Annotated in this window: 53 protein-coding genes (2 of these 53 cut by a window edge); 32 read left to right on the top strand and 21 right to left on the bottom strand. The window is 63.9% G+C overall.

Annotated features, from left to right (window positions below; all coding sequences use genetic code 11):
* Both V0R59_RS11320 and V0R59_RS11315 read left to right on the top strand, forming a co-directional pair.
* Positions 1–7: the 3' end of an HlyD family type I secretion periplasmic adaptor subunit gene (locus V0R59_RS11320; RefSeq protein ID WP_375547348.1), read on the top strand. 1337 nt of this gene lie to the left of the window's left edge; 7 of the gene's 1344 nt are visible here — the last part of the coding sequence; its start codon lies beyond the left edge, outside the window; the stop codon is at positions 5–7.
* Positions 7–1356 carry a TolC family outer membrane protein gene (locus V0R59_RS11315; RefSeq protein ID WP_330073931.1) on the top strand — a complete coding sequence of 450 codons (1350 nt, stop codon included), beginning with the start codon at positions 7–9 and terminating at the stop codon, positions 1354–1356. The genes V0R59_RS11320 and V0R59_RS11315 overlap by 1 nt, the downstream gene beginning before the upstream one ends.
* On the opposite strand, the gene V0R59_RS11310 is transcribed toward V0R59_RS11315, so the two are convergent.
* The 4 genes from V0R59_RS11310 to V0R59_RS11295 all read right to left on the bottom strand — a co-directional run bounded on the left by V0R59_RS11310 (position 1266) and on the right by V0R59_RS11295 (position 5999).
* Positions 1266–2096: a copper chaperone gene (locus V0R59_RS11310; RefSeq protein ID WP_330073930.1), complete on the bottom strand. Its 831-nt coding sequence runs from the start codon at positions 2094–2096 to the stop codon at positions 1266–1268. The two genes, V0R59_RS11315 and V0R59_RS11310, sit on opposite strands and share 91 nt — an antisense overlap.
* A 2-nt stretch (positions 2097–2098) precedes the next feature.
* Positions 2099–3649: a tyrosinase family protein gene (locus V0R59_RS11305; protein ID WP_330073929.1), complete on the bottom strand. Its 1551-nt coding sequence runs from the start codon at positions 3647–3649 to the stop codon at positions 2099–2101.
* A gap of 197 nt (positions 3650–3846) precedes the next feature.
* The gene (locus V0R59_RS11300) at positions 3847–5370 is read right to left on the bottom strand and encodes a nucleobase:cation symporter-2 family protein (RefSeq protein WP_330073928.1); all 1524 of its coding nucleotides are present in this window, start codon (positions 5368–5370) and stop codon (positions 3847–3849) included.
* A 263-nt stretch (positions 5371–5633) separates the two neighbouring features.
* Positions 5634–5999, bottom strand: a complete 366-nt coding sequence (locus V0R59_RS11295; RefSeq protein ID WP_330073927.1) for a PilZ domain-containing protein — start codon at positions 5997–5999, stop codon at positions 5634–5636.
* A gap of 182 nt (positions 6000–6181) precedes the next feature.
* Here V0R59_RS11295 and V0R59_RS11290 point away from each other — a divergent pair, with 182 nt between their 5' ends.
* The 5 genes from V0R59_RS11290 to V0R59_RS11270 all read left to right on the top strand — a co-directional run bounded on the left by V0R59_RS11290 (position 6182) and on the right by V0R59_RS11270 (position 10284).
* Complete coding sequence (locus V0R59_RS11290; protein ID WP_330073926.1) at positions 6182–8248, top strand: carbon starvation CstA family protein; 2067 nt, start codon at positions 6182–6184, stop codon at positions 8246–8248.
* A gap of 15 nt (positions 8249–8263) precedes the next feature.
* Positions 8264–8461 carry a YbdD/YjiX family protein gene (locus V0R59_RS11285; protein ID WP_330073925.1) on the top strand — a complete coding sequence of 66 codons (198 nt, stop codon included), beginning with the start codon at positions 8264–8266 and terminating at the stop codon, positions 8459–8461.
* A gap of 89 nt (positions 8462–8550) precedes the next feature.
* Positions 8551–9522: a GTPase gene (yjiA, locus tag V0R59_RS11280; RefSeq protein ID WP_330073924.1), complete on the top strand. Its 972-nt coding sequence runs from the start codon at positions 8551–8553 to the stop codon at positions 9520–9522.
* 93 nt (positions 9523–9615) lie between these two features.
* A complete protein-coding gene (locus tag V0R59_RS11275; protein ID WP_330073923.1) occupies positions 9616–9972 on the top strand; it encodes a type II toxin-antitoxin system RelE/ParE family toxin in 357 nt (118 codons plus the stop codon).
* Between the two features lie 12 nt (positions 9973–9984).
* A complete protein-coding gene (locus V0R59_RS11270; protein ID WP_330073922.1) occupies positions 9985–10284 on the top strand; it encodes a Fis family transcriptional regulator in 300 nt (99 codons plus the stop codon).
* Between the two features lie 62 nt (positions 10285–10346).
* On the opposite strand, the gene glyA is transcribed toward V0R59_RS11270, so the two are convergent.
* Positions 10347–11600 (bottom strand): serine hydroxymethyltransferase, encoded by a 1254-nt coding sequence (glyA, locus tag V0R59_RS11265; RefSeq protein WP_330073921.1) that lies wholly within the window; start codon positions 11598–11600, stop codon positions 10347–10349.
* Positions 11601–11719: 119 nt separating this feature from the next.
* Positions 11720–15562, bottom strand: a complete 3843-nt coding sequence (locus V0R59_RS11260) for an EAL domain-containing protein (RefSeq protein ID WP_330073920.1) — start codon at positions 15560–15562, stop codon at positions 11720–11722.
* 389 nt (positions 15563–15951) lie between these two features.
* Here V0R59_RS11260 and ettA point away from each other — a divergent pair, with 389 nt between their 5' ends.
* A complete protein-coding gene (ettA, locus tag V0R59_RS11255) occupies positions 15952–17616 on the top strand; it encodes an energy-dependent translational throttle protein EttA (protein ID WP_330073919.1) in 1665 nt (554 codons plus the stop codon).
* Between the two features lie 261 nt (positions 17617–17877).
* On the top strand, positions 17878–19215 hold the full coding sequence (gene gdhA, locus V0R59_RS11250; protein WP_330073918.1) for an NADP-specific glutamate dehydrogenase: 1338 nt from the start codon (positions 17878–17880) through the stop codon (positions 19213–19215).
* Here gdhA and V0R59_RS11245 read toward each other — a convergent pair.
* The 4 genes from V0R59_RS11245 to V0R59_RS11230 form a co-directional block, all read right to left on the bottom strand.
* Complete coding sequence (locus V0R59_RS11245) at positions 19212–19715, bottom strand: GreA/GreB family elongation factor (protein WP_330073917.1); 504 nt, start codon at positions 19713–19715, stop codon at positions 19212–19214. The genes gdhA and V0R59_RS11245 overlap by 4 nt on opposite strands.
* Positions 19716–19786: 71 nt before the next feature.
* On the bottom strand, positions 19787–20134 hold the full coding sequence (locus V0R59_RS11240) for a hypothetical protein (protein WP_330073916.1): 348 nt from the start codon (positions 20132–20134) through the stop codon (positions 19787–19789).
* Positions 20135–20255: 121 nt separating this feature from the next.
* The gene (locus V0R59_RS11235) at positions 20256–22109 is read right to left on the bottom strand and encodes an Lnb N-terminal periplasmic domain-containing protein (RefSeq protein ID WP_330073915.1); all 1854 of its coding nucleotides are present in this window, start codon (positions 22107–22109) and stop codon (positions 20256–20258) included.
* Between the two features lie 80 nt (positions 22110–22189).
* A complete protein-coding gene (locus V0R59_RS11230) occupies positions 22190–22678 on the bottom strand; it encodes a DUF3015 domain-containing protein (protein ID WP_330073914.1) in 489 nt (162 codons plus the stop codon).
* 274 nt (positions 22679–22952) lie between these two features.
* Between V0R59_RS11230 and V0R59_RS11225 the strand changes: the two genes are divergently transcribed.
* The 5 genes from V0R59_RS11225 to V0R59_RS11205 all read left to right on the top strand — a co-directional run bounded on the left by V0R59_RS11225 (position 22953) and on the right by V0R59_RS11205 (position 27620).
* Positions 22953–25391, top strand: coding sequence for a Lon protease family protein (locus tag V0R59_RS11225; protein WP_330073913.1), 2439 nt, complete (start codon positions 22953–22955; stop codon positions 25389–25391).
* A 168-nt stretch (positions 25392–25559) separates the two neighbouring features.
* On the top strand, positions 25560–25868 hold the full coding sequence (locus V0R59_RS11220) for a PA4575 family protein (protein WP_330073912.1): 309 nt from the start codon (positions 25560–25562) through the stop codon (positions 25866–25868).
* 115 nt (positions 25869–25983) lie between these two features.
* Positions 25984–26472: a TIGR00645 family protein gene (locus V0R59_RS11215; protein WP_330073911.1), complete on the top strand. Its 489-nt coding sequence runs from the start codon at positions 25984–25986 to the stop codon at positions 26470–26472.
* Between the two features lie 137 nt (positions 26473–26609).
* Positions 26610–26915 carry a DUF6482 family protein gene (locus V0R59_RS11210; RefSeq protein ID WP_330073910.1) on the top strand — a complete coding sequence of 102 codons (306 nt, stop codon included), beginning with the start codon at positions 26610–26612 and terminating at the stop codon, positions 26913–26915.
* An 87-nt stretch (positions 26916–27002) separates the two neighbouring features.
* Entirely contained in the window at positions 27003–27620 is a 618-nt protein-coding gene (locus V0R59_RS11205; RefSeq protein WP_330073909.1) for an FKBP-type peptidyl-prolyl cis-trans isomerase, read from the top strand.
* A gap of 135 nt (positions 27621–27755) precedes the next feature.
* Here V0R59_RS11205 and V0R59_RS11200 read toward each other — a convergent pair whose 3' ends face one another.
* The 3 genes from V0R59_RS11200 to V0R59_RS11190 all read right to left on the bottom strand — a co-directional run bounded on the left by V0R59_RS11200 (position 27756) and on the right by V0R59_RS11190 (position 29548).
* Positions 27756–28004, bottom strand: coding sequence for a PA4570 family protein (locus tag V0R59_RS11200; RefSeq protein ID WP_330073908.1), 249 nt, complete (start codon positions 28002–28004; stop codon positions 27756–27758).
* Positions 28005–28136: 132 nt separating this feature from the next.
* Positions 28137–28478 (bottom strand): zinc ribbon domain-containing protein YjdM, encoded by a 342-nt coding sequence (locus tag V0R59_RS11195; protein WP_316921428.1) that lies wholly within the window; start codon positions 28476–28478, stop codon positions 28137–28139.
* Between the two features lie 101 nt (positions 28479–28579).
* Complete coding sequence (locus tag V0R59_RS11190; RefSeq protein ID WP_330073907.1) at positions 28580–29548, bottom strand: polyprenyl synthetase family protein; 969 nt, start codon at positions 29546–29548, stop codon at positions 28580–28582.
* Between the two features lie 249 nt (positions 29549–29797).
* Here V0R59_RS11190 and rplU point away from each other — a divergent pair, with 249 nt between their 5' ends.
* From rplU to V0R59_RS11165, 5 genes are all read left to right on the top strand, one after another.
* Positions 29798–30112, top strand: coding sequence for a 50S ribosomal protein L21 (rplU, locus tag V0R59_RS11185; RefSeq protein ID WP_009398990.1), 315 nt, complete (start codon positions 29798–29800; stop codon positions 30110–30112).
* A gap of 35 nt (positions 30113–30147) precedes the next feature.
* Complete coding sequence (rpmA, locus tag V0R59_RS11180; protein WP_009398991.1) at positions 30148–30405, top strand: 50S ribosomal protein L27; 258 nt, start codon at positions 30148–30150, stop codon at positions 30403–30405.
* A gap of 189 nt (positions 30406–30594) precedes the next feature.
* Entirely contained in the window at positions 30595–31821 is a 1227-nt protein-coding gene (cgtA, locus tag V0R59_RS11175) for an Obg family GTPase CgtA (RefSeq protein ID WP_330073906.1), read from the top strand.
* Between the two features lie 93 nt (positions 31822–31914).
* Positions 31915–33033, top strand: a complete 1119-nt coding sequence (gene proB, locus V0R59_RS11170; RefSeq protein ID WP_330073905.1) for a glutamate 5-kinase — start codon at positions 31915–31917, stop codon at positions 33031–33033.
* Between the two features lie 47 nt (positions 33034–33080).
* The gene (locus V0R59_RS11165) at positions 33081–33500 is read left to right on the top strand and encodes a CreA family protein (RefSeq protein WP_330073965.1); all 420 of its coding nucleotides are present in this window, start codon (positions 33081–33083) and stop codon (positions 33498–33500) included.
* A gap of 175 nt (positions 33501–33675) precedes the next feature.
* Here the strand turns inward: V0R59_RS11165 and mksF are convergent, their stop codons facing one another.
* From mksF to mksB, 3 genes are read right to left on the bottom strand one after another with little or no spacing between them, the layout of a single operon-like run.
* Positions 33676–36507 (bottom strand): Mks condensin complex protein MksF, encoded by a 2832-nt coding sequence (mksF, locus tag V0R59_RS11160; RefSeq protein WP_330073904.1) that lies wholly within the window; start codon positions 36505–36507, stop codon positions 33676–33678.
* Positions 36504–37208: an Mks condensin complex protein MksE gene (mksE, locus tag V0R59_RS11155; RefSeq protein WP_075801493.1), complete on the bottom strand. Its 705-nt coding sequence runs from the start codon at positions 37206–37208 to the stop codon at positions 36504–36506. The genes mksF and mksE overlap by 4 nt, the downstream gene beginning before the upstream one ends.
* Entirely contained in the window at positions 37198–38487 is a 1290-nt protein-coding gene (mksB, locus tag V0R59_RS11150; RefSeq protein ID WP_330073903.1) for an Mks condensin complex protein MksB, read from the bottom strand. Before mksB ends, mksE begins: the two co-directional genes overlap by 11 nt.
* A gap of 177 nt (positions 38488–38664) precedes the next feature.
* On the opposite strand from mksB, the gene V0R59_RS11145 reads away from it, so the two are divergent.
* Genes V0R59_RS11145 through can form a run of 3 tightly spaced genes read left to right on the top strand, consistent with a single transcriptional unit; the run spans position 38665 to position 40571 of the window.
* Positions 38665–39456 carry an energy transducer TonB gene (locus V0R59_RS11145; protein ID WP_330073902.1) on the top strand — a complete coding sequence of 264 codons (792 nt, stop codon included), beginning with the start codon at positions 38665–38667 and terminating at the stop codon, positions 39454–39456.
* Entirely contained in the window at positions 39449–39901 is a 453-nt protein-coding gene (gene rimI, locus V0R59_RS11140; protein ID WP_330073901.1) for a ribosomal protein S18-alanine N-acetyltransferase, read from the top strand. Before V0R59_RS11145 ends, rimI begins: the two co-directional genes overlap by 8 nt.
* Before the next feature lie 31 nt (positions 39902–39932).
* Entirely contained in the window at positions 39933–40571 is a 639-nt protein-coding gene (gene can, locus V0R59_RS11135; protein ID WP_330073900.1) for a carbonate dehydratase, read from the top strand.
* Between the two features lie 172 nt (positions 40572–40743).
* On the opposite strand, the gene V0R59_RS11130 is transcribed toward can, so the two are convergent.
* On the bottom strand, positions 40744–41895 hold the full coding sequence (locus V0R59_RS11130) for a hypothetical protein (RefSeq protein WP_330073899.1): 1152 nt from the start codon (positions 41893–41895) through the stop codon (positions 40744–40746).
* A gap of 83 nt (positions 41896–41978) precedes the next feature.
* On the opposite strand from V0R59_RS11130, the gene V0R59_RS11125 reads away from it, so the two are divergent.
* Complete coding sequence (locus tag V0R59_RS11125) at positions 41979–42548, top strand: D-Ala-D-Ala carboxypeptidase family metallohydrolase (RefSeq protein WP_330073898.1); 570 nt, start codon at positions 41979–41981, stop codon at positions 42546–42548.
* Here V0R59_RS11125 and V0R59_RS11120 read toward each other — a convergent pair.
* Complete coding sequence (locus tag V0R59_RS11120; RefSeq protein WP_330073897.1) at positions 42497–43366, bottom strand: LysR substrate-binding domain-containing protein; 870 nt, start codon at positions 43364–43366, stop codon at positions 42497–42499. The two genes, V0R59_RS11125 and V0R59_RS11120, sit on opposite strands and share 52 nt — an antisense overlap.
* Before the next feature lie 133 nt (positions 43367–43499).
* Between V0R59_RS11120 and V0R59_RS11115 the strand changes: the two genes are divergently transcribed.
* From V0R59_RS11115 to V0R59_RS11100, 4 genes are all read left to right on the top strand, one after another.
* A complete protein-coding gene (locus V0R59_RS11115; protein WP_330073896.1) occupies positions 43500–44105 on the top strand; it encodes a LysE family translocator in 606 nt (201 codons plus the stop codon).
* A 63-nt stretch (positions 44106–44168) separates the two neighbouring features.
* The gene (locus V0R59_RS11110; RefSeq protein ID WP_330073895.1) at positions 44169–44681 is read left to right on the top strand and encodes a sigma-70 family RNA polymerase sigma factor; all 513 of its coding nucleotides are present in this window, start codon (positions 44169–44171) and stop codon (positions 44679–44681) included.
* On the top strand, positions 44678–45622 hold the full coding sequence (locus V0R59_RS11105; RefSeq protein ID WP_330073894.1) for a FecR family protein: 945 nt from the start codon (positions 44678–44680) through the stop codon (positions 45620–45622). The genes V0R59_RS11110 and V0R59_RS11105 overlap by 4 nt, the downstream gene beginning before the upstream one ends.
* A 76-nt stretch (positions 45623–45698) precedes the next feature.
* Positions 45699–48182: a TonB-dependent siderophore receptor gene (locus V0R59_RS11100; RefSeq protein WP_330073893.1), complete on the top strand. Its 2484-nt coding sequence runs from the start codon at positions 45699–45701 to the stop codon at positions 48180–48182.
* Between the two features lie 40 nt (positions 48183–48222).
* Here V0R59_RS11100 and V0R59_RS11095 read toward each other — a convergent pair whose 3' ends face one another.
* The 3 genes from V0R59_RS11095 to V0R59_RS11085 all read right to left on the bottom strand — a co-directional run bounded on the left by V0R59_RS11095 (position 48223) and on the right by V0R59_RS11085 (position 50873).
* Positions 48223–48618, bottom strand: a complete 396-nt coding sequence (locus V0R59_RS11095) for a hypothetical protein (protein WP_330073892.1) — start codon at positions 48616–48618, stop codon at positions 48223–48225.
* A 358-nt stretch (positions 48619–48976) separates the two neighbouring features.
* Positions 48977–49450 (bottom strand): hypothetical protein, encoded by a 474-nt coding sequence (locus V0R59_RS11090; protein ID WP_330073891.1) that lies wholly within the window; start codon positions 49448–49450, stop codon positions 48977–48979.
* Positions 49428–50873: a PAAR domain-containing protein gene (locus V0R59_RS11085; RefSeq protein ID WP_330073890.1), complete on the bottom strand. Its 1446-nt coding sequence runs from the start codon at positions 50871–50873 to the stop codon at positions 49428–49430. Before V0R59_RS11085 ends, V0R59_RS11090 begins: the two co-directional genes overlap by 23 nt.
* A gap of 312 nt (positions 50874–51185) precedes the next feature.
* Here V0R59_RS11085 and V0R59_RS11080 point away from each other — a divergent pair, with 312 nt between their 5' ends.
* The 5 genes from V0R59_RS11080 to V0R59_RS11060 form a co-directional block, all read left to right on the top strand.
* Complete coding sequence (locus tag V0R59_RS11080) at positions 51186–51911, top strand: response regulator transcription factor (RefSeq protein WP_330073889.1); 726 nt, start codon at positions 51186–51188, stop codon at positions 51909–51911.
* Complete coding sequence (locus V0R59_RS11075) at positions 51908–53245, top strand: sensor histidine kinase (RefSeq protein ID WP_330073888.1); 1338 nt, start codon at positions 51908–51910, stop codon at positions 53243–53245. The genes V0R59_RS11080 and V0R59_RS11075 overlap by 4 nt, the downstream gene beginning before the upstream one ends.
* A gap of 145 nt (positions 53246–53390) precedes the next feature.
* Positions 53391–55604 (top strand): TonB-dependent siderophore receptor, encoded by a 2214-nt coding sequence (locus V0R59_RS11070; RefSeq protein ID WP_330073887.1) that lies wholly within the window; start codon positions 53391–53393, stop codon positions 55602–55604.
* A 146-nt stretch (positions 55605–55750) separates the two neighbouring features.
* Positions 55751–56038 carry an iron transporter gene (locus V0R59_RS11065; RefSeq protein WP_330073886.1) on the top strand — a complete coding sequence of 96 codons (288 nt, stop codon included), beginning with the start codon at positions 55751–55753 and terminating at the stop codon, positions 56036–56038.
* Positions 56035–56414, top strand: partial view of a PepSY-associated TM helix domain-containing protein gene (locus V0R59_RS11060; protein ID WP_330073885.1) — the 5' end (the start) only. It continues 1168 nt past the right edge of the window; the window shows 380 of its 1548 coding nt (coding positions 1–380); its start codon is at positions 56035–56037; its stop codon lies off the right edge, out of view. Before V0R59_RS11065 ends, V0R59_RS11060 begins: the two co-directional genes overlap by 4 nt.

Here is a 56414-nt window from a genome sequence, read left to right as displayed (position 1 = left end):
GGAATGATGCGCCTGCTGTCCTGCCTGATGCTGCTGGGCCTGAGTCTGCCCGCCAGTGCCCTCGAACTGAGCGATGCTTATGCCCTGGCCCTGCGCAACGATCCGACCTTCCATGCCGCCATCGCCGAGCGCGACGCCGGCCTTGAGAACCGCGCCATCGGCCGGGCGCGCCTGTTGCCCAACCTGTCGTACCGCTACACCAACGCACGCAACGACTCCGAAGTGACCCAGGCCACCACGGTCGGCAATATCACCACCCAGCGCGACTACCGCAGCTACACCTCGACCTTGACCTTGCAGCAGCCGCTGTTCGACTACGCGGCCTGGGCCGACTACCGCCAGGGCGTGGCCAAGGCGTTGCTGGCCGATGCGCAGTTTCGCGGGCGCGGTCAGGAGCTGGCGGTGCGCCTGTTCCAGGCCTACAGCGAAGCGCTGTTCGCCAGCGAGCAGATCGCCCTGGCCCAGGCGCAACGACGTGCCTATGCCGAGCAACTGACCCTCAACGAGCGCCTGTTCAAGGGCGGCGAGGGCACCCGCACCGATGTCCTGGAAACCCGTGCCCGCTACGAGCTGGCCAAGGCCCAGGAGATCGAGTCGACGGATAACCTGGACGCCGCCCTGCGTGCGCTGCAGGCGATCATCGGCGAGCCGGTGGAAGTGGAGGACCTGGCGCCGTTGGCCGCGGGCTTCAAGGTGGAGCCGCTGGCGCCGGGCAACTTCGAGCACTGGCGCACCCTGGCGGTGGGCAACAACGCGCAACTGATCGCCCAGCGGCATGCCGTCGAGGCGGCCGACCAGGGCATCGAGCGTAACCGTGCCGGGCACCTGCCCAGCCTCAGCGCCTACGCCAGCACCGGGCGCTCCAGCTCAAGTTCCGAGAGCACCTACAACCAGCGCTACGACACCGACAGCATCGGCATCCAGCTGAGCATGCCGCTGTTCGCCGGTGGCGGGGTGTCGGCGGCGACCCGCCAGGCCACTGCCCAGCGTGATCAGGTGCAGTACCAGCTGGACGGCCTGGTGAACGAGACGCTCAATGAACTGCGCAAGCAGTTCAACCTGTGCGCCAGCAGCGTGGCGAAGATCCGGGCCTATGAACTGGCGCAGGACTCGGCGGATCGCCTGATCGAGGCGACGCGCAAGAGCGTGGCGGGCGGTGAACGGGTCAATCTCGATGTGTTGAACGCCGAGCAGCAGCTGTACAGCGCGCGGCGCGACCTGGCCCAGGCCCGCTACGACTACTTGCGGGCCTGGTTGCAGGTTCACTATCTGGCGGGAACCCTGGAAGCCAGCGATCTGCAGCGGCTGGACAGGTACTTCGTCAGTCGCGGCAAACCGGCGACCGCCAGTCGCTGAGGCAGCGGCCAGCGCCAGCGGGCTTCCAGCGACATGCGCCAACGCACGGCCTGGGCCATGCGCTGGCGTTCGAACACCAGCCAGGCCATGCACAGCAGCATCACAGCCAGGTGACCTTGCTGCACCAGCATCGGCAACAGCATCGCCGGCCAGCAGGAAAGGATGCACCAGGCGCCATGGCCCACGCCGTAGCCCAGGCAGTCGCGTACCACCGGCCAGCCGAACGCGGCGATCCGCGGTGCGCCATGGCAGCGGTTGAGCGCGGTCTGCTTGAGTGGCGTCGACTGCCACAGCAGGGTGAGCAGCACTGCCAGGGTCGCTGCCAGCCACAGGCTTTCGCCCGCCAGCAGCTTCAGGCCGATGGACAGCAGGGTCAGGACCGCCCCGGCCACGCTCCATACCGTCGCGTATCCGACAACGAACGCCAGGATCGCCAGCGCACGGCGGCGCGGCAGGCTGCGCTGCCAGAGGGTGAGCATCGGCTCCACCAGCAGCAATGGCATCATCGCCAGCAGCATCACCAGCCAGGATTGCCACAGCCCCCCGGGATCCAGCACCAGCGCCTGGGTCAGGCCGCGCCAGCCGAGGGTCGACAGCAGGTCGGCCATCGAGCCGCAGAAGGCTGGCAGCGCCGATTGTGTCGGCGCCGCCAGCAATGCGGCCCACCCGGCCAGGCTGGCGGTGGCCAGCCATGGCCAGGGACTGTGCAGCCAGGCAAGGGCGGTTTGCCTGAGGCGCATCCTCAATCGCCCTGACGGTAGAGGCTGATACGACCGATCGAAAGCTCGTCGGCGGCGCTCAGGTCCTTGTCCGGTACCAGGTCGATCTGCAGCTGTGCCAGGTCGAGCGTGCCCTTGGCGCGCAGCGCGTCGACGATGTCGGTGATCTCCAGTGCGGCGTTGACGCCGTTGCCACCGTGGGGATCGCTGGCATCACTGGCAGCGGCGACACCGAACAGCGAGACGCCGCCGGCGCACAGTTCCGGATGGGCACTTGGCTGTGCTCCCGCCGGCAGGCCGACGTAGACCTCCAGGTACACGGTGTTGCGCCGGCCGCGGATGTTTTCCAGGTTGAGGAACACCCGCTCGTGGGCGGGGGCGGCGTTCTGCGCGACCAGGCTCTTGGCGGCCAGGCTCTTCGCCACTTTGCTCACGCCGGGCTTGTCCAGGCGTACCTGGCTTTCGCTCTTGCGCCCGAGCAGCTTGATGCTGCTGCTGTTGGCACCGATCAGTTCGACCACAGGTTCTTTCACGGCAGCCACCGCAGGTTTGGCGGCGAAGGCGGCGGCCTGCTTCAGTACGGGCGTGGCCTTCGGCACGGGGTCATGGAAGCTTTCATAGGTGTAGCCCAGGCGGCTCAGGTCGAGGGTTTCGCCGACCTTCCAGAAGCGGCTGTCGCCATTGGGCTCGGGGAAGACGAACGGGCTGCCCTTGGGCGGGCCTTCGACGAAGGCGGGTTCGCTCGGGTTCTTGTGGCTCGGGTCGCGGTTCAACCAGATCTGCCACAGGCGGTCGATGTTGGCGTGGTGCAGCCAGAAGATCGGGTCGAGGCCGGCGGTGCGCGGGTCGGCCATCAGGCCTTCATGGTAGGCCGCGCCGTCCTTGTCGTTATCGCCGCCGACCATGTTGTGCACATGGTTGTGCGGGCTGTTTTCCACGTAACCGAAGGCCAGGTCGTTGGGGGCGGTCTGCAGCGGGTTCTGTCCGCCGAAGCCTGGGTTGGCCTTGGAGGCGCCCTTGTACTGCACTTCGTTGGCGGCCTGGGCAAAGTCGAGCTGGTCAGGGTCGAGGCGGATCACGCCGTTGCCGCTGATGCCGTAGCGCAGGTCGACCGGCAGGGCCAGGGGGTTGGGGCTGCCGTCGTCGGGCAGTGTCTTGTCGTAGAACGGCTGGGGCAGCTTGAGGTTGTCCGGGTGCTCGACGAACTCGTCGTAGTTCCAGTAGGGCAGTGCCCAGTCCGCCGGGCCGCCGAGCTTGACCACCGCGTCACGGACAATGGCCTCGAACGAGATCAGGTAAGGGCGGTGCCAGGGCAGGAAGAACCAGGTGCGGTGCTGGCAGCGGTTCCAGAACAGCTCGCGGTCGGTGGCCGGCGGTAGCTGTTCGCCTTTCTGGTAGTAGCCGTTGGTTATCCACAGGTCCTCGTTGAAGCCGTGGATGGCGGCGAGGAAGCGCCAACTGGTGGGGTCGGTGATCGGGCGCTTCTGCAGCTCCTGCACCGCCTTGGCGTACCACAACAACGTCGGGCTCCAGGTGTTGCCGAGCTTCCACAAATCCTTGCGTACGTAAGTCATGTCCACGCTCTCCTTGATCCTTGTGAGGGAAATCCTTGCGGCCGGTTGACGATAGAACAGCGGTATCAAATTGCCCTGGCGATGTGTCGGAATGTTTAAGGAAAGTTCCGTCGGATCGATGAGAGGTCGCAGGCTGCGTCGCGCGACAAAAAAAGGCCGGTGCTTGCGCACCGGCCCTTGTCTTGACTGCCGTTCGGTCAGTGTTCCGCCACGGCCTGTCGTCGTGGTGCGGTGTCCGGGTTGCCGTCGTGGTCGACCACCGGGACCTCCTTGCCTTCGGCGTCGAACAGCTTGCCGTCCTTGAAGTAGTCGCCGTCACGCAGCACGGAAATGTCGGAGTAGTTCAGGGTGCGCTCGTAGCCCGCGGCGAATACCGACTGCTGGTCCGAGTTGCCGACCTTGAAGTGGTTGAACAGCAGGTTCAGGGTGATCGCCATGATCGCCGCCGAGCTGATGCCCGAGTGGAAGATGGTCTCGAACCAGTTCGGGAAGTGATCGTAGAAGTTCGGTGCGGCGATCGGGATCATGCCGAAGCCCAGGGAGGCGGCGACGATGATCAGGTTCATGTTGTTCTTGTATTCCACCTTGGACAGGGTGCGGATGCCGCTGGCGGCCACAGTGCCGAACAGCACGATACCGGCGCCACCGAGGACCGAGGTCGGAACCGCGGCAATCACCCGGCCCATGATTGGCAGCAGGCCGAGGATCACCAGGATCACGCCGCCGGTGGCGACCACATAGCGGCTCTTCACGCCGGTGACGGCGACCAGGCCGACGTTCTGGGCGAAGGCGCTCTGGGTGAAGGAACCGAAGATAGGCGCCAGGATGCTCGATGCCATGTCGGCGCGCAGGCCGTCGCCGAGGCGGCGGGAGTCGACCTTGGTGTCGATGATTTCACCGACGGCGAGAATGTCCGCCGAGGTTTCCACCAGGGTCACGATGATCACGATGCACATCGACAGGATCGCGGCGATGTGGAAGGTCGGCATGCCGAAGTGGAATGGCGATGGCATCGCGACCAGCGGGCCTTCCAGCACCTTGCTGAAGTCGGCCATGCCCAGCGACCAGGCGATCAGGGTGCCGATGATCATTGCCAGGAGAATCGACAGGCGCGAGATCGAAGCGCTGCCGAGCTTGCTCAGGGCCAGCACGAAGGTGAAGGTCAGGGCGGCCAGGCCGATGTTTTCCATGCTGCCGAATTCCGGCGACTTGCTGTTGCCGCCCATCACCCAGCGTGCGGCGACCGGCATCAGGGTCAGGCCGATGGTGGTGATGACGATACCGGTCACCAGCGGCGGGAAGTACTTGGTGATGCGCGAGAAGATCGGCGTGATCAGGAAGCCGAGGAACGAAGCCGCCATCACCGCGCCAAGCACGCCGGGCAGGCCACCGCCGCCTTCGGTGCTGAGGATCGCGCCCATGGTCGCGACACCGGCGAAGGACACCCCCTGGACCAGCGGCAACTGGCAGCCGAAGAACGGCAGGCCTAGGGTTTGCAGCAGCGTTGCCAGGCCGCCGGCGAACAACGACGCGGCGATCAGCAGGCCGATCTCGGCCGGGCCCAGGCCGGCAGCCTGGCCCAGGATCAGCGGCACCGCGACGATACCGCCGTACATCGTCAGAACGTGTTGCAGACCATAAGCGACGTTGGCACCCAGGCCGAGGTTTTCATCTTCCGGGCGAGGTGCGGCGGAAGACGTACTTGGTGAGGACGTATTCATGGGAGCAGGATCTCGGTATTTATTTTTGTGCCGCTACTGTAGACATCTGTTGCCAACCATTACCAGAGAAATTGTATACAATTTATCGATTGACCCAGGAACAGTGTGGCCATTGATTTGGCCTGATACCGGTTGCAGTAATCGTTCCAGAAACGAAAAAGCGCTGTATCACGGTGTCATAAAAACCGTGTACAGCGCTCTGGAAGCTGTCTGATTGGACAGGAAATGCCGGGAAGGGGAAAAGGGTAGGACGCTAAAAGATCTTAAACTTCGATCAATTCGTGGAATTCACGCTCCAGTTCGGTGCGATTTGCAAGGTTCAGCTCGATAAGGCGGCGTAAATGTCCCATCGACTCGATATCGATGTGCAGGCAGATGAACCCCAGCTGGGTGTCCTCGACATGTCGCAGTTGCACCTGCATCGCCACCCTGGCGTCCTTGTTCAGGTGGATTTCGGCATCGAACAGCTGCTCGGCATCGCCGTCCCAGCCGGCGGGGGACTCGATGAGCAGGCCCTTGAGGGAGATATCGATCAGTTCCACCGGCCAGCGGCGTTTGCCCTGGATCAGTTCGGTGGGGGCATCGAAGGCAATGCGTTTGAAGCGTCGACGTTCGTTGTGCTCGCTCATGCTCGGCCCTCCGGGTGGACTCCTGAACTATAGCGCAGTGCTTGCCAGGCTCGGCCAAGGCGCGCAATCTTGCATGGTGGCGATAGGCTCTGGAGGCTCTAGACCAAGGTTGGGGCTGGCCTTTCCGGGGACTGTCGCTAGACTCGGAAGGCTACCTTTTATCCACTAGCTGGAAGCGAACCATGAACAACAATAATAGCCTGGCCCGCCATATCCCCTGGCTGGCGCTGGCAGTACTAGGGGCCTGTGCGCTCGGGGTGGTTGCCCTGCGGCGTGGCGAAGCCATCAATGCCTTGTGGATTGTCGTCGCCTCGGTGGCGATCTACCTGGTCGCGTACCGTTACTACAGTCTGTTCATCGCCACCAAGGTGATGCAACTGGACCCTCGTCGAGCTACCCCGGCGGTGCTCAACAACGATGGTCTGGACTATGTTCCGACCAACAAGCACATTCTCTTCGGTCACCACTTCGCTGCCATTGCCGGTGCCGGTCCGCTGGTCGGTCCGGTGCTCGCCGCGCAGATGGGCTACCTGCCCGGTACCCTGTGGCTGATCGCCGGCGTGGTGCTGGCCGGTGCGGTGCAGGACTTCATGATCCTGTTCCTCTCCACCCGTCGCAACGGCCGCTCCCTGGGCGACATGGTGCGCGAGGAAATGGGCCGCATCCCGGGGACCATCGCCCTGTTCGGCTGCTTCCTGATCATGATCATCATCCTTGCGGTGCTGGCGCTGATCGTGGTGAAGGCCCTGGCGGAAAGCCCGTGGGGCATGTTCACCGTGATGGCGACCATCCCGATCGCGATGTTCATGGGCATCTACATGCGCTACATCCGCCCGGGGCATATCGGCGAGATCTCGGTGATCGGCGTCGTCCTGCTGCTCCTGTCGATCTGGCTGGGGGGCCAGATCGCTGCGGATCCGGTGTGGGGCCCGGCATTCACCTTCAGCGGCGTGCAGATCACCTGGATGCTGGTGGGCTACGGCTTCGTCGCCGCCGTGCTGCCGGTGTGGCTGGTGCTGGCACCGCGTGACTACCTGTCGACCTTCCTCAAGATCGGCACCATCATCGCCCTGGCCATCGGCATCCTGATCATCGCTCCCGAGCTGAAGATGCCGGCGCTGACCCAGTTCACCGACGGCACCGGCCCGGTGTGGAAGGGCACCCTGTTCCCGTTCCTGTTCATCACCATCGCCTGCGGCGCGGTGTCCGGCTTCCACGCGCTGATCTCCTCGGGAACCACGCCGAAGCTGCTGGACAACGAAGTCAACGCTCGCTACATCGGCTACGGCGGCATGCTGATGGAATCGTTCGTCGCCATCATGGCCATGGTCGCCGCCTCGGTGATCGAGCCGGGCGTGTACTTCGCGATGAACAGCCCGGCCGCCGTGGTCGGTGCCGACGTCGTGTCGGTGGCGCAGACCGTCAGCAGCTGGGGCTTCACCATTACCCCCGAGCAACTGGAAGCGACCGCCCGCGACATCGGCGAGCACACCATCCTGGCCCGTGCCGGTGGTGCACCGACCCTGGCGGTGGGTATCGCGCAGATCCTCCACCAGGTGCTGCCGGGTGAAAACACCATGGCCTTCTGGTACCACTTCGCGATCCTCTTTGAGGCGCTGTTCATCCTCACCGCGGTGGACGCCGGTACCCGTGCCGGGCGCTTCATGCTCCAGGACCTGCTGGGCAGCTTCATCCCGGCGCTGAAACGCACCGAGTCGTGGGGCGCCAACCTGCTCGCCACCGCTGGCTGCGTGGCGCTGTGGGGCTACCTGCTGTACCAGGGCGTGGTCGATCCGCTGGGCGGCATCAATACCTTGTGGCCGCTGTTCGGCATCTCCAACCAGATGCTCGCCGGTATCGCCCTGATGCTCGGCACCGTGGTCCTGATCAAGATGAAGCGCCAGCGCTACATCTGGGTCACCCTGGTGCCGGCCCTGTGGCTGCTGATCTGCACCACCACTGCGGGCCTGATCAAGCTGTTCGATCCGAACCCGGCCGTTGGTTTCCTGGCCCTGGCCAAGAAGTACAGCACCGCGCTGGACGCTGGCAAGGTCATTGCCCCGGCCAAGGACATCGGGCAGATGCAGCACGTGATCTTCAACGCCTACACCAACGCAACCCTGACCGTGCTGTTCCTGGTCGTGGTGTTCAGCGTGCTGTTCTTCGCCATCAAGGTCGGTATCGCCGCCCTCGGCAAGAAAGAGCGCACCGACAAGGAAACCCCGTTCCAGGCCCTGCCGGACGCGTGATAGAGGACTGCAATCATGTTCAACGACCTGGGTCGACTGGGTAAGTACCTGGGGCAGGCAGCCCGCCTGATGGTCGGCATGCCCGACTACGACAACTATGTCGAGCACATGAAGAGCAAGCACCCGGACAAGCCGGTGATGAGCTACGAGGCGTTCTTCCGCGAACGCCAGGAAGCCCGTTACGGCGGCAAGGGTGGGCCCAAGTGCTGTTGAAAGGCCGCGCTTGAGTCAGTGAAACAACCTGTGGGAGCCCGGCGCGCCGGGCTCCCACAGTCATTTTCAGCGTCAGGAGAATTTCCCGCGTGCATTCCCCCATTCCCGTGACCGTGCTCAGTGGTTTCCTCGGAGCCGGCAAGACCACCTTGCTGCGGCACATCCTCAAGGCCGAGCACGGCCTGAAAATCGCCGTCATCGAGAACGAATTCAGCGATGCCGGCATCGACAGCCAACTGCTCGGTGACGCCCCGGTGCAGGTCATGACCCTGGCCAACGGCTGTGTCTGCTGCAGCATCCACACCGACCTGACCAAGGCGCTGTACCTGTTGCTGGAGCGCCTGGACAGCGGCGAGATCGCCTTCGACCGCCTGGTGATCGAATGCACCGGCCTGGCCGATCCGGCGCCGGTGGCGCAGACCTTCTTCATCGACGAGGAACTGCGCGAGCGCTATATCCTCGACGGCATCATCACCCTGGTCGATGCCGCCCACGCCGACCTGCACCTGACCCAGGCGATCGCCCAGGCCCAGGTCGGATTCGCCGACCGGCTGCTGCTGAGCAAGACCGACCTGGTGGACGCGGCGACCGTCGAAGCACTGAGCGCCCGCCTGGGCCGGATCAACCGCCGCGCACCGGTGCGGGTGGTGGATCATGGCCAGATCGACCTGGCCGAGCTGCTGGATGTGCGCGGGTTCAATCTCAATGCCGACCTGGGTGGTGGCCTGAGCCTGCGCCCGGTGACGGCTCCGGCGACGCCGGACCGTATTTCCAGCATGGTCTTGCGCACCGAAACGCCGCTGGATATCGATCGCCTCAGCGACTTCATGAACGAATTGCTGGAAGAGCATGGCAAGCAACTGCTGCGCTACAAGGGCGTGCTCAACATCGCCGGCGAAGACCGCCGCCTGGTGTTCCAGGGTGTGCTCAAGCTGTATGGCTTCGACTGGGATACCGAGTGGGCCGAGGGCGAGGCGCGGGAAAGCGTAATGGTGTTCATTGCCGATGGGTTGCCGGAAGAGAAGATCCGGGCGGGGTTCGAGGAACTCAGCGGCGCTTGATGAGGAAATGCCTGACTGGTTGATGCCGCCTTATGGCGGCATTTTTTTGCCCTTGTGGTTTTCCAGTCATTTGCATTGAAAGGAGTACCTTTTTTGGTACACTCTGCCGCAGGCCATCATCTCCTGGTGTTAACAGTCAGGTTTTTTCGAACGGAAGCAGGCAACGAGCCCGTTCGGGACTGGTTGGCGCAGTTGCCGCGCACTCATCGGCAACTTGTTGGCGCAGAGATCAAGACGGTGCAGATCGGCTGGCCGCTGGGCATGCCTCTGGTGAGGAAGATGGAGCGGGGGCTGTGGGAGATACGGGTGGATCTTGGTGATAGCTGCGCCAGGATCATGTTCACGCTTGTGGAGGATGTCATGGTCCTGCTCCATGGCTTTATCAAGAAAAGCCAGAAAACACCGGCAGCCGACCTGGAAACAGCCCGGCAACGAAGGTCCAGATTGTAGGAGCCACATCGCATGAATCAGCATATCGGGTCAGATTTCGACGACTTTCTCTCGGCGCAAGGGCTGGAGGAAGAAGTCTCCGCAGCGGCCCTTAAGCGGGTGATCGCCTGGCAGATCGAGCAGGCGATGAAGCAACAGAAGGTCAGCAAGAAAGCCTTGGCAGAGCGCATGAATACCAGCCGTACTGCCGTGGACCGGGCCCTGGACAAGAGTGATCCAGGCATGACGCTGGCAACGCTGGCGAGTGCTGCCCGGGCACTGGGACAACGCGTCGAGGTTCGCCTGATCCCCGAGTCGCAAGCTGCCAAGTAAAAGCAGGCACAAAAAAGCCGATGCCAGTCACCCGGCATCGGCTTTTTCATTTCAGCCCTGAATCAGTTGCCGTATACCGGCAGCTTCTTGCAGATGGCCTTGACCTTCTCGCGAACGGCGTCGATCACCGCTTCGTTGTTCAGGTCGGCGAGGATGTCGCAGATCCAGCCAGCCAGTTCCTTGCACTCGGCTTCCTTGAAGCCGCGAGTGGTGACCGCAGGGGTACCGAAGCGCAGGCCGGAGGTGACGAACGGGGAACGTGGGTCGTTAGGCACGGAGTTCTTGTTCACGGTGATGTAGGCGCGGCCCAGGGCGGCGTCGGCATCTTTGCCGGAGATTTCCTGCTTGATCAGCGACAGCAGGAACAGGTGGTTCTGGGTGCCACCGGACACCACGTCGAAACCACGCTCGATGAACACGCTGGCCATGGCCTGGGCGTTCTTCACGACCTGTTGCTGGTAGGCCTTGAACTCAGGCTGCAGTGCTTCCTTGAAGCAGATGGCCTTGGCGGCGATCACGTGCTCCAGCGGGCCGCCCTGGGCGCCCGGGAAGACGGCGGAGTTCAGCTTCTTCTCGATGTCGGCGTTGGCACGGGCCAGGATCAGGCCGCCACGTGGACCACGCAGGGTCTTGTGGGTGGTGGTGGTGACGACGTCGGCGAACGGAACCGGGTTCGGGTATACGCCAGCGGCAACCAGACCGGCAACGTGGGCCATGTCGACGAACAGGTAGGCACCGACCTTGTCGGCGATTTCGCGGAAGCGGGCGAAGTCCAGGACCTGCGAGTAGGCCGAGAAACCGGCAACGATCATCTTCGGCTTGTGCTCGACCGCCAGGCGCTCGACTTCGTCGTAGTCGATCAGGCCGTTGCCGTCGATGCCGTACTGGATGGCGTTGTACAGCTTGCCCGACGAGCTCACGGCGGCGCCGTGGGTCAGGTGGCCGCCGTGGGCCAGGCTCATGCCGAGGATGGTGTCACCGGCCTGCAGCAGGGCCAGGTAGACGGCGGCGTTGGCTTGCGAACCGGCGTGCGGCTGGACGTTGGCGTAGTCGGCGCCGAACAGTTCCTTGGCGCGGTCGATGGCCAGTTGCTCGACCACGTCGACGTACTCGCAACCACCGTAGTAACGCTTGCCCGGGTAGCCTTCGGCGTACTTGTTGGTCAGAACCGAGCCTTGGGCTTCCATCACGGCTGGGCTGGTGTAGTTCTCCGAAGCGATCAGCTCGATGTGCTCTTCCTGGCGCTGAGCTTCCTGCTGCATGGCTTCGAAGAGCTCGGCGTCGTACTTGGCAATGGTCAAATCACGGCTGAACATGGCGGTCCTCAAGGATCGGGCTGAAATAGGCCGGCATTCTAACCCATAGACTTTTGTCTGGCATATGAAAGGGGATCATCTGGCGGACAAAAGGGATTCAAGCAGCTTGAATCCCTGCGCTATTCGAGCATGAACAGCGTTTCGTTGCTGAATTGCGCCTCGAACTGGTTGGCCGGCATCGGCCGGCCGAACAGATAGCCCTGCACTTCGTCGCAGCCGTGTTCCCGCAGGAACTCCAGTTGCTCGTGGGTTTCCACGCCCTCGGCGATCACCGCGAGGTTGAGGCTGTGGGCCATGGCGATGATGGCCCGGGCGATCTGCGCGTCCTGTTCGCCTTCCGGCAGGCCGTCGACGAAGGTGCGGTCGATCTTGAGCACGTCGATGGGGAACTGCTTGAGGTAGTTGAGCGACGAGTAGCCGGTGCCGAAGTCGTCGACCGCGATGCTCAGGCCGAGGTTCTTCAGGCTGTCGAGGATCTGCATGGCCTCGTGCACTTCGCGCATCAGGATACTTTCGGTCAGTTCCAGCTCCAGGCACGCCGGCGGCAGGCCGGTTTCCTTGAGGATGCTGGCGATGCGATTGCCCAGCTGGCCATCGGAGAACTGCCGTGCCGAGATGTTCACCGAGACCTTCGGCACCCGAACCTTGGCCTGATGCCAGGCCTTGAGCTGGCGCGAGGCTTCGGCGATGACCCAGTCGCCCACGTCCACCACCAGGCCCAGTTCTTCCATTACCGGGATGAAGTCCCCTGGCGGTACCAGGCCGCGCTGCGGATGGCGCCAGCGCAGCAACGCCTCGGCACCGGTCAGGCGCTTGCCGTCGCCGCTGAACTGCGGCTGGTAATAAAGGATGAATTCGTTCTGCTCCAGGGCGTGGCGCAGGTCGCTTTCCAGTTCCAGGCGCTCCAGGGCGCTGGCGTTCATGTCCGCCTGGTAGAACTGGAAGTTGTTCTTGCCGCGCTCCTTGGCGTGGTACATCGCGGTGTCGGCGTTCTTCATCAGCTGGCTCAGCTCGCTGCCGTCCTGCGGGCTGAGGGCGATGCCGATACTGGCGGTGACGAAGAACTCGCGGTTCTCCAGGACGAAGGGGCGCACCAGGCTGCCGAGGATCTGTTCGGCGACATGGATGGCGCGGTTCAGCGCCATCTCGCGGGTGGCCCGCGGTTGCAGGAGCAAGGTGAATTCGTCGCCGCCCATGCGTGCCACGGTGTCGTCGTCGTCGACGCAGTCCAGCAGGCGCTCGGCCATGTCCTTGAGCATGCGGTCGCCGGCGGCGTGGCCGAGGGAGTCGTTGATCGGCTTGAAGCGGTCGAGGTCGAGGAACATCAGCACCACCCACGACTTGCGCCGCTCGGCCTGCTGCAGCGCGGTGTGCAGGCGGTCCTGGAACAGCGTGCGGTTGGGCAGGTGGGTGAGGGCGTCGTAGTAGGCCAGGCGGTGGATCCGCTGTTCGCTGGCCTTGCGCTCGCTGATGTCGGTGAAGAAGCACACGTAGCTGGCCAGGTCGCCCTCGTCGTCGAGCACCGCGGTGATGCCGACCCACGCCGGGTAATGCTCGCCGCTGCGGCGCTTGAGCCATACCTCGCCTTCCCAGGTGCCGCGCTGGTGCAGTTGCTTGAGCACGTAGCGCAGGTGCGAATCCTGCTGGCCATCGACGGTGAGCATGCTCGGCAACTGGTCGAGTACGTCGCGCACCGCGTAGCCGCTGACCCGGCTGAACGCCTCGTTGGCCTGGACGATGTAGCCGGCCGGGTCGGTGATGAGGATCGCCGAGGTCGAGTGTTCGAATACCGTTGCCGCCATGCGCAGGTCTTTTTCCGCGCGACGCTGCTGGCTGATGTCGCGGCCGACGCCGAGGATGCCGCCGAACTGGTCGTGTTCGTCCCACACCAGCACCAGGCGCAGTTCGATCGGGATCTTGCGGCCATCGGCGCGCAGGCAGTCGAACAGGAACAGCTGGGTCGGCACCTGGGTGCGCAGGGCTTCCAGCTGGGCGGCGTCGCCCAGGGCGCGGTTGACCCGTTCGACCAGGGTGTACAGGCCGGCCAGTTGCGCCGGGTTGGCGATGGTCGACTGCCAGCCGTTATTGAAGATCCAGTCGACGTCGTAGCCCAGCACAGCACGTACCGACGGGCTGACGTAGTTGAGCTGCAGCTCGTCGTCGGTGGAGAAGATCACGTCGCTGATGCTCTCGGCGAGCATGCGGTAGCGCTGCTCGCTGTCGCGCAGGGACTCGCTGGCTTCGAGCTGGTCGGTGACGTCCTTGGCCACGCCGATGATCCGCGTGACATTGCCGGCGGCATCGCGGGTCAGCACCTGTTCGCGGATGTCGTAGCGGCGCCAGCGTTGGTCGTGGTGACGGAAGCGCAACTGGCAGTGCAACTGTTCCAGGTAGCCGCTCTGGCGCTGTTTCTGGCGCAGGCCACGGTACAGCTCGGCATCTTCCGGGTGCAGGAGGATTTCCCAGAAGAACTCGCCCATGCGCGCCAGTTCGTGGCGCTCGTAGCCCAGGGTCTGGCCCAGGTGGCGGTTGCTGAAGATCATCCGCAGGCTCTGCACGTCCTGTACATAGAGCTGGTCAGGCACGGTGCGGACCACATCGGACCAGAAACTCTCGCGTTCAAGCAGCGACAGTTCGACGCGCTTGCGGCTGGTGATGTCGCTGATGCTGAGGATCACCGCCTGGTAGTCGCGACGCTGTTCCGGGAAGCGCACCATCAGCCACAGGTGCTGGTCGAGGCCCTGCTCGGTGGGCAGGCGGACCTCCAGTTCGAGCTGCGCCTGCTGGTCGAGTACCGCGCCGACCAGGTGCAGGCCGACGCCGTCGTGGTCCAGGTCGTTGCCGGCGATCAGATGGCGCCAGGCGCCGTCGTTGCAATCGACACCGAGCAGTTGCAGGGCGACCTGGTTGACCTCGGTGATCTTCAGTTCGCGCAGCAGCAGGTCGCGCAGCGCCGGGTCGTTGTCCAGGCGCTGCTCCAGTTCCCGGCGATTGCGCAGGCGCAGACGTTCGAGGATCGCCGGCAGGCTGGACAGATCAAGCACGCACAGTGCAACGCCGGTGCTTTCGAAGATGTCCTGGTAGCGGCGGCGGCCTTCCTGCAGGGCCAGGTTGCGCCGGCGCATGTTGAACAACGCCAGCAGCGGCAGCGCCGCGCAGAGCAGCACCAGCATGGCCTTGCCCACCAGCGCCGGAAGCAGCTCGCGGCGGCTGCGCTCGGCGTCGTGAAAGCCGCGCAGTTGCCAGTCGCTGTGGTCGAGGAAGGTCAGCACCACGCTTTGCAGCGGGGCCTCTTCGCTGTTGGCCGAGGGCGCTGGATGGTGATGCAGGTGTTCGCTGATCACCTCTGCGGTCTGGCCATTTTCCAGCTGCCATTGCGGGCGATTGGCATGTTCCAGGCGCTCGGACAATTGCTGGTACCAGGCTGGCTCGAAGCGCAGCAGCCAGTAGGCGCTGTCCGCCTCGTCACCCTGGCGCAGCAGCAGATAGACGAAGGCATTGCCCTGGGCGTTGCTGAAGAAATGCGCGTGCTGCTGGTTGCGCCGCAGCAGCTCGGCCATGGCGGGCTGGTCGGGGGAGGCTTCGAGGCTGTCGCGCAGGATCCGTCCGTCGGCAGTCACCCAGGCCAGGCTGTCGAGGGATGGCAGGCGCTGGTGCAGGCGGCTGAACAGGGCCGGAATGGCCTCGGCGTCCGGCGCGGCGCTGGGCAGCAGGGTGCGTGCGTCCTGGGCTTCGAGGGCCAGGCGCAGGTTCATCCGCTCGGCCAGTTCGGCGCTGGCGTCGATGCTGTGCTGGCGGCGGTCGGTCAGGGTGTGGCGGTACTGCTCAAGGGTCTGCCAGAACAGCAGGGCGAGCAGCAGCAGGACCAGGATCGCCAGGGCACCCTTCAACGAGCCGCGCAAGGACTGACCCGACGCGACGGAGGCTTTGCGCGAGGAAGACGGCTGATTGAGATTGGTCAAACGGTGATCCTGCGGTAAGGCTGGGACGGCAGCGCATGGTCGGGGCCGACCAAGCGGGCGGCGATCCAGGGCTGCACTATAAGCCGGACGCCCGAAGGGCGGCTAGCATGCCCTGAAGTGTGGCAAAGTGCCAGTCCTGTTCGTCGCAACCCTGTTCTCCCTCGTGCCCGACGGTAGAGGTTGCACCGGCGTGCCCCCTGCCCGCCGTCGCCCAGTTGGGGTAACCTTAGCGGTTCCGACTATCAGTAGTACAAGGGTGAGGCCACGGCCTGTGCCCGCCGCGATCCTGCCCCGGGAAAACCCGCACGCGCAGCGACGCCGATACCCGGTTTGTTCCAGCCCTGTCCCGCGGACGGGGCTTTTCCAACGATTCGAGCGAGGTCCGCATTTTGGCTCAATACGTTTACACCATGCACCGGCTGAGCAAGGTTGTTCCGCCCAAGCGTGAAATCCTCAAGAACATCTCCCTGTCGTTCTTCCCCGGCGCCAAGATCGGCGTGCTTGGCCTGAACGGCTCGGGCAAGTCCACCCTGCTGAAGATCATGGCGGGCGTCGATACCGAGTTCGACGGCGAAGCCCGTCCGATGCCGGAACTGAACGTCGGCTACCTGCCGCAGGAGCCGCAACTGGATCCGGCCAAGACCGTGCGCGAAGTGGTCGAGGAAGCCGTCAGCGTGATCAAGGATGCCCAGGCCCGCCTGGACGAGGTCTACGCGGCCTACGCCGAACCGGATGCCGACTTCGACAAGCTGGCCGCCGAGCAGGCCAAGCTGGAAGCCATCCTGCAGGCCAGCGACGGTCACAACCTGGAGCGCCAGCTGGAAGTCGCCGCCGACGCCCTGCGCCTGCCAGCGTGGGATGCCAAGGTCGAGCACCTGTCCGGTGGTGAAAAACGCCGCGTGGCGCTGTGCCGCCTGCTGCTGTCCGCTCCGGACATGCTGCTCCTCGACGAACCGACCAACCACCTGGACGCCGACTCCGTCGCCTGGCTGGAACACTTCCTCCACGACTTCCCGGGCACCGTGGTGGCGATCACCCACGACCGTTACTTCCTGGACAACGTCGCCGGCTGGATCCTCGAACTCGACCGCGGCGCCGGCATTCCGTACGAGGGCAACTACTCCGGCTGGCTGGAAGCCAAGTCCGACCGTCTGGCCCAGGAGTCGAAGCAGCAGTCGGCCCACGAGAAGGCCATGAAGGAAGAACTGGAGTGGGTGCGCAAAGGCGCCAAGGCCCGCCAGTCCAAGTCCAAGGCCCGTCTGGCCCGCTTCGAGGAAATGCAGTCGCAGGAATTCCAGAAGCGCAGCGAGACCAACGAGATCTACATCCCGGCCGGTCCGCGCCTGGGCGACAAGGTCATCGAATTCAAGAACGTCACCAAGGGCTATGGCGATCGCGTGCTGATCGACAACCTGTCGTTCACCATGCCGAAAGGCGCGATCGTCGGTGTCATCGGTGGTAACGGCGCGGGTAAATCGACCCTGTTCCGCATGCTGATGGGCAAGGAACAACCGGACTCCGGCAGTATCGAGATCGGCGAAACCGTGCAACTGGCCTGCGTCGACCAGAGCCGCGAGGACCTGGACGGCAGCAAGACCGTGTTCCAGCAGATCTCCGACGGTTCCGACCAGATCCGCATCGGCAACTACGAGATCCCGTCGCGTACCTACGTCGGTCGCTTCAACTTCAAGGGCGGCGACCAGCAGAAGTTCGTCAAGGACCTGTCCGGTGGTGAGCGTGGCCGCCTGCACCTGGCCCTGACCCTGAAGGAGGGCGGCAACGTCCTGCTGCTCGACGAACCGTCCAACGACCTGGACGTGGAAACCCTGCGTTCGCTGGAGGAAGCCCTGCTGGACTTCCCGGGCGCCGCCATCGTGATTTCCCACGATCGCTGGTTCCTGGACCGCGTTGCGACCCATATCCTGGCTTACGAGGATGACTCGCAGGCGGTGTTCTTCGAAGGCAACTACACCGAGTACGAAGCGGACCGGAAGAAGCGCCTCGGCGACGCAGCTGCCCAGCCGCACCGGGTACGGCACAAGAAGCTGGCCTGATAAGGTCGGTTATTGATGCACAGGAATGGGGCCCTTTGTGGCCCCATTTTTGTGCCTGTCATTTGGCCTGGAGTTGCCTTCATCGCTAATGAAGCCGGCCCCAACAGCTCTACCTAGGGCGTGAAGCTTTGTGTATACACTTATAGAAATGCACCAAAAAAATTCAGAAAAACGACATTTCGCCCTATTCCAGTGCGATTGCTTCTTGGTAAAGTCCCGAAAAAACCAAAAAGTCCAACTCCCTCGGTGAGATGTCTACTCATGACTGAATCTGTCGATCACTTCCTCGCGCGTCTGAAACAGCGCGATCCTGCCCAACCCGAATTCCACCAGGCTGTCGAAGAAGTCCTGCGCAGCCTCTGGCCTTTCCTCGAAGCCAACCCGCACTACCTCGAAGCCGGCATCCTCGAACGCATGGTCGAGCCTGAGCGCGCGGTGCTGTTCCGTGTGTCCTGGGTCGATGACACGGGCAAGGTCCAGGTCAACCGCGGCTACCGCATCCAGATGAGCAGCGCCATCGGCCCGTACAAGGGCGGCCTGCGCTTCCACCCATCGGTAAACATCGGCGTGCTGAAATTCCTGGCCTTCGAGCAGGTGTTCAAGAACTCCCTGACCTCCCTGCCCATGGGCGGCGGCAAGGGCGGCTCCGACTTCGATCCGAAGGGCAAGAGCGACGCCGAAGTGATGCGCTTCTGCCAGGCCTTCATGAGCGAGCTGTACCGCCACATCGGTGCCGACCTCGACGTGCCGGCCGGTGATATCGGCGTGGGCGCCCGGGAAATCGGCTTCATGTTCGGCCAGTACAAGCGCCTGGCCAACCAGTTCACGTCGGTGCTGACCGGCAAAGGCATGAACTACGGCGGCAGCCTGATCCGTCCTGAAGCCACCGGCTACGGCTGCGTGTACTTCGCCGAGGAAATGCTCAAGCGCGAAGACAAGCGTATCGACGGCCGCCGCGTGGCCATCTCCGGCTCGGGCAACGTCGCCCAGTACGCCGCGCGCAAGGTCATGGACCTGGGCGGCAAGGTGATCTCGCTGTCCGACTCCGAAGGCACCCTGTTCGCCGAAGCCGGCCTGACCGATGCCCAGTGGGACGCGCTGATGGAGCTGAAGAACGTCAAGCGTGGTCGCCTGAGCGAGCTGGCCAGCCAGTTCGGCCTGGAGTTCCGTGCAGGCCAGCGCCCATGGAGCCTGCCGTGCGACATCGCGCTGCCATGCGCCACCCAGAACGAACTGGACCTGGACGATGCCCGCGCGTTGCTGGCCAATGGCTGCATCTGCGTGGCCGAAGGTGCCAACATGCCGACTACCCTGGAAGCGGTCGACCTGTTCATCGAAGCCGGCATCCTCTTCGCCCCGGGCAAGGCCTCCAACGCCGGCGGCGTTGCGGTCAGCGGCCTGGAAATGTCGCAGAACGCCATGCGCCTGCTGTGGACCGCCGGTGAAGTGGACAGCAAGCTGCACAACATCATGCAGTCGATCCACCATGCGTGCGTGCACTACGGCGAGGAAAACGGTCGTATCAACTACGTGAAAGGCGCCAACATCGCCGGCTTCGTCAAGGTTGCCGATGCCATGCTGGCGCAGGGCGTGGTTTAAGTTTCGGGCTCAGGCTCGATGGCGACGATTTCGATCACCTGATCGCCCGCCGGTCGTCGCCACACAACCTCGTCACCGGGTGCCGCTCCTAGCAGCGCCCGGCCCAACGGGGAACCCCAGTTGACCAGGCCGGCAGCGATGTCGGCCTGGTCTTCCCCCACCAGTTGCACCACATGCTGTCGGTCCTGCTCATCGACGTAGGTCACCCGGCTGCCGATCTGTACCTTGTCCCGTGACGTCGCCGCCGGTACCACCTGGGCGCTCTGCTGCCGTGCGCTGAAGTAGCGCAGGTCGCGTTCGGTGTCGGCCAGGGCCTGTTTGTCGGCCCGCTCACCCTGGGCGAGCAGTTCGCTGCGCAGGCGATTGAGATCGGCCACGCGCTGCTGCAAGGCGGCGAGGCCCGAGGCGGTGACGTAGTTGGGCTGGTCACTGACCTTGCGCTCGACCGGCTGGCTGGCCTGGGCGGCGGCCTGGTCCTCGTTGACGAATGCTCGGCTCATTGATGGTCTCCTTTGCCAGAAGACCATGCTGGCAGGTGCGCGGTTTCAGTGGATGCCCGATTGCGACCTTTTCAACGCCGATAGGCCCGCGCGGCGCCCTGGTCCTTTTCCTGCTGCCAGCGTTCTTCGCGTTCGTCCCAGTGGCGGTCGTAGTAACGCTGCTGGTCCTGGTTCTCGCGCATTGCTTGGCACTGGCGGAAGCCGTCGTCCCAGCCGGTTTCGTACTGGCGCTCGTGCAGGTAGCGCGGGACGTCCTTGCGGAACTCCCCGGCCATCACCCCGGCGGCCTGGCGGCCACTGCCGCAGCCGTCCTGGAAGCCATCGGCGTAGGCCGGTGGATAACCCCTCTCGATCAATTGCTGGTGGGTCGATTGACAACCCGCCAGGAACAGCACAGCCACTATCCAGTACCACCGCATCGCAAGACTCTCCGCATGATGGGGGGAAGTCTAGGAGGGGGATTGTCAGAGTGCCGTCAAAAGGCCGTGAAACTGTTGCAGAGATGCTGTAGGAGCGGGTGAACCCGCTCCCACACGGCCATCAATAGTGGTACCACTTCAATTCCAGCATCACCTCGTTCTGCGCCGTCGCCAACTGGCTGAACTCCCGTTTGGCACTCAACCGCAGCCCCAGGTTGTCACTCAGTTCCCACTGCTGGTTCAGGCTCAGGCTACGGCGCACCTCGCCATTGGTGAAGTAATCGCCCCTGGCCTCGACGCTCAGGTTGCCCAGCCCGTTGCGCCACAGCAAGCCGGTGTTGAATCCGGCCGCCGGCGCGATGAACTGGGCGAAGTCGTTGTGATGCTCGACCCGCACCGTACCCAGGGCAAAGCCGAGCATGTCGTCGCCCAGCGCCCAGGTCCCCCCGGCACCGCCGTTGACATGGCTGACCAGCACCTCGTCGCCGTGCTTGCCCGGCACTCGCTCCAGGCCACCGGCAACCTGCCATGACCAGGGCTTGAGCAGGTCGTTGCGCGGTGTCAGCGAGCGGATGGTTGCCAGGTCCAGGCGCTGCACCTGCCAGTCGTTGCCCTCGTACTGGCGCAGCTTGAGCTGGAGGATCTCGATCTGCGCGCCCAGCGGGAAGCCGTAGGCGTTGTCGTTGAGGTCGTGATAGGCCATGCGCAGGCCATATTCGGCGAAGGCGCGGTCTTCGCGAGTGCCGACGCCAAGCTGCCAGGTACGCGATTCATGGCCGTCCTCGGGCAGGCCGGGACGCTCGATGTCCAGTGGCGGCGGCGGGTTGCGGTTAATCGCCCGCAGCAGCTCGAAACTGCGTTTTGCCTGGGCTGGATCGCGTTCCTGGCCGGTGGCGCGGTAACGCTCCAGGCGATAGGCTGCGTCCTGCACCAGGGCCTGGCGTGGCGAGGGCAGGGCGGTGAATTCAGGGCTTTGCAGCCAGGCGGTATCGGCGGCCAGGGCCAGCACCTGTTGTTGCTCGCCCTTGTCCAGCGGCTCGGCGCGGGCCAGCAGTTCGCGTTCCCGTGACGGACGGTAGTCCACGCGCTCGACCAGCCCGGCGTGCTTCACCGCCTTGACCGTGTCGGTAGGGATCGCGGTGAGCGGGAAGTGCGAGGTCAGGTCCAGGCTCGGGCGCGCCACCTGGAGCAGTTCCAGCAGGCGGTAGGAGCAGTTTTCGTCGAAGAAGAAGTAGTCGAAGCGGATCTGCTTGAGCTCCCAGATATGCTCGACCATGCGCCCGGTTTCCTCGGGCGTGAGGTTCAGCCGGTACTCCCACAGGTCGCGGTTTTCCAGGCTGCGGTATTCGGAAAGTTTCTCCTGGTAGGGGACGAAGGCGAACAGGCCGGGATAACCGCCCATCAGGCCCTTCCAGGCGTAGAGAATGCTGTTGTCGTTACCTTCGATATAGGCACCGAAGTTGACCGCGTAGCTGAGCAGGGCGGTCTGGTTGCTCTGCACATCGGCCTGGTCGATGCGCAACAGGGTGTGGCCGAACATCGACGACGGGCTGTTCAGGTAGGCGGCGGGGAAGATCAGCACCGCGCTGTGCGGCGCCACGTCCTGGAACCAGCGGGTGTATTCGGCGCAGTCGGGGGCCGGCAGGTCGGTCAGTTGCAGTTGCTCGCGCAACCAGCGGGTGCGCGCCGGATAGACGCATTGGGCATGCTTGTCGCTCTTTCTGGCCGGCTCGTACAGGGCCTGCACCGTAGCTGCCAGTTCCCGTTCGGGATGGTGTGCGCCGTCTTCGGCAAGAAAGAACCGGTCGTCATCGACATAGCTGCGCCAGCCGCCCAGCTTGCCCGTCTCGTAATGACCGAGGGCGATCCAGTAGGGATCCGCGGCCAGCCGTTGCAGGCGCGATTCATCCATGAAAGGTGCCGCGTGCAGCGGGGCACAGGCACAGAGCGCCAGGTAGGCGAGGCGTTTGAGCATGTCGGGCAACTACTTCTCGATGAAACCGATGGGAATCAACAGCCCGCCCCTGGGCGGGGCGGGGTGACGCAACGTCAGGTTCAGGCCGGAGTGGCGTACTTGGCCAGGCGTGCGTCGGACTTGAGCACGGCGAGGGTGTTGGTGTGAACGTCTTCGGCGGTGGCGTCCGCGGTCTTGAAGATGTCCTGGAAGTGCTGGTGGGTGACAGCGGCGAAGTGCGCGCGGTCTTCAGGTGCCACACCGAGAACCACGGCGTAGGTGGTCAGGGCTTCGCCCTGGCCCTTGGCCATGTCTTCGGAGAGCTCGTTCATCATGCCGTTCATGGCAAACCAGGATTTGCCGCCGTAGGTCAGCGCAGCGTTGGTCGAGCAGCCGTTGGTGCCCGAGGTCATGCCGAAGGTGGCGTTGCCCGAGGTACCGTTGGTGGTGGAAGCGAGGAAGTGAGCGGGAGTGCCGCGTTGGCCTTCGAACAGCATGTTGCCCCAACCGCAGTCCGGACCGCCGGGCGCCTGGGCCATGGCGTTGATCGAAACCGCGGTGAACAGAGTACCCAGAAGAATCCGTTTCATAGCTTTGTTCTCTTTTTGATTTGCAAACCAAAGGTCAGGGTTGTCCGGCGTGCCTCGGGGGGACTGCCGGATCGGGTCCGGTTATCTACCCGGCCGCGCAGTGTAGAGTTTAGGCACGATCTTGCGGTTCCGTTGTTAATTGCGAAATATTGCTTTGACACGCGTGTCTCATCACGTTTTCGACGGTTGCAGGCAAATGCGCCAAGAGCCTTGCAACGCGGCTGTAGGCGGCGCCAGAATGCCCGCATCTGCCCCGCCGAAGTAAGGAAACCCGATGCCCGATCCTGTCGCTGCGAGCCTGCGTCTTGCGCCAGAAGCCCTGACCCGGCCGTTTTCCGCTGAACAGTTCGCTTTTTCCACAACCAATGATCTGGAGCCATTTCGCGGTGTGCTGGGCCAGGAACGTGCGGTAGAGGCCCTGCAGTTCGGCGTCGCCATGCCCCGTCCGGGCTACAACGTATTCGTCATGGGCGAGCCGGGCACCGGCCGCTTCTCCTTCGTCAAGCGCTACCTCAAGGCCGAGGGCAAGCGCCTGCACACCCCGTCCGACTGGGTCTACGTCAACAACTTCGACGAGCCGCGCGAGCCGCGCGCGGTAGAGCTGGCGCCAGGTAGCGCGAGCACCTTCATCGCCGATATCGGCGCCCTGATCGACAACCTGGTGGTGACCTTCCCGGCGGTCTTCGAACACCCCTCCTACCAGCAGAAGAAGAGCGCCATCGACCGTGCCTTCAACCAGCGCTATGACCGCGCCCTCGACGTGATCGAGCGCGCCTCGCTGGAGAAGGACGTGGCGCTGTACCGCGACAGCAGCAACGTCGCCTTCACCCCGATGAGCGATGGCAAGGCCCTCGACGAGGCCGAGTTCGCCCAGTTGCCGGAAGCCGAGCGCGAGCGCTTCCACAGCGATATCGCCGACCTTGAAGAGCGTCTCAACGAAGAACTGGCCAGCCTGCCGCAGTGGAAGCGCGAGTCGAACAACCAGTTGCGCCAGCTCAACGAGGAAACCATCACCCTGGCCCTGCAACCGCTGCTGGGCCCGCTGTCGGAAAAATATTCGGAGAACGCCGCTGTCTGCGCCTACCTGCAGGCCATGCAGGTGCATCTGCTGCGTACCGTCGTCGAGCAACTGGTGGACGACAGCAAGGTCGACGCGGTGGCGCGCAAGATGCTCGAAGAGCAGCTTTCGCCGAGCCTGGTCGTCGGCCATTCCGCCAGCGGCGGCGCGCCGGTGGTGTTCGAGCCGCACCCGACCTACGACAACCTGTTCGGCCGTATCGAATACAGCACCGACCAGGGCGCCCTGTACACCAACTATCGTCAGTTGCGCCCCGGCGCGCTGCATCGCGCCAATGGCGGTTTCCTGATCCTCGAAGCGGAGAAGATGCTCGGCGAGCCGTTCGTCTGGGATGCGCTCAAGCGTGCCCTGCAGTCGCGCAAGCTGAAGATGGAATCGCCGCTGGGCGAGCTGGGTCGCATCGCCACCGTGACCCTGACGCCGCAGATGATCCCGTTGCAGGTCAAGGTCGTGATCATCGGCGCGCGCCAGCTCTACTACGCGCTGCAAGACCATGATCCGGACTTCCAGGAGATGTTCCGCGTGCTGGTGGACTTCGACGAAGAGATCCCGATGCACGACGAGAGCCTGGAGCAGTTCGCCCAACTCCTGAAGACCCGCACCAGCGAGGAAGGCATGGCGCCGCTGACCGCCGATGCGGTGGCGCGCCTGGCAACCTACAGCGCGCGCCTGGCGGAAAACCAGAAGCGTCTGTCGGCGCGGATCGGCGACCTGTTCCAGCTGGTCAGCGAGGCCGACTTCATCCGCCACCTGGCCAACGACGAGATGACCGACGTCGGCCATATCGAACGTGCGCTCAAGGCCAAGGCCACCCGCACCGGGCGGGTGTCGGCTCGGATTCTCGACGACATGCTCGCCGGGATCATCCTCATCGACACCGAGGGCGCGGCGGTGGGCAAGTGCAACGGCCTGACCGTGCTGGAAGTGGGCGATTCGGCATTCGGCGTGCCGGCGCGGATTTCCGCCACGGTGTACCCGGGCGGCAGCGGCATCGTCGACATCGAGCGTGAGGTCAACCTCGGCCAGCCGATCCACTCCAAGGGCGTGATGATCCTCACCGGCTACCTCGGCAGCCGCTACGCCCAGGAATTCCCCCTGGCGATTTCCGCGAGCATCGCCCTTGAGCAGTCCTACGGCTATGTCGACGGCGACAGCGCTTCGCTGGGCGAGGCCTGCACGCTGATCTCCGCGCTGTCGAAGACCCCGCTCAAGCAGTGCTTCGCCATCACCGGCTCGATCAACCAGTTCGGCGAAGTGCAGGCGGTCGGTGGGGTCAACGAGAAGATCGAGGGCTTCTTCCGTCTCTGCGAGGCTCGCGGCCTGACCGGTGAGCAGGGGGCGATCATCCCGAAAGCCAACGTCTCCACCCTGATGCTCGACGAGCGGGTGCTGCAGGCCGTGCGCGCCGGGCAGTTCCATGTTTACGCCGTGAGCCAGGCCGACGAGGCCCTGAGCCTGCTGGTGGGCGAGCCCGCCGGCACGCCGGATGCCGATGGCCAGTTCCCCGAGGGAAGCGTCAACGCCCGGGTGGTGGAGCGGCTGCGGGTGATTGCCGAGATGATCAGCGAAGAGGACCTCAAGGAAGCCGAGAAAGATCAGGCCGAACAGGCACTTGCCGAGGTAAAACCGGCCTGACGCAATACTGGCGGGCGCCGTGATGGCACTACCATTCGGCGCCCGCTTGCCGCCGGTCGCTTGTGTCGGCCGGTTTTCTTCTATTCTTCAAAGCATGGATAGTCGTCGGTACAGGATGGAAACAGCCTTGTTCGAAGGCTGAACGAGATTCTTCCGAGGGTCGTCGCCATGCCGCGCAGCCTCAGCCTTACCCGTCAATGCCTGGGTCTGGTGACCCGCATCGAGTGCAGCATACGTCCGCTGGCCGGCGATACCGGTATGTGGACGCTGCTCTTCGCCGCCGGCATGGCTGGCGAACAACCTTCCGCGATCAAGGCCCAGGGGCCGTTCCACGGTCCTTCCGTCGCCGAATCGGTGCTTGATGCCATCGTCGACAGCCTGACCCTGCACGGCTACCAGTTGGCGGACGATCCGCAAATCTGGTGCGTGCACCTGCAGGCGCAACTGCGCCGGGTCAACGGTCACATTTCTCACTGAGCGCCGGGCTCCAAGCGCCTTCATCCGGCCTGCGGCAGCGCGTCGCGGGCTTTTTCCTACACGTTCGGCTGATATACTCCCGCCCGATTTTCCCCGCCTTCAGGTGACTAGCTCAATGGAACGCTTTATCGAAAATGCGATGTACGCCTCGCGCTGGCTGCTCGCACCGATCTACTTTGGATTGTCGCTGGGCTTGCTGGCGCTGGCGCTGAAGTTCTTCCAGGAGATCTTTCACGTCCTGCCGAACATCTTCAACCTGGCCGAGGCCGACCTGATCCTGGTAATCCTGTCGCTGATCGACATGGCCCTGGTAGGTGGCCTGCTGGTGATGGTGATGATCTCCGGCTACGAGAACTTCGTTTCGCAACTGGACATCGACGAGGACAAGGAAAAGCTCAACTGGCTGGGCAAGATGGACTCCTCGTCGCTGAAGATGAAGGTCGCGGCGTCGATCGTGGCGATTTCCTCGATCCACCTGCTGCGGGTGTTCATGGATGCGCAGAACATCTCCACCCAGTACCTGATGTGGTACGTGATCATTCACATGACCTTCGTGGTCTCGGCCTTTGCCATGGGTTACCTGGACAAGCTCACCAAGCACTGATTGGCTGTCCTGTCCGCGTCATCGAACCGCCCGTCCGTTGCCAAACGGACGGGCGGTTGCGTTTCTGCCTTGTGCTTTGGGCGTTGCTGTACAAAAAATGAACGGACGCCCGACTGTTCCCGCTGCGAGGTACTGCCATGAACCTGCACGAACTGAACGCCCAGGCCCGCACGGGCCACATCCAGGAAATCAACCTGATCGCCATCGAAGGTGGCGACTATCTGCTGGAAGCCCGCGCCCACGGCCACGTCCATGCCCTCACCGACACCCGTGGCGGGCGCCTGAAAGTGCATTCGGTGGAGGAGGCTCACCATCTACTCGACGGCCTGCCGAAACTGCCGCTGCACCTGGTGCACTGGTCGGTGCAGGACGAAATGTGCGGCATGCCCGACGTTCCCGAGGAAGACCTCAAGCTGCCGCTGTCCAGCCGTTCCGCCAGGTAGCTGATGCGCTTCGCTGCAGTGTGCTAGGCTGCTCGCCCTTTTCATGAAGGGCGCGGTTGTCAGTGCGCCCTGCTGCGGAGTAGATCAATGTCCGAACTCAACCTGTCCACCGATGAATCCCGCGTCAGCTACGGCATCGGCCGCCAACTGGGCGGTCAACTGCGCGACAACCCGCCACCGGGCGTCAGCCTGGAAGCCATCCTGGCTGGCCTGACCGACGCCTTCAATGGCGCCGAGAGCCGTGTCAGCGAGGCCGACCTGTCGGCCAGCTTCAAGGTCATCCGTGAAGTCATGCAGGCCGAGCAGGCCGCCAAGGCAGAAGCTGCTGCCGCTGCCGGCAAGGAATTCCTGGTCGAGAACGCCAAGCGCGAAGGCATCACCACCCTGGCTTCCGGCCTGCAGTTCGAAGTGCTGACCGCCGGTGAAGGCGCCAAGCCGACCCGTGAAGACAGCGTGCGTACCCACTACCACGGCACCCTGATCGACGGCACTGTCTTCGACAGCTCCTACGATCGTGGCCAGCCGGCCGAATTCCCGGTTGGCGGCGTGATTGCCGGCTGGACCGAAGCCCTGCAACTGATGAACGCCGGCAGCAAATGGCGCCTGTACGTGCCGAGCGAGCTGGCCTACGGCGCGCAAGGCGTTGGCAGCATCCCGCCGCACAGCGTGCTGGTGTTCGACGTCGAGTTGCTGGACGTTCTGTAAGGTACTGCCTTACATCGATGCTTGATCCGGCGTGGACCTGTGGGAGCGGGTTCACCCGCGATTACGGTGGTGAGTTCACCGTTGCAATCGCGGGTGAACCCGCTCCCCCAAGGGCCGCGTCGCTTGCATGATCAGCTAGAACCCCGTATGCGGGGTATTCGGGCGCAACGCCCGGGCATAGCAGAACAGGAACAGGTTCCTCACCAGTTCCTTGAGCACGATCGGCTCACTCGAATTCAATCCGTTCAGGTCCAGGTCTCCCTGGTCGCGCAGTTCGTCCAGTGCCGCTTGTTCGAGCACGGCACAGACTTCGCCGGTCTCGCGGTGGAGGATGCGCAGGTAAGGTTGCGGGCGGTCAAGCCAGGCGTCGATCAGATAAGTCATGGCTATTCTCCTTGAAAGCGTTCAGTGAGAATAATTCTTATTATCAGAATAGCAAGTGACAATTGGGAATAATTTGCATTTTCTGCCGAGGTGCGCGCCGATGTCGCAGCGCGCACCCGGAAATGGCGGGGGTCAGACCTTGCGGACGAACTCCGATTTCAGCTTCATCGGGCCGATGCCATCGATCTTGCAGTCGATGTCGTGGTCGCCATCGCACAGGCGGATGTTCTTGACCTTGGTGCCGACCTTGACCACCAGCGAGGTGCCCTTGACCTTCAGGTCCTTGATCACGGTGATGGTGTCGCCGTCCTGCAGGACGTTGCCCACCGCGTCCTTCTTCACCACGTCGTCATTGGCCGCCTCGGCTTCGCCGTTGGCCGACCACTCGTGGGCGCACTCGGGGCAGATCAGTTGAGCGCCGTCTTCATAGGTGTATTCGGAGTTGCATTTGGGGCAGGGTGGCAAGGTGCTCACTAAGTTTCCTCGGGGTGTGCGTGCAGAAAGCCCACATTGTATAGGGTTTTGCCCTGTAGAGGAAAAGCGGGCCCGTCGAGCGACGGGCCGGGAGGGGTCTGTCAGTGGGTGCGGGCGACCGCGAATTCGCTGAGCTCCACCAGCGCGTCGCGGTATTCGCTGGCTGGCAGCACTTCGAGGCAGGCGATGGCGCGGGCCACGTAGTCGCGGGCCAGGTTGGCGGTGTAGTCCAGCGAGCCGGAGGCTTCCACGGCTTCGCGGATGCGCTCCAGGTCCTCGATCCCGCCTTTCTGGATCGCCTGGCGCACCAGGGCGGCCTGTTCCGGGGTACCCTCGCGCATGGTGTAGATCAGCGGCAGGGTCGGCTTGCCCTCGGCGAGGTCGTCGCCGACGTTCTTGCCCAGGGTCTGCGCGTCGCCCTTGTAGTCCAGCAGGTCGTCGACCAGCTGGAAGGCCACGCCCAGGTGGTCGCCGAAGGTGCGCAGGGCCTCGCGCTGCTCGTCGCTGGCATTGGCCAGGGCGGCGGCGCTGTGGGTCGAGGCCTCGAATAGCATCGCGGTCTTGCCGCGGATGACGTCCATGTAGATCTCTTCGGTGGTGCTGGCGTCGCGAATCCGCGACAGCTGCAGCACTTCGCCTTCGGCGATGACCCGGGTGGCCTTGGAGAGGATCTGCATGACCGGCATCGAGCCCAGCTCGACCATCATTTCGAACGAGCGGGAATAAAGGAAGTCGCCCACCAGTACGCTCGGCGCGTTGCCCCACAGGGCGTTGGCAGTGGAACGGCCACGGCGCATGCCGGACATGTCGACCACGTCGTCGTGCAGCAGGGTGGCGGTGTGCAGGAATTCGATGGTGGCGGCGAGCAGGCGCAGGTCGTCGCCTTCACGGCCCAGGGCCTTGCCGCAGAGCAGGACCAGCAGCGGGCGCAGACGCTTGCCGCCAGCCGAGGTAATGTAGTCGCCGATTTTCGATACCAGCGGAACGCGGGAAGTCAGCTGTTTCTTGATGATCTCGTCAACGGCGCTGAAATCGTCCGCTACTGCGCGGTAGAAAGCTTGGGGTTGCATCGGCCACAGGTGCTCCATAGAGGTTGCGCGGCATGCTAGGTCGCGGGTCCCGGCGTGTCAAGGCGCCCGGCCCGGCGGGTCTGGGCGCCACTTGCAAGGGCCGGATGGCTTGCGTACAATCGCGCACCCTACTTCCTGGGCAGCACCTGCCTTACGCAATTGCACCGGGCCGTTCCAGCCTCGTGCAGCCATGCCAGCCAATACTCTTCCTATAAAGCGCTGGGTGAGCAGGATTATCGGAGAAATACCATGTCTTACGCAGTAATTGTTACCGGTGGCAAGCAGTACAAAGTCGCCGAAGGTGAATACCTGAAGATCGAAAAACTGGAAGTCGCCACTGGCGAATCCGTTACTTTCGACCGCGTTCTGCTGGTCGCCAATGGCGACGACGTAAACATCGGCGCTCCAGTCGTTGCTGGTGCCAAGGTTGTCGCTGAAGTGATCTCCCAAGGTCGTCACGACAAAGTGCGCATCATCAAGTTCCGCCGCCGTAAGCACCACATGAAGCGCATGGGCCACCGCCAGTGGTTCACCGAGATCAAAATCACCGGTATTCAGGCTTAATACCAGCCTAATCCCCCTTCAGGAGAATTGAACTCATGGCACACAAAAAAGCTGGTGGTAGTACCCGCAACGGTCGCGACTCAGAAGCCAAACGCCTTGGCGTGAAGATGTATGGCGGCCAGGCTATCGTTCCAGGCAACATCATCGTCCGCCAACGCGGCACCCAGTTCCACGCCGGCTACGGCGTTGGCATGGGCAAGGATCACACCCTGTTCGCCAAGATCGCGGGTAAGATCAAGTTCGAAGTAAAAGGCGCCTTCGGTCGTCGTTACGTGAGCGTTGTCGCCGAGTAATCGCGCGCACGCTGGAAGAGCCCTGTCTTGCGACGGGGCTTTTTCGTTTTTGGAGTGAGTCTCTTGCAAAGCTGTCCGCTTGGGCTGCCGGCGCTGTATTCGCATGACGGGAGTCGCCGCGCTCATTTTTGCAAGAGCCTTACGTTATCTGGTCACTCAGCTCGTCCATCCGACGAGAGGCGGTTTTGAATGAAGTTTGTTGACGAAGTATCGATCCGGGTCAAAGCCGGTGATGGCGGGAACGGTTGCATGGCCTTCCGCCGCGAAAAATTCATCGAGAACGGTGGTCCCAACGGCGGTGACGGTGGTGATGGCGGCTCGATCTACATGGTCGCCGACGAAAACCTCAACACCCTGGTCGACTACCGCTATACCCGTCATTTCGAAGCCGAGCGCGGCGCCAACGGTGGCAGCACCGACTGCACCGGCAAGAAGGGTGAAGACCTGATCCTGCGGGTTCCGGTCGGTACCACCGTGATCGACGCCAGCACCCAGGAAATCATCGGCGACCTGGTCAAGGCTGGCCAGAAACTGATGGTGGTGCAGGGCGGCTGGCACGGCCTGGGCAACACCCGCTTCAAATCCAGTACCAACCGCGCGCCACGCCAGACAACCCCAGGCAAGCCGGGCGAGCAGCGTGACCTCAAGCTGGAAATGAAGGTCCTCGCCGACGTCGGCCTGCTGGGCCTGCCGAATGCCGGCAAGAGCACCTTCATCCGCGCCGTCTCGGCCGCCAAGCCGAAGGTTGCCGACTACCCGTTCACCACCTTGGTGCCGAACCTCGGCGTGGTCAGCGTCGACCGCTGGAAGAGCTTCGTAATCGCCGACATTCCCGGCCTGATCGAAGGTGCTTCCGACGGTGCCGGCCTGGGTATCCGCTTCCTCAAGCACCTGGCGCGCACCCGCGTGCTGCTGCACCTGGTCGACCTGGCGCCGCTGGACGAAAGCAGCCCGGCCGATGCCGCCGAAGTGATCGTCAACGAACTGGAGCGCTTCAGCCCGTCGCTGTGCGAGCGCGAGCGTTGGCTGGTGCTGAACAAGTCGGACATGATCCCGGAAGACGAGCGCGAAGCGCGGGTCAAGGAAGTGGTCGATCGCCTGCAGTGGGAAGGCCCGGTCTACCTGATCTCGGCCATCTCCCGCCAGGGCACCGAACAGATCAGCCACGACCTGATGCGTTACCTCGAAGACCGCGCCGACCGCCTGGCGGCCGACCCGGCCTACGCCGCGGAACTGGCCGACCTCGACCAGCGCATCGAAGACGAAGCCCGCGCCCAGCTGCAGGCCCTCGACGACGCCCGCACCCTGCGCCGCACCGGCGTCAAGAGCGTGGCCGATGCCAGCGATGACGACGATGACTTCTGGGGCGACGAGGACGACGAAGACGGTCCGGAAATCATTTACGTGCGCGACTGATCCGTTGCAGTACACTGAACGCCGCTTTTTCAAGCGGCGTTTTGTTATCTACAGAATCTACAGAATCCACACAGATCGATAGGTTGGAAGAAGATGCGGAGCAAGGTGACAGGTGCCCAGCGCTGGGTCGTGAAGATTGGCAGTGCCCTGCTGACGGCAGATGGCAAGGGCCTGGATCGCGCGGCCATGGGTGTCTGGGTCGAGCAGATGGTGGCCCTGCGTGAAGCGGGCGTCGAGTTGGTGCTGGTCTCCTCGGGGGCCGTGGCTGCCGGCATGAGCCGTCTGGGCTGGACCAAGCGACCGAGTGCGATGAACGAGCTGCAGGCCGCCGCATCCATCGGCCAGATGGGCCTGGTGCAAGCCTGGGAGTCGAGCTTCGCCGAGCACGGCAAGCACACTGCGCAGATTCTCCTGACCCACGACGACCTCTCCGACCGCAAGCGTTACCTCAACGCCCGCAGCACCCTGCGCACCCTGGTGGAACTGGGCGTGGTGCCGGTGATCAACGAGAACGACACCGTGGTCACCGACGAGATCCGCTTCGGCGACAACGACACCCTGGCGGCCCTGGTGGCCAACCTGGTCGAGGCCGACCTTCTGGTGATCCTCACCGACCGTGACGGCATGTTCGACGCCGACCCGCGCAACAACCCCGAGGCCCAGCTGATCTACGAAGCCCGTGCCGACGATCCGGCCCTGGACGCCGTGGCCGGCGGTACCGGCGGCGCGCTGGGCCGTGGCGGCATGCAGACCAAGCTGCGCGCGGCGCGCCTGGCGGCTCGTTCCGGTGCCCACACCATCATCATCGGCGGGCGTATCGAGCGCGTGCTCGACCGTCTCAAGGCCGGCGAGCGCATCGGTACCCTGCTGTCGCCCGAGCGCGGCATGCTGGCGGCGCGCAAGCAGTGGCTGGCGGGCCACCTGCAGACCCGCGGCACCCTGGTGCTCGACGCCGGTGCCGTTCAGGCGCTGCGCGAAGCCAACAAGAGCCTGCTGCCGGTGGGCGTGAAGACCGTGCAGGGCAGCTTCCGTCGTGGCGAGATGGTGGTCTGCGTCGGCCCGGATGGTGTCGAAGTCGCCCGCGGCCTGGCCAACTACAGCGCGCTGGAAGCGCAGAAGATCATCGGCCAGCCGTCTGACGCCATCGAGAATCTGCTGGGCTACAGCGCCGAGCCGGAGCTGGTGCACCGCGACAACCTGATTCTGGTGTGAGGAGCGTGACTGTGTTCAAGGGACTGTTTGCCGCCGCCCTGCTGGCGATGCCGGTGCTGGCTTCGGCGGAAGTGGTGGGTGAGGTTTCCACCGTGTTCAAGGTCTTCGGACCGAACGACAAGATCGTTGTCGAAGCCTTCGACGATCCCAAGGTCTCGGGCGTGACCTGCTACCTGTCGCGGGCCAAGACCGGCGGTGTGAAGGGCGGCCTGGGCCTGGCCGAAGACCGTGCCGAGGCGTCCATCGCCTGCCGTCAGGTCGGGCCGATCGAGTTCACGGGTACGCTCAAGGATGGCGAGGAAGTGTTCAAGGAACGCACCTCGCTGGTGTTCAAGACCATGCAGGTGGTGCGCTTCCTCGACAAGAAGCGCAACACTCTGGTTTACCTGGTGTACAGCGACCGGATCATCGAAGGCAGCCCGCAGAATGCGGTGACGGCGATTCCGATCCTGCCTTGGGCCAAATAGCTTCTGTCGAGTGCGGACCCTGTGGGAGCGGGTTCACCCGCGATTGCGGCGATGAATCCACTACCGCAATCGCGGGTCAACCCGTTCCCACAAGGTCCGTGTTCTGCTTAAAACAGTAATCCCATCTCGAAAACGTTAATAAATCGCCCCCGAGATGGAAAAACGCTAACGACCTTCAGGCTGAAGCCTCTTCCACATCCTCCCGCACCACCGCCTTCTCCACATCCAGCCGGCTGATGTACTTCCAGTCCGCCTCGTCGATGTAGATCCCGTTCGGTCCGCTACCGCCTTCCAGGTCGATCGCCACCCGCGCCGACACCTGCGGCTTCACGCTCGCCAGGATCGGCACGAAGCCCAGTTGCAGGCTGGTTTCCAGCAGTGCGGCCTGGTTGCGTTCGTCGATGTCCGCCGCCTCGTCGAGGTAGTACGGCAGGCGCACGCGACCGGCGAGGTCGCGGTCCATCAGGTGCAGCAACAGGTACATGTTGGTCAGCGCCTTGATGGTCATGGTGGTGCCGTTGGACGCCGCGCCGTCGATGTCGGTGTGGATCACCGGCTGGCCATTGACCTTGGTGATCTCGAACGCCAGCTCGAACAGGTCTTTCAGGCCCAGCTGGTTGTGGTTCGCCGCCACCAGCCGCGCCAGGTATTCCTTGGCTTCTTCGTTCTTGTTGTCCTGCTCGGCGCTCTGGCTCAGGTCGAACACCGACAGGGTCTCGCCTTCCTCGTACTGGCCGGCGCTGTGGATGATCTGGTCGATGTGCTTGAGCGCTTCCTTGTTCGGTGCGAGGACGATGCGGAAGCTCTCCAGGTTGGACACCTGGCGCCGGTTGATCTCGCGGTTGAACAGGGCCAGCTGGTGTTCCAGGCTGTCGTAGTCGCTGCGGATGTTGCGCAGGGTCCGGGCGATGTCGGTGACCGCCGCGCGGCGCGCCTTGCCCAGGGTCAGGGCTTCGTCGGTGCGGTGCGCGTAGGCGTTGATCAGCAGTTGCAGGCGACGCTCCATGTCGTCTTCGCTGTCGAACTTGGCCACGCCCTTGAGGCGTACCTGGGCATACAGCGCCTCGATCTGGTTGTCGACCCGCAGCAGGCCCTGCCAGCTGTCCTGGTAGTCGCTCAGCAGCGGCAGCAGGTTGTCCATGGAGTCGTCCACCGGCTCCATGAACGGCGTGCCGAACGGCAGGTCCGCCGGCAGCAGCTGGCGCCGGCGCAGGGCGTCGTCGAGGGTGCGCTGCTTGGCTTCCATGTCGGCGATCTGCCGGCCCACCAACTGGAGCTTGGCGGACAGTTGCTGGACCCGCTCGGTGAAGGCGTCGCTGGAGCGCTTGAGCTCATCCTGGGCGGCTTCCAGTTGCGCCAGCTGTTCCAGCTTGTCGCCTTCCTCGGCGCTCAGGGTCTGGCTGCGGCGGAAGTCTTCCAGGGCTTTCTGGGCGTCGAGCACCTGCTGGTACAGGGCTTCGGTCTGGGTCTTGCTGGCGGCGCGGTCGGCGGCCACGGATTGTTGGGTCTTGAGCTGCTTGAGCTCTTTCTCCAGGCGCTCCTTCTGGTCGCGCAGGGCGGCTCGGTCGGCCAGGGCCTGCAGGGCCGGCGGCTCGATATGCGACAGGTCGACGGAGATGCCCGGCACTTCGAAGCGCTCGCCCTTGAAACCGTCCAGCAGGGCTTCCAGGGTCTTGATCCAGACATCGCTCTCGTCCAGCTCGATGCCGCGCTCACCCAGCGGCAGGCTGAACAGCGCGCCGTTGAACAGGCGCATCAGGCGCTCGACGTCCTGCTGGGAGAACTCCTCGCGCAGGCGGGCGTAGCTGTTGTTGTCGGCATGGTCGAGTTGCTGCTTCACCGACTTCAGGCGCTTTTCCAGGTCGCGCAGCCGCTCTTCCAGATCCTCGGCGCTGAACTGGCGAGACTGCGCCAGCGCACCGGCCAGTTCGTCGTGGGCGTCCTTGGCCGCCAGCAGTTGCTGCTCCAGGACCTTGACGTCGTCCACCAGGGCAAAGCGGTTCTTCAATACCGACAGCTCGCCGAGCCAGCGCTGGATGCCGCTGATCTCGCGTTCCAGGCGCATCAGCTCCTGGGTACCGGTGCGCTGGTCGTTCTGCAGCGCGTCCTGTTCACCCTTGTAGTGCTCGGACTGGATCACCAGTTCCTCTTTGCGCGCACTGGAATAGTCCTGCCAGGTGCCCAGGAGCGAGTCGAGCAGCGGCGACAGGCGGTGCAGCTTGCCACGCAGGATGTCGCGCTGGGCGACGCCGTTGGCCAGGGCTTCCACCAGCGGGCCGGCGGCCACCAGCGAGTTGTAGTCCTGTTCCATGCGGCGCACGTCGCGGAAGGCTTCGTCGCAGGCGGCGATATAGTCGACGCTGCCGGAGCGCAGGCTGTGCTCGAAGGCGTCGAGGAACAGCTGCTTGAGCTTGGCTGCGGTGATCTCGCGCATGTGCAGCAGGTTGATGAACAGGGCGCGGAAGGTCTTCAGGCTCTGCTCGCTGGTGGAACGCAGCGGGATCAGGGTCAGGTCCAGCGGGATCGAAGTGTGGCCGCCGACCAGCAGGCGCCGCAGTTCGTCGGGCTTGAGCTCGTAGGCCTTGAGGCCGTTGCGCTCCAGGTTGGCGAACAGCTCCTTCTGGCGCAGGCAGGTGTCGTTCTTCTGGTAGTGGGCCAGGTCCAGCTCGCCGGCGTAGGCGAAGAACTGGTGGCCGAAGCCGCCACCCGGGCCGCGGCCGACCACGCCGATGACGTGAGGGCCGTGGGGCAGGTTGACTTCGCAGAGGATGTAGCTGGTATCGCTGGCGAAGTAGAAGCGCCGCGACTGCTCCAGGCTGTACTTGCCGAAGCTCATGTCCGACATGCGCGCCAGGATCGGGAATTGCAGCGCGTTGATCGAGGCGCTCTTGCCCAGGTTGTTGGCGCCGTAGACCGACAGCGGGTGTTCCAGGGGGAACAGGCCGAGGCTGTAGCCGGCGGTGTTGAGCAGTGCGAAGCGGCGGATGCCGTAGCGTTCCTGGCTCATGCGTCAATCTCCTGTTGCTCTTCGGCGATGGCCCGGGCCAGGGCCTCTTCTTCGCTTTCTTCGGCGAACGGCGCGAGATCCAGTGGATCGTCGGTGCGGTTCAGTTCTTCCGGGGTTTCCTCGACCACCAGCACCGGGGTCGGCAGCGGCAGGTTGCTGTGCAGGCTGGCGGCCAGGTCGCGGTCCTGCTGGACCGACAGGCAGACGTCGAGGAAGCGGTGCATCGGCGGCAGGAAGCGGTAGATGCCGTTCTCTTCGTGGGCGAAGCCGAGCTGGGTCATGCGGCGCATGATCTTCTCTTCCAGCTCGTCCGGGGTCTGCACCTCGGCCTGGAGGAACAGGTCGCGGTACTTGTCCAGCATCGACGGCAGTTCGTCGCGGCCGAGGCTGCCGCCGTCCAGTACCGACATCGGGTCGCGGCCCTGGTCCGCCAGGTGCTCGACGAGGATGAAGGTGAACAGCGCCAGGCGCTGCGCGGTCTTGTTGACCTGGGCGGCGGCCTGCTCGGGCACGAAGTAGTAGAAGCCGCGGGTGTCGCACACCAGCTCGTAGCCCAGGGCCTTGAACAGGCCGCGGTACTGGTCCTGGAAGTTCGACAGCTGGGCGTACAGCTCAGGGTCGCGCCGGCTGATGTGGAAGCCCTTGAACAGCTCGCGGAAGATCGGTGCGAGCTGGGACAGTTCGGAAAGATCAAGATGCATGGGCAGGGCTCGCAGCAGGTTCGGGCGAAAGTCCGGGCGACGTTTCGCGGCTGGATGTCAGCGCGAAGGAGCGCAGGCTCACCAAGTGTTCGCGGGTGGTGTAGTCGCGGCGTTCGAGGCGTTCGCGGTTGAAGCGTTTTTCCCGCGACAGGCGCGAGAACCAGTACAGCAACTCGTCGGTGGCACCTTCCGGCTCCTGCTCCAGCAGCCAGACCATCAGGTCCGGCAGCGGCAGGGCGTCTTCGCAGCGTTCGAGCATTTCCTTGACCGTGCGCGGGGCGCGGGTCGGTTCGCCCTTGTGGCTCTTGTGCGCCTTGGGGAAGCGCGCCGGCTTGGGTTCGAAGCGGGCCAGGGCATAGACGTAGGCCTCGACCTGGCTGGCGCTGCCGAGGAAGGTGCTTTGTGGCCGGGTGAACAGCGGCATGGCCGCCTGCGGCACGGCATCGATGCCCTTGCGCCGGATCACCGAGAGGGCAAGCGCGGCGCCGCGGGTCACGGCGTTGTGCCGGCGCGCTTCCTCACGCAACGGCAGCAGCAGTTCGCGGGCATGGCGCAGGGTCAGCTGGGCGCTGGTCTGCATCTCCAGGATGCGCGCGTGGGTGCGCAGCAGCATGTCGTCGTCGACCAGCTGGCCGAGTCGCGCCTGTTCGCTGAGCAGGCGCAGGAGCACAGTCTCGACCTTGCGCACGCCTTGTTCGAAGGCGCCGTCGGCATTGACCAGCTGGATCATCGGCTCGACGTACTCGTCCCAGGTCGCCAGGACCTCGGCATAACGCTGGCGCAGGGGGATCTGCCGGTCGCTGGTCTTGGCCCGCTCGGCCACGCCGACCAGCGCCTGTTCGTCGTTGTCGAGCTTCTTCAGCACGTCGCGCACGCGCATGTCGAGCAGGCGCAGCTGGCGCGCCAGGTCATGTCCGTCGCGAATGTCGAAGGCGTCCTGGATATGCCCGGCCAGGCGCTCCAGGTGGCGCAGGTAGGCCTCGATCTCCAGGCACAGGCCGAGGCGGTGCTCGCGGCGCAGGTAGGCGAGGAAATCGTGGATCTGGGCGTTCAGCTCGAAGCGGTTCGGGCTTTTCGCCACCGGCACCAGGATGTCCAGGCGGATCCACACGTCGAGCAGGGCGGTGATGTCCTGCGGCGTGCTCTCCAGCTGCTGGGCGGCCAGTTGCTGGCGCAGTTCGCCCAGGCTCAGGGTGCCGCCGTCAAAACGCTCTGACAAAGGTTCCAGCAGGTTCCAGTGCTCGGCCAGGGCGCGCAGGACGCGTTTCGGTTCGATCATTGGCGGGTCGACTCGCTGCCAAATAAAACGCCGGATTGTACTGCATTGAACGGGAATGGTTTCACCCTTGATCGTTTGCAGCGGTTGTCCGGCGGATTTGTCGTGATCGGCAGCGGCGCGGCGAGCGCAACGGCGTTAGAATGTCGCCCCGACTTATCCACAGATGGCCGAACCGCCTTGCTCACCGAGTCCCGCCGCCGCGCTTACCTGAATGCCATGCAAGTGGTGCACTGGCTGCCGCGTACCGAACTGCCGTTCGCCGCGCCGTCGCGCCCGGAGCTGCTGCTGCCGGTCGAGCCGTTGCTGGACGAGCCGCCGCAGGCGCAGCCGGCCCAGGCCGCGCCGGCAGGCGCCGCGCAAGTGGTGGTCAAGCCGGCGGAACGGCCGAAGATCGAGATTCCGCGACCGAATGCCGCGGCCAAGGTGGCCAGCAAGCCGGTGGAAACGGCGGACGAAAAGCCTGCGCCGGCCCGTGTCGTCGCCCCGCCACCGCCGCGTTTCGCCCTGCAACTGCTGCGCGCCGGACGTTGCCTGCTGCTGGTGGAACTGGCCACCGGCCAGCCGTTCCAGAGCCGCGACCCGTCCTACCTGCTGCTCAAGGACATGCTGCGTGCCGCCGGCCTGCCAGACAGCCCGCAGATCCTCGGCGAACCGATCCGTTGGCCGCTGCTGGTACGCGGCAGCCTGGACCAGGGGCCGGACGCCGCCCGCGACTTCGTCCACGGTTTCACCCAGGTGCAACTGGAGCGTGAGCCCGCCGCCTGCCTGTGGCTGATCGGCCTGCCGGCCATTCGTCATGCCGGCGAGCGCGACGAAGACGCGTATTACCAGGAATTCTCGGTTCAGGGCCTGGGCACTGCCTGGGCGCTGCCCGGTCTTGAAGTGTTGATGGACGAGCCGCAGCGCAAGGCGGACGTCTGGAAAGCCATGCGCCAGCTGATGGCGCGCTGGAAGCCAAGCAATGAGTGACACCCTCAGTTTCCGCCGGATGACCGAGGCGGACCTGGATGCCGTGCTGAAGATCGAATACGCTGCCTTCAGCCACCCGTGGACCCGCGGGATCTTCCTCGACGGCCTGAAGAGCTACGAGATCTGGCTGATGTTCGAAGGCCAGCAGCAGGTCGGCCACGGGGTGATCCAGGTGATCATCGACGAGGCGCACCTGCTCAATATCACGGTCAAGCCGGAAAGCCAGGGGCGTGGGCTCGGCCTGAGCCTGCTGGAAGAACTGATGAAGCGTGCCTATGCGCTGAATGCCCGCGAGTGCTTCCTCGAAGTGCGCGCCAGCAACCAGTCGGCCTATCGCCTGTACGAGCGCTATGGCTTCAACGAAGTCGGCCGGCGCCGTGACTACTACCCGGTCGCCGGCGGCCGCGAAGACGCCCTGGTGATGGCCTGTACCCTGGTCGAATAACAAGAACCGCATCATTTCATGAGGCCTGGACATGCACGACCTGCAGGAACTGATCGACAACAACGAACGCTGGGCCGACGCCATCAAGCAGCGCGACCCGGATTTCTTCGCCAAGCTGGCCCGCCAGCAGACCCCTGAATTCCTCTGGATCGGTTGCTCCGATGCGCGGGTCCCGGCCAACGAGATCGTCGGCATGCTGCCGGGCGACCTGTTCGTGCACCGCAACGTGGCCAACGTGGTGCTGCACACCGACCTGAACTGCCTCTCGGTGATCCAGTACGCGGTGGATGTGCTCAAGGTCCGCCATATCCTGGTGACCGGGCACTACGGTTGCGGCGGGGTGCGGGCGTCGATGCAGGATCGTCAGTTCGGCCTGATCGATGGCTGGCTGCGCGCGATCCGCGATATCTACTACGAGCACCGCGTGGAGCTGTCGAAGCTGCCCACCGAGGAGGCGCAGGTCGACCGGCTGTGCGAGCTGAACGTGATCCAGCAGGTGGCCAACGTCGGCCATACCACCATCGTGCAGAACGCCTGGCATCGCGGCCAGGAGCTGTCGGTGCATGGCTGCATCTACGGGATCAAGGACGGGCGGTGGAAGAGCCTGGACGTGACCATCAGCGGGTTGGCGCAGTTGCCGCCGCAGTACCGCCTGCGCCCGCAGGAGTAAATGTGACGCGAAACCTTGTAGGAGCGGGTTTACCCGCGATGGCGATAGTGAATCCACCGGCGTCATCGCGGGTGAACCCGCTCCCACAGGGGCCGCGTCGCTCTTTAGACCTGTTCTGTGCGCAACAGCGCGGCCTGAAAGGCGGGGCGGACTCCCAAAGTGACCGAGTTGCTCAGGACTCGTCCGCTGGCTTCTGCAACTCCCGCAACTCCCGTGTCATCGCCCCCGTATTGCACTTCGCACTCGCCTGCTCCGGTGTCATCTCGCGAATCGTCCGGTAGAACAGTTCACAGGTCTGCTTCTTCGCCGTCACCTGCCATTTCTGCGTGCAGGCATTCAGGGTCAGTTGCGCATCGGCTGCAGGATTGCTGCCCATTCCCGCCTGCCAGCATGCCGCGCTGAGATCCTGGCCCATCATCTTGAGACCCGCGGCATCAGCCTTTTCCTGGCTGCCACCATTGTTGGCGGGGTCCGCCGTGTACCAGATCGCGCTCGGGTGGTTGGAGCCCAGCACCGGCACTTTCTGCCCCGTGGTCGGGTTGATGATCGCCAGCCCCAGCACCTTGAGGTCGGCACCATATTGCTGCTTGATCCAGCTGCGCACCGGCGCGCCAAAGGCGACCATCGGCAGCGACTCGCCCTTCGCGGTCAGGGTGACTTCCTTGACCATGCGCACCTGGTAATCCTGGAAGTAGCCATAGGTGCCTTCCAGGGTCGAGCCTGCGCTGGCCGGAGCGGCGATCGGGGCGATGTCGACGATGGTCTGGTAGGCCGGGGTCTGCTCGGCCGCAATGCCGTTGAAGGTCAGCAGGCTGGCCCAGCGATCGGTGGTGTTGGAGCGCAGGTAGTCCTGGGCCTGGGTCAGCGAGTAATCCGGCGGGAAGTGCAGCAGCTCGATGCTGCGGCGGTTTTCCAGGGCCATGCCCAGCGGCAGGAACAGGTACCAGTCGTAGGACCACTTGCCGTCGGCGTTGAGTTTCTGCGCGCCGTTGTAGGCCAGCTCGCCGGCATCGAGCAGGGCGCCCAAGGGTTTGTGGTAGTCGCTGGGGACGCCGCTGATATCGGCAAAATACTTGTCGTTGTCGCGGTGCACCGTGACCTTCGCGGCCGGGTAGCCATCGCGTTGCACGCTCTGGTTCAGGTAGTGCTCGACGGTCTGCTCCAGCGTCCAGTTGCGAAAGCAGATGACGTTGCAGTTGTTGGGGTAGGCGAACAGGCGGGTCACACGTGCCTGGTCGCCCAGCTCGACCCGGGCATCGGCCAGGGCCTGGCCGGCCAATCCGAACGCGACCAGGCTCAAGGCAATCGGTGCAATCTTGTGCATGCTTAACTCCTTGTCAGATGGCTCCCCGCGGATGGGAGGCACGCCATACTGGAGGACGCACGGTGGTCGTGGGAAGAGGGTGGATGAACGGCTGGACACTGGCCTTGCTGGCGCTGCTGTTCAGCGGCGAGGCGCGGGCGGACGAACGGGACCTGTGGATGTTCGCCCAGTGGACCGGCGAGCACGATACCCGCGCCTTCCGCGAGATGCTGGTGGAGGCGCGCCTGTACGGGGTGGTGCCGCTGCACCAGTTGCTGCGCTCGGCCAGTGACTGGCGCCAGTGCCGGGCCGAGCCGTTCGCGGTGGCGCCGGTTTCCCACTGGGCCGATGTGCGCAGCACCTTGCGCCTGCTCGACCTGCTGCGCGACGAGCGCATCCTGGGGCCGTTCGAGGTGGTTTCCGCCTACCGTGATCCTGCGCTCAATCGCTGTGCGGGTGGCGCACCCGGCAGTGCCCACATGCGCGCCTTCGCGGTCGACCTGCTGTTGCAGAAGGGCGCCGACACGCAGTCGCTGTGCGGCTTCTGGCAGCGCTACGGACAGGTCTGGAACATGGGCCTGGGACGCTATCCCTCGGGGCGCATCCACATCGACACCACCGGCTATCGCACCTGGGGCGCGGCCTGCTCCATGACCCAGGCGGTGAAGCGCTGACACTTCTCCGACTCCGCCAGCACCTGCGGACACAGCAGCACGTACGCCGAGCCATCGCGGACGAAACCGTGGGGCGCCAGCAACTGCCCGCTGGCCAGCTCGTCAGCCACCATCAGCCGCGAGGCCATGGCCACGCCGAGCCCGGCCACCGCGGCCTGGATGCACAGGTAGAAATGTTCGTATTCGGCCCGTTCGGTGCCGCGCTCGGTCTGCTTGTTCAGGCGTAGCCAGGTCTTCCAGGCACCGGGTCGGGTGGCGCTGTACAGCAGGCGCTGACCGGCGAAACCCTTGGCCGGCAGGGCCAGGCGAGGGCTGGCGACCGGACCGACCCATTCGTCGCAGATCTTCTGCACGTGCAGCCCGTCTTCCCACTGGAAATCGTCGCGCCGCAGGGCCAGGTCGACCCCGCTGCGCACGAAGTCCACCGGCCCGCCAGCGGCCATCAGGTGCACCTGGATTCCGGGATTCCTGGCATGGAAGTCCGCCAGTCGCGGGATCAGCCATTTCATCGCCAGGGTCGGCTCGCAGGAGAACACCAGCACGTTTTCCCGGGTCTGCTGCTGCAGCCGCGACACCGTGCCCTCCAGCTGTTCGAAGATCGACTGGGTGGTGCCCAGCAAGGTGCGGCCGGCGGCAGTGAGGAAGATCGCCCGGTTGCGCCGTTCGAACAGTTCCACCCCCAGCGAGGCTTCCAGCAAGCGCACCTGGCGGCTGACTGCGCCATGGGTGACATGCAGCAGCTCGGCGGCGCGGACGAAGCTCTCGGTGCGCGCGGCGACATCGAAGTAGCGGAAGGCGGTGAGGGCAGGCAGTTTCATATCTGTGAGGAAAACTAGCGGATTTGCGGCACTATAAATCGCTTTTTTCCTGGTAGTCAGGCTTTCGATAATGGCGTCCGTCGCAATCATCCGCGCCATTTGCTAGCGCATCTCAAGAAAGAGGAAGCCTGTCTTGAACGAACTCGTCGCCGTCGCCCTGTTCACCGTGCTGGCGGTCATCAGCCCGGGGCCGGATTTCGCCATGGTCACCCGCGCCAGCTATGCCTTCGGGCGCCGCAGCGGTCTGCTCGCCGCCCTTGGCATCGCCTGCGGGGTGCAGGTGCATGTGCTGTACACCGTGCTCGGCGTCTCGGTTCTGGTGCAGCATTCGCCGACGCTGTTCCTGGTCATGAAGGTCCTCGGCGCCGGCTACCTGATCTACCTCGGCTACAGCTCGCTGACCAACACCACCCGCCTGTCGATGGACGGCGAGGGCGGTGCGCGCAAAGGCACCTTCCTCTCCGGCTTCCTGACCAATGCGCTGAACCCCAAGACCCTGCTGTTCGTGGTCAGCGCTTATACCCAGGTGGTGCAGCCGGGCAGCTCGCTGGTCCAGCAGTTCGGCTACGGCCTGTTCATGTCCTTGGCGCACTGGGCCTGGTTCAGCGTCGTCGCCCTGTGCTTTTCCAGCGCGCCATTGCGCCGGGTGATGATCGACCGCCAGCGCATGGTGGACCGGGTGATCGGCATGGCCTTGCTCGGGCTGGGCATGACGGTGCTGTTTGCCAGCGTGCGTTGAGCGGATTGCAACAGGCTGTGTCGGAATCATAAGATAGAATCATTCCCATTCAGTGTTACCGCCATGAAAGCCATTCCGCCAGCAGACAGTCTCGAAGCGTTGTACAAGGGCTATCACGTCTGGTTGCTGGGCTGGCTGCGGCGGCGCCTGGACTGTCCGCACAATGCCGCGGACATGGCCCAGGACACCTTCACCCGGCTGCTCAGCGCCGGTGCCTACGTGGCACCGAACGAGCCGCGGGCCTTCCTCGCCACCGTGGCCCGGCGCCTGCTGCTGGACCGTGGGCGCCGACAGCGGCTGGAGCAGGCCTATCGCGAAGAACTGGCGCGGCATGTCGAACACATGGAACAGGCGCCCTCCGCCGAACAGGTGATGGCCGCGGTACAGGCTCTCGACCATATCGCCCGGGCGCTGGAGGCGATGACACCGCGCATGCGCCAGGTCTTCGTCATGCGTCACCTCGACGGCCTCAGCCACGGCGAAATCGCCGCACACTTCAACGTCTCCACCAAGACCATCCAGAACGACCTGGTCCAGGCGCTGCTGCAGTGTCACGCCGCTGGCGGTGCGCTGTGAGCGTGTCGCCGGCGGTGCTGCACCAGGCGGCGGAGTGGCTGGTGCGCATGGACGACGAGCCGGACGCGGCGGCGCGGGAAGCCTTCCGCGCCTGGCTGGCGGCCGACCCCGCGCATGTCCAGGCCGTGCAAGCGTTGCAGGGCAGCCTCGCGCCCTTGCATGAGCTGCCACGGGCGCCGGTGCGCGCGGCGCTGGGCAGTGTCGGCGCGCGGCGCGGCGGGCGCACGCTCAAGGCGCTGGCCCTGACGGCCGTGCTGGCGCTTCCGGCGGGGCTGGCCCTGCAGCAGTTCCCGCCGGCCTACCTGCTGGCGGATATCCGCACCGGGGTTGGCCAGTGGAGCAGCCAGCAACTGCCGGACGGCAGTCGCATCCGGCTGGACGGACGTTCGGCGGTGGACCTGCAATTCGACGGGCAGACCCGGACCCTGCGCCTGGTCAGCGGCGAAATCCTCGTCGACGTCGCCAAGGACGCCAGCCGGCCGTTCCTGGTGGTCACCGAGCACGGCAGCGTGCGGGCGCTGGGCACTCGTTTCGTGGTGGAGCGGCTGGGTGAATCCACGCGCCTGGCGATGATCGAGTCCAGCACCGAGGTGAAGAGCGCCGGCAGCAGCGTCACCGTCAGTGCCGGCCAGCAGGTGCAGTTCGATGCCCAGGGCATCCAGCCCGCACAGCCAGTCGATGGCGCCGGGCTGGAGCAGGCATGGGAAGCTCACCAACTGGTGATTCGCGAGCAGCCGCTGGACCAGGTGCTGGAGCGCCTGGCGCGTCACCATGGCGGCTACCTGAGCTACGACGCCAAGGCCCTGGCCGGGCTCAAGGTCTCGGCGGTGCTGCCAGCGGACGACAGCGAGCGGGCCTTGCGCCTGCTGGCGCGCAGCCTGCCGATCAAGGTCGAGCACTACACGCCGTGGGTCACCCGCATCAGTTTCGAACGCAAATAATTCTCACGATCTTTTTCCACTTGTCCGTGGCCGTGCGTCCTCTGTACTAGCCAACACTCAACAAGGACCACGGAAGATGTCTGTTTCGCTACGCCCCCGCACCGCTGGCAGCACCCTGGCGCTGGCCATCCATGTCGCCATCCTCGGCGCGCCGCTGCTCGCCGCGCTGCCGGCCCAGGCCCAGCAGCAACTGCAACGCTACGACATCCCGGCCGGCGCCCTCGGCGACGTGCTGAGCCGCTACGCCCGCGAGGCCGGCGTGGCGATCTCGTTCAATGCCGAGCAGGTGGCGCACAAGCGCAGTGCCGGCCTGCAGGGCAGCTACGGGGTGCTGGAAGGTTTTGCCGCGCTGCTGCATGGCCAGGGCCTGCGGGCGCAATCCAGCCCTGACGGCTATGTGCTGGTGGCGGTGCCGCAGGATGCCGGCGCGCTGGAGCTGGGCGCGACCAACATCACCGGGGCGGGGCTGGGGAGCACCACCGAGGGCAGCGGCTCCTACACCACCGGCGCCACCAATACCGCGACGAAACTGACCATGAGCCTGCGCGAGACGCCGCAATCGGTCAGCGTCATGACCCGCCAGCGCATCGACGACCAGAACCTGCGCAGCATCGGCCAGGTGCTGGAGCAGGCGCCGGGCATCAACGTGCAGAGCCCGGGCAGCGACCGGCTCTACGTGTTCTCCCGCGGCCTGGCCATCGACAACTACCAGTTCGACGGCATGCCCACCACCTCGTTCGCCTTCAGCCAGGCGCTGCCCCATGCCCTGGCGGACATGGCGATCTACGACCGCGTCGAAGTGGTGCGCGGTGCAACTGGCCTGCTGACCGGCGCGGGTGATCCGTCCGGCACCGTCAACCTGGTGCGCAAGCGTCCTACCGACAGCGTCAAGGGCTACGTCAGTGGCGGGCTGGGTTCGTGGGACCTGTATCGCGGCGAGGTGGACGTCTCCGGCCCGCTGACCGAGACCGGCAACGTGCGTGGCCGTGCGGTCGCCGCCTACCAGCAGGCGAACAGCTTCACCGACCACCTGCAGCAGGAAAAGACCGTCCTCTACGGCATCACCGAATTCGACCTCAGCGACAGTACCTTGCTGACCGTCGGTGCCAGCTACCTGAACAACGATCCGCGTGGCTTCTCCACCACCGGCCTGCCGGTGCTCGACCGCTACGGCAACAAGCTGCACACCTCGCGCTCCGACAACCCGGCCAGCCGCGACAGCAGCAACCGCCAGCAGATCTTTGACAGCTTCGCCTCGATCGAGCAGAAGCTGGCCAATGACTGGAGCCTGAAGCTGTCCGCCAGCTACCTGTACGGCACCCGCGACTACGACTCGGTGATCGCCGGCACCTCCACCGGCTTCGTCGATCCGGCCACCGGCAGCGGCCTGAAATACACCGCCACCAAGGGCGAGAACTGGCAGAAGCAGAAGGGCCTCGACCTGATGCTGTCCGGGCCGTTCCAGGCGTTCGGCCGCGAGCACGAGCTGGTCATGGGCTTCAATTACCAGGACTACGAAAACCGCCGCAACGGCTTCGGTCACCCGACCGCCGCCGGTGGCAGCGACAACCTGGTCAGTGGCAAGCCGGTGAACATCTGGACCTGGGACAACTACGCACCGCGGCCGACCTACAGCATCAACCGTGAGGACGACAACCTCACCCAGCGGCAGAACGGCGCCTACCTGGCGACTCGGCTCAAGCCCGTCGACGACCTCTCGCTGGTGCTCGGCGCGCGGGTCAGCAACTACAAGTACGACGACAGCTACACCTACAACGTCCCGGCCATGGTGCGCCTGAACACCGCCAACTCGACCCGGGTCAGTGGCGAAGTCACGCCCTATGCCGGCATGGTCTACGACCTCGACGCCAACCACTCGGCGTACGCCAGCTACACCAGCATCTTCAAGCCCCAGACTTACAAGGACCGCAACGGCAAGGTGCTGCAACCGCGCGAAGGCGACAACTACGAGATCGGCCTCAAGGGCGAGTACTTCGATGGCCGGCTGAACACGGCCATTGCCCTCTTCGAGGTCAAGCTGGACAACGACGCCATTGCCGACGGCATCATCATCGGCACCGACTACGACACCGCCTACGCCGCCAAGAAGACCACCACCCGCGGCCTCGACCTGGAGATCAGCGGCGAGATCCTCCCGGGCTGGAACATCGATGCCAGCTACAGCCATGCCCGGGTCGAAGACAGCGAAGGCGAGCGGGTCAAGAGCCTGATCCCGCTGGACCTTTTCAAACTCTGGACCACCTACCGCCTGCCCGGCGCCCTGGAGCGCCTGACCGTGGGCGGCGGGGTGAACTGGCAGAGCAGCATCCACTTCACTTCCGAAAGCTGGATGCTGCCCCAGGCCTCGACCTACAAGCAGGATGACTATGCGACGGTGGGGCTGATGGCGCGGTACCAACTGACGCCGCAATGGTCGGCGACGGCGACGGTGAACAATCTGTTCGACAAGAAGTATGTGAGTTCGCTGGATGAGAACTTCTATAGCGGGAGTTATGGAGAACCGCGGAATGTGGTGGTGACGAGTAAGTGGGAGTTTTGATGGGTGTAACCCCCTCGTGACGGGAGGGGGCAACTGAAATTTAGTCTGTGTATATTTTCATGGCCACGGTGAATGCGACGATCCAGATGAGTGGAAATGCCAGGATGATTCGGTTTGTTTTTATCCATTCGTCCATGAGAGGTTTTACTTTCTCCATGTCCTCTTTGCTGATTCGTCCATCGCTAAAGAATGGGTCGGGGAAGAGTAATATATGGTTCAGGGCGTCTCGAATGCTCTTTTTTTTGCGCTTCGTTGAGATTTCGAGCTGATGCTCGATGATTCTCATATAGTTGCTGTTTGTCATTTCCTTGAATAGTCTCTTGTGATGCAGCTCTTCCAGCTTTTTTGTGAGTCTAAAGGCTGCGATGAGCATCAGGATGCCGAATCCTATAACGGATAACCACATGCCTTTCGACCAGGTTGCCAGATCGATCATGCTTGATTTCCTGTTGGAAGAATTTCGCAAATAGTGAGTGATCGGTGATCTACTGCACCCGTTCGTGCCAAGGGCGATATGAGTATCTACCTATTCAGAAAATACTCTCTTAGTGCAATGGATACTGCTATCCAGACTATGGAGAATTTTATAAGTATTTTTTCAATTATCATCCATTTGATTGCGTGGCGTGGGAGCGATGTTTTATATGTGGCGTTGTTTTCGTCTTTTTTCTGAGTGTCTTTTAGAATGTCAATGTGATAGCTTTTCTCAAATTTGTCAGTTGTTTTTAGCGTGACCATAAGCATCAATAGTCCGAAACCGATGACGCAGAGCCATAGACCATTCGACCATGTGCTTATATCGTAAGTTGAGTTGATTTCATGGGGGCGAGGTACTGTATGGCTCCTGATATTGAAGGTTCAGGAAGATTTTTGAAGAGCACTATCAGAAAAACAAGAAAAGTCCATGTCAAGCTTATTTTATATAGCTTGTTGTTTTTGGAGATTGCTGTTTTTATATGGTGGGGGAAGTTTTCAATGTCGGAATTTGATATTAAGCCAATCGATGTAAATCTGCTCTTTGACATCCATGTATGTAGTAATCCGGGTATGAAGATTCTCCTTGATAGCCCGAGTGAAGCATAGAGTTTTATGGTGGAGCTCAGTTCTGGGCTATGTTTGATTGAGCTGATGATTTCATCCAGGTATTTGTTGCTGATGTATGCCGAGTGCGCAATTGCAATCGTCCATAGGACTGGGATTGTTATTATCAGGCTCATAAAAAGAATGGCTAGCCAGATATTCATGTCAGTCGTGGAAGAAGTGATCATGTATGACATCTCCAGCTGATGCAGCCTCTCCCCCAAGATATTCTCCGAGGTCAGTTGCAAACGTTGAACCGAGGTAAGCTGAGCCAGCGACTACTGCGATAGTGCAAGTTCCGTATTTTTTGGGGTTTAAAGAGAATTTGTAGCAAATGTAGGGGCTTTCTTTGGCGCCTATCTTGGCGCCAGCGATCCCGGCTGCCGAGCTGGCTACGAACTTTGTTGTTTCTGTTATTACCACTCTTCTGCAAGTATCTGTCGAGCCCGCTTCACAAGCCTCTTTGATCTTGAGAAAAGACGAGATTCCTCCTATACCAATCGCCAAGTACCCGCCGTGTTTCATGTAGATGGTGGCTTTGCTCATGGTTTTTATGTAATTGGTGTACCCAGGAAGCTCCTTGGCAGCGCCAGATTTTTTCCAATGGTGGACAACGCTCTTGCTTGAAATGCGCAAAGATTTTTGTAGTTTTGGGTGGTTGCCAAGTGATAGGGCGCCCCGAACTCTTGCAGAGTTGAACAGTTTTCCGTCCAGCTCGTCCAAAATGACCTTTCGTTTGCTGAAGAACTCCGGCACGTTGAGGCGACCATATGTACGGTAGGTATCGACATATAACGCTTCAAGGTTTTGCAATGTGCGAGTGATATCGCCGAGGTGTTTTTCCATACCTGCAGTGGCTACACCCCCCCACGTTGACGCGCTTCCAAGGATTGCGGCGATCTGGGCCTGATATTCAGCCATGAAATCCGCATCGTCCGGCTCCAGATCAGCCAACGCCACCGCCACTTCCTCCGCCGCCTCCATCAAATGCGCTTCTTCGCGCATGCACATGTAATTGCGCGGATCACCCAGCACCACCATCTGCCCGGCCTTGACGATGCCATCGCCGAGGCTGCCATTAAGCCCGTTGAACTTGCGCATCACCTCGGGGGAGGGCGCCTCGCCGAACAGTTCGGCGATCAACTGTTGGCGGGTGGTGGATTTCGGGACGATGTAGAAGCCCGGCTCGGCAGGTTCGTTGTTCTGTTCCGTCGAGAAAGGGGACTGTGGTGCGGCGGGTGAAGAGAATGTCGTAGGAGAGGAGGACTGTGCTGCCCTTGCACCAGCAGGTGCGACGCCTGGATTGGCCATTCGAGTTGAGCGCTGTGGTGGATCCAGGGCAATCAGGCGATTGCTGCCAGGCGGGCAACCACATCGCACTCGGGCACCATGCAGTGCGGTCTGCGCGCCATTCCAGATGAATCCCTGCCAACCTTCGGCAATGGTGCCCTGCTGGCCGCAGCGCGGGCAGTCGCTGGTCTTGTCGCCGACACGAAGCACACCGCGTTCGCCCTGGGTCGAATGTGGCAGGCTGCTGTAGCAGACGGCGCCGGTGGTGGTTTCGTCGCCATGCAGGCCTTGGCCGAGTCCGTTGATTGTCGAGCGGGTCATGGTTCAGTCCTCCGCCTTGTTGTGGCTGGACCGCTGGATGATCGGGGACATGGTGTGGCTCCTTGTTCAGAAGCACCGCCTGGTCCTTGAATGGAAAGGCGACGGTGCCTGTCGGTTGGAGGCCTGCAACCCTGACGTCTTGATAGCGGTAAAGAAATCAGACGTTTCCGAGAGGGGTATAGGATTTTTTTGAGGTTGCGCTGGGTAGCGGACTTCAGGTCGTGGCTGATGGCCTGCAAGCAGCTATGGGCATCTTCCTAATCTTTCGTCAGAATGCGCGACAAAGAACCATTCTCATTCGTAAGGTGCCCCATGCCACCCGCCTTATCTCCCCGCGCCCCGGTGCGCATCCTCGCCATCGAGGACGATCCCTTGCTGGCCGCGCATATCGACAGTCACCTCGGCCAGCGCGGTTTCGCCGTGACCCTGCGCCACGACGCCCGCGACGTGGTCGAGCTGGTGCGCGATGGCGGCTTCGACCTGGTCCTGCTGGACATCCTCCTGCCCGACAGCAACGGCCTGGACATGCTCGCCGAGCTGCGCCGCCGCCAGCGCGTGCCAGTGATCCTGATGTCAGCGCTGGGCGCCGAGCAGGATCGCATCGTCGGCTTCAGCCAGGGCGCCGACGACTACCTGCCCAAGCCGTTCAGCATGGGCGAGATGGACGTGCGCATCGACGCCATCCTGCGCCGCGTGGCCTACGAGCGCGCCGAGCACAAGGCGCACGAGGAACTGGGCCAGGCCCTCGGCCTGACCTTCGATGCGCTGCGCAGCGACGTCTGCAACAACGGCATCTGGGCCGACCTGACCAGCACCGAGTACCGCATCCTCGAAACCCTGCTGCACTCGCCCAACGAGGTGCTGAGCAAGACCTTCCTCTACCAGCAGGCCCTGCACCGCGCCTATTCGATCCACGACCGCAGCCTGGACATGCACGTCAGCCATATCCGCCGCAAGCTGCAGGTCATCGGCTACAGCGCCGGACGGGTGGAGACGGTGCGCGGCGCCGGCTACGTGCTCAAGCGCGTGGCGCCATGAACCTGCCCGACCGCCACTCGCTGTTCTGGAAGCTGATCGGCGGGATCGTGCTGCTGAGCCTGTTGATCATCAGCCTGCATGTGGATGTCAGCGAGCGGCTCAACAGCGCCACGGCCACGCTCCCCGCGTCGACCCGCAGCCTGCTGGCCAGCTATGCCCGGGAAGCCGAGAACGCCTGGGTGGAGCAGGGCACGCCCGGCGTCGATGCCTTCCTGCGCAGCCTGCGCGAGCGCGAGGGCGTGTGGGCTACCGTGGTAGGCAAGCACGATATCTCCCTGTCGTCCCAGCCGCTGCGCGGTCGCGAACGCAAGAAGCTCAACTTCATGCGCCCGCTGGACTGGTCGGTGGGGCGCCCTGGTGGCACGCCGACCTTCTACGTGCCATTCAGCGACAGCGAGGCGCGGCTGGTGATGGACCTGCCGGCGCGCCTTGATCCGCGCCAGTACAACCATCTCTGGCGCCTGTTGCTGGAGCGCATCCTGCCGGCTTGCCTGGCCATCGGCCTGGGCCTGTTGCTGTACCGCACGGTGATCGCCCCGATGGTGATCCTGCGTCGCCAGGCCAACGCCCTGAGCACCGGCAATCTCTCGGCGCGGGTCGGCCCGCAGCTGACCCGGCGCCGCGACGAACTGGGCGAACTGGCACGGGCTTTCGACCACATGGCCGGGCGCCTGGAAAACACCGTGGCGTTCCAGCGCCAGTTGCTGCGCGATCTTTCCCACGAACTGCGCACGCCCTTGAGCCGCCTGCGCGTCACCGGCGAACGCGAGCAGGACACCGTGGCCCTGCGCCAGCGCCTGGAGCGGGAAGTGCAGGGCATGGAGCAGTTGATCAACGACACCCTGGAGCTGGTCTGGCTGGATACCGAGCGTCCGCAACTGCCGGTGGAGACCGTGGATATCGGCCGCCTCTGGGACGTGCTCTGCGAGGACGTCTGCTACGAACGCGACTGGCCCGCCGAGCAATTGCGCAACGAGCTGCCCGGCCCCTGCCAGGTGCTCGGCAACCTCAACAGCCTGGCCCAGGCACTGGAGAACATCCTGCGCAATGCCGTGCGTCATTCGCCGCCTGGCGGGATGGTGCGCCTCGGTGGCCGGCGCGACGGCGAGGATTGGCACCTGTGGATCGAAGACCAGGGCCCCGGGGTCGATCCGGTCAAGCTGGAGAGCATCTTCCTGCCCTTCACCCGCCTCAATGCCGCGCGCCCGGGCGGCGATGGCTTCGGCTTAGGCCTGTCGATCGCCCGCAGCGTGGTGCAGTTGCAAGGCGGCGAGGTGTGGGCACAGAACCGCTCGCCGGGCCTGCGGGTCAACCTGCGGCTGAGAAGTGTATGAAATGTAAAAAAGATTTACTCTCATTTGCGAGGCAGTAGCATTCGCGCTCGTCCCGGGCTGGTCAGCGGGATGAGCCGGATGTCGTTGTGCCTCGATCCTCTCGCTCCTTTCCAGCCTGTCCGCCACTGCGAAAGGAGCGTCGTCGATGCAACCCCGGTTCAAGCTCAACCCTCTCTGCCTGGCCCTGCTGGCCATTTCCCCTTCTTCCCTGCTGGCCGCTACCCAGGCGCCGTCCGGCGAAGCCCTGGAACTGACCGACACCCACGTGGTGGCCACGGCGGCGGAAGAGCTGAAGCAGGCACCCGGCGTGTCGCTGATCACCGAGGAAGACATCAAGAAGCGTCCGCCGGTGAACGACCTCTCCGAGATCATCCGCAAGATGCCCGGGGTCAACCTGACCGGCAACAGTGCCAGCGGCACCCGCGGCAACAACCGCCAGATCGACCTGCGCGGCATGGGCCCGGAAAACACCCTGATCCTGATCGACGGCAAGCCGGTCACCTCGCGCAACTCGGTGCGCTACACCCGCTCCGGCGAGCGTGACACCCGCGGCGACAGCAACTGGGTGCCGGCCAGCGAAGTGGAGAGCATCGAGGTCCTGCGCGGCCCGGCAGCGGCGCGCTACGGCTCCGGCTCCATGGGCGGGGTGGTCAACATCATCACCAAGCGTCCGACACAAGCGCTCACCGGCAGCATCTCGGCCTTCACCAACCTGCCCGAGGACGACGCCGAAGGCGTGGCCAAGCGCACCACCTTCAGCCTGGCCGGGCCGCTGACCGAGTCGCTGACCTTCCGCGTCTACGGCAACCTGAACAAGACCGATGCCGACGACGCCGATATCAACGCCGACCACACCGCCACCGGCGGCTCCCTGGCCGCAGGTCGCGAAGGCGTGCGCAACAAGGACCTCAACGCCTTGCTCAGTTGGGCCCTGGACAACCAGCAGACCCTCGATTTCGAAAGCGGCTTCAGCCGCCAGGGCAATATCTACGCCGGCGACGTCGGTACCGGGGCCACTGACTCGCTGACCCCGGGCAGCACCATCAACAAATGGCTGGGCCGCGAGACCAACACGATGTACCGGCAGAACTTCTCCGTCACCCACCGCGGCGACTGGGAATTCGGCAGCTCGCGCCTGCTCGCGCAGTACGAGAAGACCCGCAACAACCGTCTGCTGGAAGGCCAGACCGGTTCGGTGGACGGCGATATCAACGGCAACGACAAGTCCACGAGCACCTATGACAGCTACCTGGTCCAGGGCCAACTGGACATCCCGCTGCAAGTGCTGCTGCCACAGACCCTGACCCTCGGCGCCGAATGGAACTACCAGGAACTGGACGACCCGAGCACGATGGACCGCGCCATCGGCACCACCCTGCCGAACTCCGCTGCTGGCGCCCGCGCCAGCGACATGGACGCGACCATCATGGCGGTCTATGCCGAAGACAACATCGAGCTGACCCGCGACTGGACCCTGACTCCCGGCCTGCGCCTGGACCACCACGACCAGTTCGGCGCCAACTGGAGCCCGAGCCTGAACACCTCGTACAAGCTCACCGAGGACATCACCCTCAAGGGCGGTATCGCCCGTGCGTTCAAGGCGCCGAACCTGTACCAGTCCAACCCCAACTACCTGTACCGCAGCAACGGCAATGGTTGTGCGCCGAGCCTGGCGTCCACCGGCTGCTACGTGCTGGGCAACGAAGACCTGGATCCGGAAATCAGCATCAACAAGGAAATCGGCATCAGCTTCGCCCGGGATGGCTGGAGCGCCGGCCTGACCTATTTCCGCAACGACTACGACAACAAGATCGTTTCCTCCAACGACCTCGCCGGCCGGACGTCGGCCAACGAAGCGATCCTGCGCTGGGACAACGCCAAGGACGCGGTGGTCAAGGGCTGGGAAGGCAACATCGGCGTGCCGCTGCTGGGCGAGGCGGGCGAGGTCCTCAGCTGGAACACCAACTTCACCTACATGGAGTCGAACGAGGACAGCGACGGCAACCCGTTGTCGGTGGTGCCGGAATACACGGTCAACAGCATGCTCGACTGGCAGGTGACCGAAGCGCTTTCCCTGACCCTGACCGGGACTTACTACGGCAAGCAGGAGCCGCGCCGCTTCAACCCGACCCGGGATGTCGACGTGACCGCCGTGAACGAATTGAAGACCCTCGATCCGTACCATGTGTGGGGTGTGGGCGGTACCTATGAGCTGAGCAAGCACGTGTCGTTCGGCGCCGGCATCAACAACCTGTTCGACAAGCGCGTGTACCGCGAGGGCGCCGGCACCAGCGCCGGGGCCAGCACCTACAACGAGCCGGGCCGGGCGTTCTATGCGTCGGTGACGACCAGCTTCTGAGCTGAACAACCTGGAGCCAGAGGCTGGATGTGGACCCTGTGAGAGCCCGCCCAGCCTTTCTGGCCAGAACACAGCTCAAGGGCAATGCGGACCCTGTTCCGGGCGGCCTCGTACAGGGGCTGCGTTGCTTCCATGTTGAGGTACCAATGAAAACCACGACCTTTGCCTGGCCCATGCTCTCGCGCATCACCGCCGCCATCCTCGGCGGCTATGCCTTCACCTACGCCTTCACCGCCGCCCTGGCTCGTGTGTTGCCGCTGGGCAAGGGTGATGCACTGGTGGTCGCTACCCTGCTGTCCTTCGCCGTCTACACCGGCGCCATCCTCTGGGCCTTCGCCTGCCGCAGCGCCGCTCGCGCCTGGGCCGGCCTGGCCACGGCGGTGCCGCTGGCGCTGGTCGGTTTCTGGCCGCAACTGCTGGAGCGCCTGGGATGAAACACAGGACCATCACCCAGTCGCTGTCATGGATGCACACCTGGAGCGGCCTGGTGTTCGGCTGGGTGCTCTTCGCCATTTTCCTCACCGGCACGCTGGCCGTGTTCGACAAGGAAATCGATGCCTGGATGCGCCCGGAAATCCCGGCCCATTCGGTGAGCCAGGCAGAGGCGGCGCAACGTGCGCTGGACTACCTGCAAAGCAACCACGCCGGCGCCAGCGCCTGGAACATCGGCTTGCCGGGCGAGCGTTCGCCGACCCTGAGCGTGTCCGCCGGCGAGCAACGTCGCGGTGGCGGCGTGGCCCTCGACCCAATCACGGGCGAGCCACTGGAGGTGCGCGAAACCGCCGGTGGCAGCTTCTTCTTCCGCTTCCA

The organism is Pseudomonas ulcerans (assembly GCF_036324125.1).
Lineage (GTDB): Bacteria > Pseudomonadota > Gammaproteobacteria > Pseudomonadales > Pseudomonadaceae > Aquipseudomonas > Aquipseudomonas ulcerans.
Note: the sequence above shows the minus strand (reverse complement) of the source record. Positions and strands in the feature narration are given on the sequence as shown.

Coding starts and splice junctions, on each gene's coding strand:
- V0R59_RS11300 (WP_330073928.1), bottom strand. CDS start 5,370: ATGAATACGTCCTCACCAAGTACGTCTTCCGCCGCACCTCGCCCGGAA.
- V0R59_RS11070 (WP_330073887.1), top strand. CDS start 53,391: ATGCAACCCCGGTTCAAGCTCAACCCTCTCTGCCTGGCCCTGCTGGCC.
- V0R59_RS11315 (WP_330073931.1), top strand. CDS start 7: ATGCGCCTGCTGTCCTGCCTGATGCTGCTGGGCCTGAGTCTGCCCGCC.
- V0R59_RS11215 (WP_330073911.1), top strand. CDS start 25,984: ATGGAACGCTTTATCGAAAATGCGATGTACGCCTCGCGCTGGCTGCTC.
- V0R59_RS11290 (WP_330073926.1), top strand. CDS start 6,182: ATGAACAACAATAATAGCCTGGCCCGCCATATCCCCTGGCTGGCGCTG.
- V0R59_RS11090 (WP_330073891.1), bottom strand. CDS start 49,450: ATGATCACTTCTTCCACGACTGACATGAATATCTGGCTAGCCATTCTT.
- V0R59_RS11270 (WP_330073922.1), top strand. CDS start 9,985: ATGAATCAGCATATCGGGTCAGATTTCGACGACTTTCTCTCGGCGCAA.
- V0R59_RS11295 (WP_330073927.1), bottom strand. CDS start 5,999: ATGAGCGAGCACAACGAACGTCGACGCTTCAAACGCATTGCCTTCGAT.
- V0R59_RS11100 (WP_330073893.1), top strand. CDS start 45,699: ATGTCTGTTTCGCTACGCCCCCGCACCGCTGGCAGCACCCTGGCGCTG.
- V0R59_RS11200 (WP_330073908.1), bottom strand. CDS start 28,004: ATGACTTATCTGATCGACGCCTGGCTTGACCGCCCGCAACCTTACCTG.
- V0R59_RS11205 (WP_330073909.1), top strand. CDS start 27,003: ATGTCCGAACTCAACCTGTCCACCGATGAATCCCGCGTCAGCTACGGC.
- mksF (WP_330073904.1), bottom strand. CDS start 36,507: ATGAGCCAGGAACGCTACGGCATCCGCCGCTTCGCACTGCTCAACACC.
- mksB (WP_330073903.1), bottom strand. CDS start 38,487: ATGATCGAACCGAAACGCGTCCTGCGCGCCCTGGCCGAGCACTGGAAC.
- V0R59_RS11130 (WP_330073899.1), bottom strand. CDS start 41,895: ATGCACAAGATTGCACCGATTGCCTTGAGCCTGGTCGCGTTCGGATTG.
- V0R59_RS11240 (WP_330073916.1), bottom strand. CDS start 20,134: ATGCGGTGGTACTGGATAGTGGCTGTGCTGTTCCTGGCGGGTTGTCAA.
- V0R59_RS11165 (WP_330073965.1), top strand. CDS start 33,081: ATGCCGGTGCTGGCTTCGGCGGAAGTGGTGGGTGAGGTTTCCACCGTG.
- V0R59_RS11235 (WP_330073915.1), bottom strand. CDS start 22,109: ATGCTCAAACGCCTCGCCTACCTGGCGCTCTGTGCCTGTGCCCCGCTG.
- mksE (WP_075801493.1), bottom strand. CDS start 37,208: ATGCATCTTGATCTTTCCGAACTGTCCCAGCTCGCACCGATCTTCCGC.
- V0R59_RS11125 (WP_330073898.1), top strand. CDS start 41,979: ATGAACGGCTGGACACTGGCCTTGCTGGCGCTGCTGTTCAGCGGCGAG.
- V0R59_RS11220 (WP_330073912.1), top strand. CDS start 25,560: ATGCCGCGCAGCCTCAGCCTTACCCGTCAATGCCTGGGTCTGGTGACC.
- V0R59_RS11225 (WP_330073913.1), top strand. CDS start 22,953: ATGCCCGATCCTGTCGCTGCGAGCCTGCGTCTTGCGCCAGAAGCCCTG.
- cgtA (WP_330073906.1), top strand. CDS start 30,595: ATGAAGTTTGTTGACGAAGTATCGATCCGGGTCAAAGCCGGTGATGGC.
- V0R59_RS11085 (WP_330073890.1), bottom strand. CDS start 50,873: ATGACCCGCTCGACAATCAACGGACTCGGCCAAGGCCTGCATGGCGAC.
- gdhA (WP_330073918.1), top strand. CDS start 17,878: ATGACTGAATCTGTCGATCACTTCCTCGCGCGTCTGAAACAGCGCGAT.
- rplU (WP_009398990.1), top strand. CDS start 29,798: ATGTCTTACGCAGTAATTGTTACCGGTGGCAAGCAGTACAAAGTCGCC.
- V0R59_RS11190 (WP_330073907.1), bottom strand. CDS start 29,548: ATGCAACCCCAAGCTTTCTACCGCGCAGTAGCGGACGATTTCAGCGCC.
- V0R59_RS11305 (WP_330073929.1), bottom strand. CDS start 3,649: ATGACTTACGTACGCAAGGATTTGTGGAAGCTCGGCAACACCTGGAGC.
- proB (WP_330073905.1), top strand. CDS start 31,915: ATGCGGAGCAAGGTGACAGGTGCCCAGCGCTGGGTCGTGAAGATTGGC.
- can (WP_330073900.1), top strand. CDS start 39,933: ATGCACGACCTGCAGGAACTGATCGACAACAACGAACGCTGGGCCGAC.
- V0R59_RS11095 (WP_330073892.1), bottom strand. CDS start 48,618: ATGATCGATCTGGCAACCTGGTCGAAAGGCATGTGGTTATCCGTTATA.
- V0R59_RS11230 (WP_330073914.1), bottom strand. CDS start 22,678: ATGAAACGGATTCTTCTGGGTACTCTGTTCACCGCGGTTTCGATCAAC.
- V0R59_RS11310 (WP_330073930.1), bottom strand. CDS start 2,096: ATGCGCCTCAGGCAAACCGCCCTTGCCTGGCTGCACAGTCCCTGGCCA.
- V0R59_RS11075 (WP_330073888.1), top strand. CDS start 51,908: ATGAACCTGCCCGACCGCCACTCGCTGTTCTGGAAGCTGATCGGCGGG.
- V0R59_RS11210 (WP_330073910.1), top strand. CDS start 26,610: ATGAACCTGCACGAACTGAACGCCCAGGCCCGCACGGGCCACATCCAG.
- rimI (WP_330073901.1), top strand. CDS start 39,449: ATGAGTGACACCCTCAGTTTCCGCCGGATGACCGAGGCGGACCTGGAT.
- rpmA (WP_009398991.1), top strand. CDS start 30,148: ATGGCACACAAAAAAGCTGGTGGTAGTACCCGCAACGGTCGCGACTCA.
- V0R59_RS11285 (WP_330073925.1), top strand. CDS start 8,264: ATGTTCAACGACCTGGGTCGACTGGGTAAGTACCTGGGGCAGGCAGCC.
- V0R59_RS11110 (WP_330073895.1), top strand. CDS start 44,169: ATGAAAGCCATTCCGCCAGCAGACAGTCTCGAAGCGTTGTACAAGGGC.
- V0R59_RS11245 (WP_330073917.1), bottom strand. CDS start 19,715: ATGAGCCGAGCATTCGTCAACGAGGACCAGGCCGCCGCCCAGGCCAGC.
- glyA (WP_330073921.1), bottom strand. CDS start 11,600: ATGTTCAGCCGTGATTTGACCATTGCCAAGTACGACGCCGAGCTCTTC.
- V0R59_RS11065 (WP_330073886.1), top strand. CDS start 55,751: ATGAAAACCACGACCTTTGCCTGGCCCATGCTCTCGCGCATCACCGCC.
- V0R59_RS11120 (WP_330073897.1), bottom strand. CDS start 43,366: ATGAAACTGCCTGCCCTCACCGCCTTCCGCTACTTCGATGTCGCCGCG.
- V0R59_RS11080 (WP_330073889.1), top strand. CDS start 51,186: ATGCCACCCGCCTTATCTCCCCGCGCCCCGGTGCGCATCCTCGCCATC.